Raw genomic sequence first — 57,671 nt, 5'->3', positions numbered from 1 at the left:
CTGAGGGTTTCTCCGCCAGAACGGCGGTCACTGTGGCACTGCTGTCAGACATCGTCACTTCAAGTATCCCACTCGCATCACAAAATTCGGAGCTGCTATAAGCACGGCTTTGGATTGAGGCGCGCCATGAGAGGGAGTAGACGCTCTACCCCAATGGGAGTAGAGTGTCTACATCCACGGATGAAAGTACGTCAAGCCGGAGGAGAGTGAGTCATGAAGTGGTTCCGGAGCTTCGGTTTTCAGCGGCGCAAGCGCGAATTGCAGGAAGAGATCGATGCACACCTGCAGATGGCGATTGCAGATCGAGTGGCGCGAGGCGAGACACCGGAGACGGCGCGGCAAGCGGCTGCGCGGGAGTTTGGAAATGTTCCTCTCGTACAAGATGTGACGCGTCAGATGTGGGGCCGGGGCTGGCTTGAACAACTGGGCCGGGATGTCCGTTATGCCTTGCGACAACTGCGCAAGAGCCCCGGCTTTACGATCACCGCCACGACGATGCTGGCCGTAGCTATTTGCGCCAACAGCACGATATTCAGTTGGATCGACGGCACCATGTTGCGTCCGATTCCTGGCGCGCGGGAAACGGGCGATCTTGTTAGCCTGCAGCGGGGGGAACGAAATTTCTCGCCGACTCCGCCCTTCTCGTATCTCGACTATCGCGATCTGCGCGAGCAAAACCGCACCTTGACCGGAATACTTGCATATCATAACGATTGGATCGCGCTGACTGGCGGTGCGCAGCCGGAGCGTGTCTATATTGCAAATGTGTCGGCGAACTATTTCGATGTGCTCGGCATCAAGCCAGTGCTGGGGCGCTTCTTTCTGCCGGAAGAGGAGTCAAGTGCAGTTCCCAACGTGGTCCTGGGCTACTCGCTCTGGAAGACGCGTTATGCCAAAGACCCGGCAATTGTTGGCAAGTCGATCGAGGTCGCCCGGCATCCTGTGACGGTGATTGGTGTGGCGCCGGAAGGGTTTGTCGGAGCAGCGCCCGGACTGCGTGACGATCTGTGGGTAACCCTCGATCCCCTCGGGACGGATGTGGGGCGGATGACCCATCGCGACTCGGACTGGCTCATCGTAATAGGAAGATTGCGGCCCGGCGTGAGCCGTGGCCAGGCAGCCCAGGATCTCGATACTGTGATGCACCATCTTGTGGTGGCGTATCCGGACCAGCATCTGGGCGATAACCGGATCACGCTCGATCCCATGTGGCGTTCGCCATTCGGCGCCAATGGATACATGGCGGCGACGCTGCCGATTTTGTTGGCCTTCGCCGGTTTGGTGCTGCTGCTGACCAGCGCGAATGTGGCGACGCTCACGCTGGTCCGGTTTGTATCCCGGCGGCGTGAGCTTGCGATCCGGCAGTCACTCGGGGCGAATCGTATTCAACTGGTGCGGCAGATGATGCTCGAGGGCGCTTTGCTTTCCATCGTCGCAGGAGCCATAGCTCTTATGTTGACGTCGTGGACGTCGAAGACATTCGCATGGTTCTTTCCGGCGAACTCGATTCCCCTGATACTCAACGGGAGCATGGATCACAAGGTGGTGATCGGGATTGCGGTATCCAGCCTGTTGGCCGGCATGCTCTGCGGCGCGCTCCCCGCCTGGCGCTCGTCTCATGCGCCGACCATTGAGGTACTGAAGGCAGAGTCTGCAAGTGTCTCCGGCGGCTCACGCAACAGGAAATTGCTCAGCGGGTTGGTGGTGGCGCAAATCGCGCTTGCCCTTCCTCTGCTGATCTGCTCCGGGCTATTCCTGCGAACGCTGCGGAATCTCGCCGCAGCGAACCCCGGCTTTGAGCAGGACCACGTTCTGACTGCGTCCGTGGGGCTGAATATTGCCGGCTACAGCAACGATGAGGCACAGTTGATCCGCCGCAAGATACTTGATCGCGTGTCGGTACTGCCCGGCGTGGAGGTTGCATCTCTTACCGACTGGATTCCGATGACCCTGATCCAAAAGAGGAACGATGCGTATCCGGAAGGGTATGTGCCCCATCCCCATGAATCTTTGCTGGTGCAGAATGCCGAGGTGGGCCCGCGGTATTTCGAATCTCTTCATATACCCATTCTGGAAGGACGCGAGTTTACATGGGATGACGATGCAAAGGCCCCGCAGGTAATCATCCTGGATCAGACCGCGGCAAGGCGCTACTGGCCAGGACAGGATCCGCTGGGAAAGAGACTCAGCATGTGGGGCAGGCTTTTCACGGTCGTCGGAGTTGCGAGGAATTCAACCCACACGTTCGTGAACGAGTCGCCGGAGCCTATGGTTTATATGAGCTTTTTCCAGCGCCCGGGGTTCGAGACAATGGTGCAAGTGAAAAGCGAGGGGAATCCGGTCGACTTGGAGCCGGCGGTGGAGCAGGCCATTCATGGGGTCGATTCGCGGCTGCCGGTTTTCGACGTGCGTCCCATGCGAGAGAGTACCCAGATGGCGAGCAGTTTCGCGGTCATACAGAGCACCCTGGCGGGAATGTTCGCGCTGATCGGGTTGGTTCTTGCGGTAACCGGGATCTACGGAGTCGTGGCCTATCGAACCCAATTGCGGACCCACGAGATCGGAATACGGATGGCTCTAGGTGCTTCCCGTGTGGACGTGCTGAGACTCGTGCTGGTGCAGGGATTGTGGCTCGCAGGCACTGGAGTGGTGCTGGGACTGGCGTTTGCGTTGGGACTGACACGTGTTATCGCCCGGCTCTTATACGGAATCGGCGCCAACGATCCGGTCACCGTCGTTTCCGTCGTCATGCTCCTGGGAACAATGTCTTTGGTAGCATGCTACCTTCCCGCACACCGAGCGGTGCGCCGGAACCCCGTGACCGCAATTCGCGAATTGTAAGCTGCAGTTCAGATTCGACGCGAATTGCGTGAATTAATCTGGCTCTCTACTTCTAGCGCCGTTACTTCGCGAGCCCGTGAGGGTCGAAGCTGGCAATACCGGCCGAACAGATGTGATCTGGACCAACCCCGGCGCCGAGCTGACGCGGGACCTTTGTCAGGAGGCACACTTGGTTCCTCACATCGACAGGTCTACTCTATCCGACCGCCCAGGAGGCAAGCTCTTCAAGAGTAGCCGTAGCGCTCGACGTTGCTCCCCTCGCAAATGGAGGGCCTAGTGCGACCGCTCGAGAGCTCCCTTCAAACCAGGCGATGAATGAGGAGTACTCGGCTCCGGGCAGCCTCTGTTGATTGATCCAGTTATAGTACGCTCCCATGTCCGCATCGACTAACGATCCCACCAGATCTGGTTCCGAATGGCCATCGATATTAGCCAGTAATTCGTTCATTGGGCGCTGCCGTTGTCGTGGTCCGAATCGTACAAGCAGTGTCAGCGGCTGAGCACGGCGTAGTGCCTCACGCGCAGTCCACTGTACAAACGTCGTACTGAAGACCTGCGTGCCGGAGCCTTCCGTAAGCAGCTTCAGCTGAAAGCGATTCAGCACCAGATCTTTCTGACTGTCGAATCCGATGTCGGCTGGCTGCAGAGCCGCCAGGATTGTCCGCAATTCCTCAGGTCCCATTCCTGGACGCTTGATCTCCGCCTGCATCTTATTGAGCAGCGCAATGCGTTTTGGCTCCAATGCCTGATAAGACACGTGCGTCAGCATTGGAGCATGCTCGACAGCTTGTCCTCCTTCCACATACCAATGCGCATATGGAACCGGATGAGCCTGAGCACGTGCGGCAACCCCCTTCATGAGTTGCTGTATGCCGTTTTCAGGCTTGATGTGGCTGAAGAATGTTCCGTGTTCACGTAGATCGCGAAACAACTGACCATCGTAGGCATCCAGTCCTTGTCCGATGATCGCTATACCAAGCCTTGAAATCACCGGCTGATCGGGGGCTACCGCCGCTTGTAACCGATTACCATATTCTTTCGCCGCTTGACGGAATGCATCCAGCTGATGCGTCGACCACAGATGGGCAGAAAGCTGCTCAACAAATTGAGCTGGCTGATCCAGCCAATCGAAGTGTTCCAGCTTTATTGAGAGCGACAGATCCCGAAACGATCCAAACCACTCCTGCATCTGCGCCGGTGTAAGCGATCCAAGCATCGCCATCTCTTTGCTGATCCGCTGGCGCTCCACGGGAAACTTATAGTCAAGTTCAATAACCTCAGAAAGCAGATTGGGAAGGAAACTCAGCGGCAACTGTTGCAATGTCCTCAGGTTATTCACTGCAAGCTTTCGTGCCTCTGGTGGATAGGCCCTGAACTGTTCGGGTTTGAGATCGCGAGGAAGCATCGTGTTAGAACAGTTCTTGAATTGGCCGCCCCTGCGCGATCGATGCCTGGAATCCCATCATCGATCCAAGCGTTGGCACCAGATCCGTCGATTGAACCGGATGATCGTAGATCATGCCTTCGCGGACCCCTGCCCCCAATGCCATCATCCACGTAGTTCGCGACGATGGATCGCCGGTGCGGTGGTGTTGAAAGCCATTTCCACCCGCCTCCTCATCGGAGTCTCGTCCAAAGTCGGGAAGAATCACCATCGTGGTGTTGCCCGCATATTCAGGATTGTTTTGTACAATCCTCCACAATTCAGCGCAGAGCCGATCCGTCCGTCGAACACTTTCCACATAAAGCGAATACGCACCTGTGTGTGCGACATCAATGTCGTGCATCGTAACCCAGATTAGGCTGGGCGCCTGCTGTTGCATCAGCTGTTGCACAACATAGACTGAAAGCTCGTCGGGGCTCGATAAAGTCTTCGCATGGGATCTGAAGTCGCCGACCGACAGCTTCAATATGGTCTCCATCTGCTGGAACTCAAATTCACTTCCTCCGAGTTGTGGCGCAAATAGTGGAGTCTCATAGTTGTCTCGCAGCAGATGTTCATAGTCGATTGTTCCTCCTGACATTGCTGCTAACAGCAGATGTTTTGGGAGGATCACCTGTGCGCCCCAGCCAGGTCCATATCGCCGGGACTCGCTTTCACCAATACGGCTAAACCCATTGCTGGGTGCAACGACCCATGCATCCTTAGGCGGACGCTTGAGATCTTTTCGAAAATACTCAAAAACTGTTGGATGCTCTGGAGGCACGGACGAGAAGTTATTCAACGTCTCATAGACACCTGTAGCAAGGCTTGCGGTCGCAACGTAGTGCCCAAGAATTCCGCGGTTCACCACCTGGGTAAAGAAACTGGCTTGGGGAATCAGTTCCTTAAGAAGATGAGGAATGTTCTCCTGCCCCGCAGGCGCAAACGTCTCCTGATCGCGGGCTCCACCGCCAAAGGTGACTACGATCACCTTTCTCGTCCTCGCGGATCCTGCATAGAGAAATGGACTTGCCCCACCAAGAACCATACCCGCAGCAGAGCGAAGGAAGTCACGACGGCTGCAACTGAGACCGTACGTCGCCTGACGCAGACAACTCGAGGATGCGTCGCCAATGGATGGTTCTTTCACGATCATCCCTTACTACTCCGCAGAAGCGGTCGTCGAGTACGCCACTGCATTCCTTATGCATGCGAGCCGGATGCGTCCGCCATTTCCGGTAGACGCCGGCCCGTGTACGGTCCTCTGTTCGATATGAATATAGTCCAGCCGAATAAAAATACGCATCAGGCAGGTTAGCAGTCAACGCCAGTTCGCTCCATATTTCATGACAGAACTTCGCATCGTCACGAAACCCGTAATCTAGACTGCATCCTGACTCTCAAGCGGCTAGTGAAGGCACCGTAATCTACACGGTGCCTTCATCAGCTTAGTAGTAGAGCTTCAAAGCAAACTGGATCTGCCTCGGATCAAATGGAGCATCGCGTGTTGATCCGATCTCTCCAAATGTAGAGCTCAGGAAGTTGCCCGAGTTTCCAATTGCAACGACGCCGTTGCCTCCAAAGTTCGGGGAATTGAAGTTCGGATGGTTGAGGATATTGAAGAACTCTGCCCGGAACTGAAGTGAAATCGCCTCATGGATCGGGAAGTTCTTGAAGGCGGAGAAATCGAACCGATGGAAACCGGGTCCATGCGTGCTCGTTGAGCCTGGACCGCCGAGTATAAGGTTACTGTTAGCCGGGAGGGCAACGCACCCTTTAGGGCTATCTATAACCGGATTGATAGACATCGAACCATCAGGATTTTTTACCTGGTTCAATATACAAGGCTGATTGAATGCCGCTGGATTGCCGAACCAGTTGAGGGCTCCGCTCGAATCCCTGTGCAGTCCGAGCTTCTGATCCTGACCAGCAACCTGCAGCACTCTGCAGCTTGTGCCGGAGGTTGTCGCAGACGGGCAGGTCAACGTGATAGGTTGTCCTCCTTGAAGGGTAGCTATGCCGTTGACTGCCCAACCGCCAAGAACCGCGTTTGTCACCTTACCAGAGTTGGCAAGGAACATTTTGTTCTTACCAAACGGCAACTCATAGCTGCCGCTCAGGTGGACTACATGCCGTATATCAAATGCTGCCTGGCCCCAATCGAAGTGCGGTCCGAACCCTGGAACCCAGGGAGCACGGTATCCGCTCACACTGCCACCATTCAATAGATCGCCCGCATCAGAGAGAGTCTTCGCAAAGGTATATGTGACCAAGAAGCCCACTCCCTGTGCAGATTGCCGCTCTAACTTGGTCTGCAAACCGTTATAAACACTCCGGCCGATCGTACGCTGATAACTCCCTCCCTCGGCAAAGTCCGGGAATGGTCGATAGTTCGCTGTACTTGTACCTGAGGGCAGAGTTGCACCAATAATCTGCGAGACCCTGTTGTTGCCAATGCCGGCCTGCAGTGAGCTTCCATCGGTAAGGACATAAGCAGCCTGTGCCGAGATGTTATGTGTAATGGCGTATTGAAGGGTGAGATTTGCGCTGAGCGTACGAGGCGTCTTGTAGTTGAATTGTAATCCCTGCAGGCCCAATCCCTTTCCATTCACCGCCAGAGGAGTGAACTGGGCACAGGTGAGACCCGATTCGATCGTCGCGCTTCCCCCAGGACCGGCGGTCGCACATGTGCCGTATGGGTTCGATCCAGTATTAAATGGCGCTGAATCCGTTGTGCCAGTGAACGTAAAGCTATAGATGAAGGGGTAATTCAATCCAATGTTAGGACCATAGCCTTGATTCTCAAAAGAATTGAAGAACAAGCCCGCCCCACCACGAACTACAAACTTCGGCGATACCTGATAGGCGAATCCAAACCGTGGAGCAATGTTGCTCTTCTGAGTCTGTAATAGGCCTTTCCCGTATTTGTCCGTCATTTGAAGCGCAATGCCGTCTTTCTGAAGCAGGGCCTGGAAAGTTGTCGAGAGAGCGCGGTTGGCCTTTCCGCTAGCCGGTATCAGGAATGTCGGAGCGTTATACGGCGGCCCATTCTGAATGAAGTTCGCTTGAGCACCGTTCGCCTCCGAGATGGGGCTGAAATAATCCCAGCGCAGGCCAAGATTCAACGTCAATTGAGAATTGACCTTCCAGTCATCCTGAAAGTAGACCGCAAGATAATGCCTGACGTCGTAGGTCTTGCTGATATTGGTTGCTAGAACCTGATTCGCACCACCAACATAACTAATACCATTTGGAACAGTGGTTGCGATCGGGGTCAGCAACATCTGCGCACGGCCGGTTTGATCTCCCGCCTGTCCTGGAACACCCGCAAAATTCCCATTGAAATCAAATTCGCCACGCGGAAATGGAGGTTGCAAGGTATTGAAGTGAATCTTCTGGAACTCAATGCCTGCTTTAAAGCTATGCGCCCCATGAATCTTCGTGAAATCATCCGTCAACTGAAGCGTCTGGCTGATCTCATCCGACGGCAGATAGTTGTTGCTGCCCAGATTCTGTAAACCGCTGACCACAATCTGGGGCAAACCGCCGTTCAGGGCCACTTGGGGAATTCCTTGAAATCCGTATTGCGCTGGGATTCCCATGTTATTTCCCTGTGGACCAAAACGCGTCGTATGCAAGTGGTTGAAACCGACTCGGCCTACATTGACGGTGCTTGAAGAAAACACATGAGTCCAGGCCGCAACGGACTGATTGGATTTTGCATTCTGAAGGCCCTGCGCGAAGCTTCCGCCGTCAGCAATACCGCCGAAGATTGCAGGGAGAAACTGCGGGTCATCCAAGTAGCTAAAGCGCACGAACATCTGGTTCTTGTCGCTCATTGCGTAGTCACCGCGCACGTCGAAGGCATTGCTGTGCTCATACAGCTTGGGGCTTGTTGTGAAATTCGTAGTAAACGAGCTGGTCGTCGGCGCGGGGTACAGCTGCAGAAGTTTTACCGCATTGGAATCAATACGATTCGCGGGCAAGTGATTCAGGTTGCAGCCGCTAACCGTAAAATTCGTTGTTCCTGGTCCGCACGTACCGAATGGATCGCGTGCAAAGCCAGTCTGTGTAGCCCTGATACCGGACACTGGGTCCACGGCCCCCGCAGTGACCGCTCGCGTCGTCGCTGGATCGAGAACCGTTCCGAAAGGAATAGATCGACCAAGCGCATCTTTACGGGGTGTGCCGTTTTGACCGGTAATGAGATCGGAAAGATCTGTGAAATTGCTGTTACGCTCAGTTAATGTTGGAACTGTACCTGGCAACACCGTGCCTTGGACGCGACGGAATCCCTGATAATCGCCGAAATAGAAGAGCTTGTTTTTGATTACAGGACCGCCGATGGAAGCCCCAAACTGGTTCCAGCGCAGCTTTCCCTTCGTGACACGGTTGTAATTCTCAAACCAGTCAGCTGCATCCAGCTTGTCGTTGCGAAAGAACTCCCAAACTGCGCCATGGATGCCGTTGGTTCCGGATTTGATCGTGGCATTCAGCACTGCTCCTGCGGAGCGCCCCTGTTCAGCGCTGAACTGAGCTGTCTGAACCTTGAACTCCTGGATCGCGTCCAGCGGGGGAAGAATGACGAAATTCGTGCCGTTCAGAAAATCAACCGCATTTGAGTTGTTATCGATGCCATCGAGCAGGTAGTTGTTCTGCGCCGGGCGCAAGCCGTTTGCAGAAAACGCACCCGATGCCGCATTGCCGCGCGTATCAGCCTGCGGCGTGTTAACTCCGGCGGATAGCTGAGCCAGGAACGTGAAATTGCGCCCATTCAATGGCAGATTGTTCAGTGTCGCGCTATTAATAACCTGACCGACCGATGCCTCCGTCGTCTGTAGCTGTGGTGGAATTCCAGTGACGGTGACAGTTTCTGTGGCAGAGCCGAGTTGCAGCTGAATGTTAACCTGCAGGCGCTCTTGCACATTCACCTGCAGATTTTCCTGTGTTGTTGACGAAAACCCTTGTGATGAGGCCGTAATGGAATAGTGGCCAATCCTGACTGGTGAAAAAGTGTACTGCCCACTGGTGCTCGCTACAGTTTCCAGAGTTAAGCCAATATCTGTATTCCGAAGGGTAACGTGCGCATTAGGGATAACAGCGCCGGATGGGTCCGAGACAATGCCGGTGATCGAACCTTGGTCCACTTGCGCGGCTGCGCCTCGGCTCAGAAATACCAGGAAGCACACACACGCAAAGACGCTTAGCCTGAAAAGACTTATACGTGCAAACAAACTTATCTTAGCGTTCATCCCATAACCTCCGAAAATGATTGTTGCCACTGACCCGAAGTTCTCTAAGCACCATGTATGAGCCATAGCCGCCGAAGGACATATCGATCATCACATTGCCGGTAAAGCCAACCGTGGTGGGATGGGATCCCTTGCCATCCTCCGCCAAGGACCGAAGACAGGACTGCAAGACAGGATTGCGAGACTCAAACGGCTGGTACCGAATCGGGTGCTAGTCGTCGTGACAGTCACGTCGGATACGACAACAACGGATGCATCCTGCAGCGCTCTTTCGGTACCACCGGCTAATTCGTTGGGTGTTCGCAGCGAATTGGCCGGACAACAATACAACGTCCGGATTCCGGAAGGCCAGAACTTTCTCATTCAGTTCCTCTTAAATGGCCTTCAAATCCAGACAGTCGTGCATCAGACACAATCTGATCGCCCAATCCGTCGTGCCTTGAACGATCAAAAGGTCTGTCTTGACTACGGGAGAATGAATAGATTCCTGGCGCATCGCCGCCAACTACGATACGGCTAAGAACACCTGATCACCGAAGCCTTTGTCAGGCTGTGATAATCACGCTTTTGAATCGCACTGGGGACAAAAATGGGCACAATCCACCGAAAAGAGGCGAATTTCGTCATCCGACGAAAGGCACTAAATTGTGGAGGAATTTATGGCTCCGCAGGTAGGACTCGAACCTACAACCCTTCGGTTAACAGCCGAATGCTCTGCCATTGAGCTACTGCGGAGTATCGGCGCGACCCTGTTGTTTCCAACCGGTCAAGCGCCTTAGTAAGAATACGAAAATTGCTGTGGATTGGCAACTCTAGAGCATTTCCCTGTTGGTGGGTATTCCGGAAGTAACGTGCAGGGGCGTTTTCATTGCGGAAAACGCCCATAGATGAGGAAGCCCTACTCTACATCTGCAGGGAAATGCTCCAACGGAATCAACTAGTACATCAGCACCGCGACCCGGTATGTCGTAAAACCGCCGGCGCCATGGACGGAACATGCTCCTACCTCAGCGCTGTTGTATCTGCGCTGCCGCAGGCGAGCCTTAAGTTGTTCCGGTACGGCGCTCAGGTCCGTGGCGGTCCAGCGCATCACAAACAGTGGACGGCTTCCCTGCACAACGCCGGAGTCGACCGCACAGTTCGCCCGGGCCGCAGCACTCGCTGCGGCATTCAGACGCAGCGCCCGCAGACTTTCGATGACAGCGTTTTCCTGCTGCGAGAGCGAGAGCGTGGGGACATCGCGGCTGAAGTCTTCTACTGCATAAAGCGCATTGCCCCGCGGCATGACAGCAATGGCTACAGAGGTGACTCTCGGATCCAGAATGTTTTCCCGGTGATGGGGCGAATGCATCCAGCCATCGTGGATCATCACGGCCGTGGAAGCCATGGCCACATTCTCCGCGACGACAGAGACATGTGCCCCAGCTGAAGCGACGCGTTCCGTGAGGTCCGCCTCTCCCTGGAACTGATGACTGATGGCTCCTGCCCGAACCATTTGCTCCGCATGATAGCGAGCCGCAACATAGAGCTGGCGATCCCAGCGCAGTTGCGGCAGACCTGCTTGTGCTCTTTCAGAATTCAGAGCCTGAAAAAGATATCGCTCCGCAAGAGAACTCTGAGCTTGCAGGTGAGAAGCAAAGAGAGTCAAAACCACAAACGCCAGTAAAAAACGAAACCGCATAGCTACCGAGTTCAACCCTGAAGGAACCGAAAAGTAGCTATGCGGCCGTGCTGCAGAAACGCTCTAATTGAGGACGTTCTGTTCAATGGGTGCTTCCACCGGCGGTAAGGCGCTGCGGTATCTCGCAAGCAAACCGAAGAGTGCGGTGGCGCCCATATAGCGCGGGAAGTAGAGCTTTGGCTTATCGAGTACACGGAACAACCACCCCAGGAAAAGGTGATCCGCCCACTCTGGAATATGAACCTGGTCTCCACTCAGAAAGGCGATCGCGGCGCCGATGCAGTGGATACCCGGCACGTAGCTAAGACGATGGCGCAGATAGTGGCCGAGCCGCTCCTGATTGCCGCCGCCGATCGTTACCACAATGTGTGCTGGACGCAATTCTTCCAGACGCTCCAGCAGTTCCCTGTCATCGATCACAGGGCCGTACATCGGAGCGTTGTAAACATACTCGTCCGGCACTTCAATGCCTTCGCTGCGCAGCCAGTTCCGGTTCATGTTCGCGCTCTTGTTGCCGGCCATAATCCAGAAGGTCTGGCCGGGCTGGCGGACCTCAGGCTGGCGCAACAATAGACGCAGATACTTCAGGCCGGAAACCCGGCGCAGGTTATCGCGCTCAAGCATATTCCAGACCAGAACCATAAAGGCGCTGTCTGTAATCACGAGATCGGCCGCCAGCAGGGCGTCACGATATGCAGTATGTGTGCCGATGTCTTTCAGGGCTGGTGCAGCAGGGACGACCAATAATCCACCATTCAGCATCCGCTGAACGGCCTCTTCTGCAGTTCCAGTGAAAAAAGGCACACCAAGGATAGTCTTCGTCATCGAATCGTTATGATCTCTCACGCGGTTCTCGACCAAAGCAAATTTTTGGTTTCGTTTTTCTTACGGACCGGTCCTCGCCGGATGAACCGGTCTTTGCCGGATGAGGTTGTCTAGTTCATTGTAACTCGAATTGGGACCCGACCGTTCTTTATCCGACACAAGATACTTGTCGGCAGGTAACCCTAAATCGATTACCATCTATCACATGCGGTCACCCTTGGGCATGGCGTGCGCCATTTTATTAACCATCTTTATACTGACCGGGGTCTTTGCACCGCTTCTTGCTCCTTACGATCCGCTACAACTCAACCTGGATGACAGACTGCAAGCACCGGCAATACACCACTGGTTTGGGACAGATGAACTAGGGCGCGACATTTTGTCTCGTTGTATTTTTGGTGCAAGAATCTCGCTATCGGTTGCCATGAGCGTTGTAATTCTTTCGCTATTTTTGGGGCTGCTGATCGGTTCTCTTGCCGGTTTTTATGGGGGATGGCTTGATACGGTTTTGAACGTCTACCTGATCAATGCCTTCATGGCCATTCCTGGAATCCTGTTGGCAATCGCCTTCGTCGCCTTCTCAGGCCCCGGGTTTCGCAACCTTGTGGCCGCACTCTCGTTGACCATGTGGACCGGATTTGCCCGCCTGGTGCGGGCTCAGGTCGCTGCCGCCGCGCAGATGGAATATGTCGAAGCAGCGCGTGCTCTTGGGGCAAGCGATCTCCGCATCATTGTGAGGCACATCCTGCCCAACGTATTGCAGCCGGTGCTGGTTCAGGCGGCCCTCGCCCTGGCAACTGCGGTGCTCGCGGAAGCGACATTGAGCTTTCTTGGTCTGGGAACGCCTCCGCCCGCACCAAGCTGGGGCAATATGCTCAATGATGCACGTTCACACCTCTTCGACTCACCACACATGGTCATCTTCCCTGCTCTTTCGGTAATGATCTGCGTGGTCGCCTTCAATTTCCTTGGCGATATCCTGCGGGATACCGCAGACCCGCGGCGCAAAGTCCGTCGTTCTCTCCCAGTCGAGGCCTGATATGCCCTTTCTCGTCGGCGTCCTCTCCGACACCCACGGGCTTCTGCGTCCGGAGGTTCTGCCCGCGCTGTCAGGCGTGGACCATATTCTGCACGCAGGCGATATCGGCTCCCAGCAGATTCTGGATGATCTGCGCTCCATCGCTCCTGTCACCGCGATTCGCGGTAACACCGACACTCACGGCCCATGCGCACTGTTACCGGCTACAGAAATGGTTGAGCTGGCCGAACATTTCTTCTATCTGGTGCATGACATCGCTCAGCTTGACATCAACCCTTCCGCCGCGGGCGTGGACTGTATCATTTTCGGGCACTCCCATAAGCCGTCCTTTGAAGAACGGCAAGGTGTTTTTTACCTCAATCCTGGCTCCTGCGGACCACGCCGTTTCAGCCTTCCGATCACACTCGCACTGCTGGAGATCGATGGGGAGCGGATCATGCACCGGCTCATACACCTCATCTAAGCGGAGCGCATGCGTGGATTCACCAGGCGATAGGTGAGGTCGGTAAGGAGATTGACCGCGACATACGTCACTCCAATCGCAAGAATGCAGCCCTGCACTAACGGATAATCTCGATTGGAGATCGCCGAGATCGTCAACCTTCCCAGCCCCGGCCAGCTGAAGATCGTTTCCGTAACGATGGCCCCGGCGAGCAGCGAACCGAACTGCAAGCCGACCACTGTCAGCACAGGCACCAGAGCATTGCGAAAGGCATGCCAGACCACCGTACGCTCAGGAAGACCTTTCGCTCGATCCGTACGCAGATAGTCTTTACCAAGCTCTTCGAGTACTGACGTACGGACCATTCGCGTCAACGTCGCTGCCAAACCACTTCCCAACGTGATCGCAGGCAACACCAGGTGCGTTATCAACTGCCAACCGGTCCCCGCGCCTGAGACAGGAAGCCATCCAAGCCAGATGGCGAAGACAAGGATCAGGACCGGCCCCAAAGCAAAATTCGGAAGAGAAAGCCCGAACAGACTGGCAACTCCGATTGTCCGGTCCACTCTTGTCCCATTGCGATACGCCGACCAGATGCCCGCGGGCACGGAAAACAGAATGCCGAGGAACATCGCAGCAGCAGTGAGCTCCAGGGTGTAAGGATAGCGTTGGCCAATCAGCGCCATCACCCCCTCGCGCAGGCGTACGCTGCGTCCGAGATCGCCATGCAGCACACCCTTCAGAAACTGCCAGTACTGCGTCTGCAGAGGAAGGTCGAAGCCGTATGCATGCCGCAATGTCGAGATGTCGGCGGCCGTTGCCCCCTCACCGAGCATCTGCACAATCGGATCGCCAGGCACCAGACGAATCAGCAGAAATACCGCTGTCACAATCAACCAGAGCACCGGCAGCGTGATCAGCAGCCGCTTGACGATATTGCCGGCCTTCACGATGCCTTCGCCTCAGCTGTATCGCGCTGTGAGACCTGTTCTACCCCGACGCGATTGATCTTCTGCCGCGTCATCTCGAGAATCGTAAATCGTCTGCCGTCAAACTCAACCGACTCTCCGACGTGCGGAATGTGGCCAAGTTGCGTCAGCAGGAAGCCGGCAACTGTCTGCTCTCCTTCTTCGCGGGGCAGACTCCACCGCATCTGGGTCTCAAGGTCGCGCAGGTTCACACTGCCATCGAGAATCCACCCGGCCCCGCTCTCAAGCACGGCCCGATTGGCGACATCGAACTCATCGTCCAGCTCTCCTACAAGCTGCTCGAGCGCATCTTCTACGGTCACCAGGCCCACGGTCGTGCCAAACTCATCGACCACAATGGCGATCTGCCGCTTACGCTGCTGCATCTCTTCGATTAGATCCGCTACCGGCTTTGTCTCCGGCACGACCAGTACGTCTTTCATGATCTGACCGAGCTTCAACTGAATCTCTCCGCCGGCGTCGTACGGCCGCATGCGGCTGCGGAAGTGCATCAGGCGCGATACATCCTTGGAATACACCACGCCGATAATGTGCTCTTTCCCGGCTTTCGGATCGAAGATCGGAATCCTCGAGTGCTGCTCTTCGATAATGCGGGCGCTCGCCGCCTCAAGCGGCATATCCGCAGGAAGAGCGAAGATCTTACCGCGGGGTGTCATGATGTCGCGCACCAGCACATGATTTAGCTCGATCGCGCGATGGATGACCTGCTCCTGCATCGCCGGCAATAAGCCCATGCGCCGTGCGCCGGTAGCAATCATCTTCAACTCCTCAGGAGAATGAACAGCGCCCTCACCGCTCAATGGCGCCCTGAAAAGAGTCAGGACCAGTCGTGCCGAGGTGTTCATTACATTCACCGCGGGACGGGTAATGCGCATGAAGACATCCATCGGGCCGGCCACTGCGAGCGCAATGCGTTCGGCCCGCTGCAGCGCCAGGGCCTTTGGTACAAGCTCACCAAGCAGGACCTCAAAATAGGTGATCAAAGCGAAGGCGATCACAATCGCTCCGCCATGGGCGTAGATCAGGACATGCGTCTCGAAGCCTGGAATGCGGTTCAGCCATGTTGCTTTTCCAAGCAGCATCAACAGGAACTCGGCGACGACCGGCTCTCCGAGCCAACCTAGCGCCAACGATGCAAGCGTCACACCGAGTTGTACGGCCGGCAGAAATTCATCGATGGAGCGCTTCAATGCAAGTGCCGTCTCAGCACCCGGCCGGGCAAGCGCAATCAATTGCCGAAGTCGCGTCTCTCGCACACTCACCAGCGCGAACTCGGCGGCCACAAAGAAACTGTTCGCCAGAATCAACACGGCTACGGTGAAACCGCGAAAGAGTATCCACTCGAGCATTCAGCCTGAGGATAGAGCATTTTCCCTGTCGCTGGGTATCCCGGAAGAGGAGTGTAGCGGCGTTTTCATTGCGGAAAACGCCCCTAGACGCGGAAGCCCTACTCTACACCTACAGGAAAGATGCCCTAGCACCGGGCACCATGCATCAGCAGCGCCTTCATGACACGGAAGACTCCCCTGCTTTTGCCGGCTTTTTTCTTCTCAATGAAGAAGCAGCGAAAGAACTTTAGTTCCTTCTGGTTAGCGTGCCTTCGCAAATCTTCCGCGGATGCTATACTGACTTTCGGATTGACCGTCACCCTTAGAAGTGCCCAAGCGGAGGTGGCGAAATTGGCAGACGCACAAGCTTGAGGTGCTTGCGCCGCAAGGCATAGGGGTTCAAATCCCCTCCTCCGCACCAATCCAACACATCTCGGCGTTCGGTTTTGCGAAACCACAAAATACGCCGTTCTGAGGTTCCCAGCAGCAATGATTTACCTGCTTGTTGTTCTTCACATCATCGTGTGCTTTTTCCTGATCGGCGTGGTCCTGCTGCAGCAGGGCAAGAGCGCCGACCTCGCCGGTGCGTTTGGCGGACAGGGTTCACAGACAGCCTTCGGTCCGCGCGGCGCAGCTAACCTGCTTACCCGTCTCACGACATGGTCAGCCATCCTGTTCATGCTGACCTCGATCGGCCTCACGGTACTGATGGCTCGTTCGAGCTCCAGCTCGGTCTTCTCCGGTGAGAAAGCTCCGATTTCGGCTCCAGCCAAGAAGTAGCTTCGCTCTCTCTTGTCAACGGCGCAGACCTAAGGTCTGCGCCGTTTGCTTTGGATGAGACAATCAGCGCATGGCGTTCGTTCGACTAGCGCATTTTTTCTGTAGATGTAGAGTAGGGCTTCCGTATTTATGGGCATTTTCCGCAATGAAAACGCCGCTGCACTCCTCTTCCGGGATACCTAACAACAGGAAAAATGCTCTAGCTGCTGCCCTGCTTCTGCTTGCAACTTCCTGCCTGGCTCAATCCTCCGAAGGTCCATGGCTCTTCGCCGGTTTCAAGAACAACGGCCAGAACGGTGTCTACTTCGCTGTCAGCGAAGATGGCTGGCACTGGAAGCTGATCAATGACGGCAGGCCTGTGATTGCACCGGCGCAGTCAGGTGAACTGATGCGCGATCCTTTCCTGCAACGCGCTCCGAACGGCGGCTTCCGCATGATGTGGACGTGGGGCTGGCGGCAACCGGCCGTAGCCGGGTACTCCGAATCCAAGGATCTGCTGCACTGGACTCCTCATCGCCAGCTTGAAGTCATGGCCAACGAGCCAACCGCACTCAATGTCTGGGCTCCAGCGCTTTATTGGGATGAAGCAAAGCGCCACTGGCTGATCTTCTGGTCCAGCACCGTTCCCGGCCGCTTTCCGCAATCGCACTACGACAAGAACGGCCTGAACCACCGTATCTATGCCACCACGACCCGCGACTTCCGTACATTCACCCCGGCGAAGCTTTTCTTCGATCCTGGCTACAACGTGATTGATGCTACGTTACTTCCTTCCGATGGAAGCAAAGCGAACGGTAGTTACCGCCTCGTCTTCAAGGACGAACGGAAGGAGCCGGACGGAAAACACATCCGCATGGCCAGCGGAGCCTCCATGGAAGGTCCCTGGAGCGACGTGACGGAAGCTTTTACAGAACCCGGGTCAGAAGGACCTGCGGGCTTTGCGATCGACCACGGATGGGTTGTCTACTACGACCATTACCAGTCGCCGGGCCAGCACTATGGCTCGACCTTCTCGCGCGACCTGGAGCACTGGCGTGATGGGAAAGACATGATGGAGTTTCCAGCAGGTTTGCGCCACGGCTCGTTTCTGAAGATCACGCGCAAGGAACTGGCACGGCTTCAGGGATACCACGACGGAGGTGTGCAATGATTCGCGAGACCTTCCCAGTGGGCCTTCTCGGCTGCAATTGCACAGTTCTGGGCGACAACGGCGAAGGGATTGTGATCGACCCCGGTGATGACATTCCCAGGATCACCGCCACCCTCGCCCGCCATGGCCTGACCTGCAAGCAGATCATCATCACCCACGCCCACATCGATCACATCGCCGCCGCGCAGACGCTGAAGCGCTTGACCGGAGCTCCGGTCTATTACAACCAGCTCGATCTTCCCCTGGTCAAGATCATGGATATTCAAGCCGGATGGCTCGGCATACCCACGCCGGAGGTAGCTCCTCCGGACGCCGATGCCGGTAACGGAATGAAGGTGCGCTTCGGAGCTACCGAGGGCACCATCCTCCATACTCCCGGTCACACCGAAGGAAGCCTGGTTCTCCATATCCCTGGCGAGAAGCTTCTTCTTGCCGGAGACACACTTTTTGCCGGCTCCATTGGACGCACAGATCTCCCCGGCGGCGACTATCCGACGATCCTCCGCTCGATCAAAGACGTTCTCCTGCCGCTTCCAGACGAGACGCTCGTCATTCCTGGCCATGGAAAGAACACAACCGTCGGCGCTGAACGGGAAGATAACCATTTCCTCAAATAACAAAGAATCAGGTAGATACAAAAACAACTGAATGTATCACTCGATGGGGCTCGACCTTACTGTTAACCAAAAAGGTTCTCCAGTAACCCTCCGATCCCCTGCTCGAAGACTGGCGCGGCAGGCAGCAAACTCACGACGAGCCAACCCTTCGCCGGCAGTCCATAAAAACTTCCGGGATGAGTCAGCACTCCTGCTTGCTGCAACAGACGTATCGCGAAAGCCGTATCGTCTTCCACGGCGGGAATACGCAATACCACCACCCATCCAGCCTCCACTGGCAGGCGTGACACCTCGGGCGTAGTCTCGAGCAAATGATCGAGCTGGTTGAGGTTCCTCCGAACCCGCTGCCGAATCTGCGCCTGGATCATTTTTGCGCTTTTCAGCCAAACAGGCAGAGCCAGTTGCGTGGGCGTTCCGAGCGACAGGAAGGTATCGGCTACTACCTCCAGGCGCGCGATGGCTTCGCGTTGAAGCTCGACCGGACCTTGTACTGCCAGCCAGGCGGCCTTCATTTGCGGAAGTCCGGCAATCTTACTCATGCCGCTCAAGACAAAGGTGAGGGCCGGATGTTCTCCTGCAGTGAAACTGGCGCTTGAACCTTCGATGGTGTAGTCGAGAAAGACCTCATCCACGATCAACGCCAGGCCATGGCGGGCACAAAGCTGCTGCAAGGCTGCTCGCTCCGCATCACGGGCAAAGTGCCCTGTCGGATTGTTCGGATGCACGAGCATTACCGCCTTCGTCCGCACACCGATATGCGCCTCAAGCGATGCCAGGTCGATATGCCAGCCGTGATCGTAAAAAAGGGGATAAGGCGCCAGGTGCACGTCGTCTAAACCCGCCAGGAAATCAAAGAGCGGATAACTCGGCCGCGGTACCATGACTTCGTCCCCCGGGTCGCACAACAGGCGAAACAGATAGCTGTAGGCTTCGCTGGTGCTGGTCGTGAGAATCAGGTTGTCAGCACTCACGGCTGCATCGTGCGCGGCATAATAGCCGGAGACGGCGGCACGAGCGGAAAGAATGCCGCGCGGATCCGGATCATAGCCCATCGCTTCGGCATGAACGAGCGCATTCAGGATCGAGGAGGCATCATAGTCGAAGCCGCACTCCGTTGGGTTCGAAAGCGTAAGGTCCGCTGCGATGCGCCCGCTACTTCGCGCCTGTCGTACCGCAGTGGCATAGGGTGATTCAGAGATGTCCCAGGCAGTCCTTCGCGAAAACATGCCATTCATCCTACCGCCGATAAGAGCTTGATACTCTGAAACAGATGGCTTCCAATCACCTTTGCGCGGTTCTTTTTGATTTTGGACAGGTCCTTTCGCTTACTCCCGACCTTGAACAGTGGGAACGCATGAAGCGGGTTCTCGGACTCGAGGAGATCGACTTCCAGGAAAGTTATTGGCAGTACCGCCACGCCTATGACCGTGGAGATTTGAACGCCGTCTCGTACTGGCATCGGATCGCCGAAGACTACAAGATCACCCTTAGCGACGCAGCGCTACAGGATCTGATCGATGCCGATGTCCGCATGTGGTCTCGGCTGAACCAGCCAATGGTGCAATGGCTGCAGCATCTTCAGCAGGCTGGGGTGAAGACCGGTTTATTGTCGAACATCGGCGATGCCATGACTCATGGGCTACGCGCAAAGTTCGCCTGGATGGGCGCGTTCGCACATGCCATCTACTCCTACGAACACAACCTGGCCAAGCCGGAGCATGCTATCTATCGCAAAGCAGCCGAAGGTCTTGGATGTTCCCCGGATGGGATTCTCTTTATCGATGACAAGGCGGAGAACATTCAGGCAGCACGTGCAGTGGGCATGAAAGCCATTCAATATGATCTGAACAACCACACCGCATTTGAGGGTCAGATGGAAGCCGAAGGACTTGGGGATCTGCTTCGAAGATAGGCGAGATCTGACGGACGCCCGGTTAATTCAGCGCTGCGCGACAGAAGGCCGCAGCGGTATCTGCTCCACGATCTCTACGCCGAAACCCTGCAGCGCCGGCGCGTGGGTCGGCCGATTCGTCAGCAGTCGAATCTTGTGAATTCCCAGATCGGAGAGGATCTGTCCGCCCAAACCTGTCTGACGCAGCGTGCGCTGATGACGCTCAGCGTACGGATCTCCACCGGGCATGGCATTCGGTTCCCGTTGGGTGACGATCCGAGCGGGAGAGACGGTGCTGTCGATGCCAAAACCGCGCGATCCATTGTGCAGATAGACCAACGCGCCTGCTCCCGCCTCGGAAATACGTTGCAGCGCATATTCCACAGAATGGGAACAGTCTGGGATCATCGCACCGAAGACATCTTCCACCAGGTTGTGTGAATGCACGCGCACGAGTACCGGTTTATCCGGGCTGGCTACGTCTCCGAGCACCAGGGCGACGTGCGACTCCGTAGGGTCCGTCTCGCTCTCGTAGGCGATCATCTGAAACTCGCCGTGCTTCGTCGAAAGCACCGTCTCGGCAACTCGACGTACCGAGCGCTCATGCCGCAGACGATAACGGATCAGCTCTGCGACGGTCACCATCTTCAGGTTGTGCAGCTTGCAGAACTCGACCAGGTCTGGAACCCGGGCCATAGTGCCGTCGTCGTTCATGATCTCGCAGATCACGCCGGCGGGAATGAGACCGGCCATGCGCGCGAGGTCCACTGACGCCTCAGTCTGCCCTGCACGGACCAGAACTCCGCCTTTCCGGGCGCGCAGCGGAAAGACATGACCGGGACGTGCAAGGTCCTGCGCTGTCGAAGCCGGATCGATCGCAACTTTGATGGTGTGCGCACGATCGTGCGCCGAAATCCCCGTCGTGACCCCTTCACGGGCCTCGATACTCTCTGTGAATGCCGTACCGAACCGCGAAGTATTTTGCCGTGTCATCGGCAACAGACGCAGGTAGTCCGCACGCTCCTCGGTCAACGTGAGACAGATGAGACCACGGCCATACATCGCCATGAAGTTGATTGCCTCTGGTGTTACATATTCTGCCGCCAGAGTCAGATCGCCTTCGTTCTCTCGGTCCTCATCATCGACGACCACGACCATGCGGCCGGCTTTGATCTCGTCGATGGCGGTGGCAACGTCTGTGAATGGGCTTTCGGTCATAACTTACAGATTCAGCATAGCCGAGGAGGTCGCAAACTGAAGCAGAGCCGTGGCATAAATGACAAACAAAAGACGCCGCGCATGGGCGGCGTCTTTTGGGACCTTCAAACTGAGTCGTTACAGTGTTGACTCGATTTCAAATCCCCACGCTTCCAACAGAGCCTCAGGGATGTATTTCGAATTCTTGTTACGGCGAGCCCACTCACGCAGGCGCGTCGAACGGACATACTGGTCCGGGGTCAGCTTGAACTCTTTCACCACTTGCTCGAACGATGTCACCGTAGGTACGACCGGCCCGATGGGCTCCGGCTTACCCCAGTTAGGATTGCCACGACGCTTTGCCATGCAGTTTTTCGTGTCCTTGTTAAATTGTTTCGTACTTGCTGGTGCTCTTTGCGGACTCACGCCCTGTGAGTTCCAGCAACAACTGGACTGTGTCCGCAAAGTATTAGATTACCCTGATTTGCGCCCGGATTCAAGTTTGCAGAGGTACTCAATCGCCCCCGGAAAGAAGCTGCAATTCTTCCGTAAATTACTCATTTATAAGGCGTACACACACCAGCGCGGGGATTTACCCCCAAATCTTCCACTGCCTGATTTATGCGAAGATGAGTGTTCGCTCTATGGCTCAAAGCTCCTCCAGAGACCTCCGTTCCCTTCTACGGCAGACCTTCGGTTTCGATGACTTCCGGGAAGGCCAGGAAGAGGTCTGCCGGGCCGCCGTCGAGGGTCGCGATCTGTTGCTGGTAATGCCGACCGGCTCCGGAAAGTCGCTGTGCTATCAGCTTCCCGCTCTCGCGCTGGAGGGAACGGCTCTGGTTATCAGTCCCCTGATCGCCCTGATGGACGATCAGTCTTCAAAACTGGAGGCCGCGGGGGTGGCAGTAGCGCGCATTCACTCCGGTCTGCCGCGCGAAGCTCAACGGCAAGCCTGCCGACACTATCTCGACGGAGAGCTGAAGTTTTTGTTCGTCGCTCCCGAGCGGCTGAGAGTACCCGGTTTCATGGAGATGCTGGCAAAGCGGCCTCCATGCCTTGTCGCTATCGATGAGGCCCACTGCATCTCCCAGTGGGGACATGACTTCCGCCCCGACTACAGGCTTCTCGGGCAGTACGTGCAGGCACTGCGGCCCGCGGTGGTCGTCGCATTGACCGCGACGGCGACGCTGCAGGTGCAGGAAGATATCATCGCTCAGTTGAGCCTTCAGCGGCCCGCACGCTTCATCCACGGCTTCCGCAGGGATAACCTCGCCATCGAGGTGGTGGAAACTCCAAAGAACGAGCGATTCGCCACAACCAGGCGACTTCTCGCTGATACAGCACGCCGCCCGGCTGTCGTCTATGCCTCCTCCAGAAGAGATGCTGAATCGCTTGCACAGGAGCTTGCCGCCGACTTCCCTGCGGCCCCTTACCACGCCGGCCTTCCTCCTGAAGTTCGCGAACAGACACAGCGGAAGTTTCTGGCCGGTGAGTTGGAGATCGTCGTAGCCACCGTCGCCTTCGGCATGGGGGTCGACAAAGCCAATGTGCGCACCGTTATCCACGTCGCCCTTCCCGGTTCCGTAGAAGCGTACTACCAGGAGATCGGGCGCGCAGGCCGCGATTGGAAGCCCAGCCGGTGCATCCTGTTGCACAGCTATGCCGACAAGCGCACGCAGGACTTTCTCCTGGAGAAGTCGTACCCGGCGACGACCGAGTTGGATCGGATCTTCCGCAAGTTGAACGATCAGCCGCTACCGCTCGATCTGTTACGCGAAGAGCTGCGCATGGACGCCGAAGTCTTCTCCTCCGCTGTAGAAAAGCTGGTCGCTCATGGCGCCTGTCTGGTGGATTTTGAGGGCTTTGCCGTTCGCGGACGCATCGAAGGCTGGCGCCGACTCTACGAGCAGCAGCTGGCGCAGCGGAAGGCGCAGATCGATCGGATGATCGGTTATGCAGACTCTCACCAGTGCCGTATGTCGGCTCTGATTGCTCACTTCGGCGACACGGTAGATGCCCGCCGGATGTGCGGCAAATGCGACTTTTGCTCTCCGGAGAGCGCGATCGCTGTCCGTTATCGGAATGCAACCATCGGCGAAGAAGAGGCCATGTGGACGATTCTTCGAGCACTGAAGCGTTCAGGAGGCAAATCCACGGGCAAGCTTCACAGTGAGGTGTTTCCGGGTGGGTCTCCTTCTCGCAATGAGATGGAGGATCTTCTGGGAGGCCTCGCGCGCTCCGGATGGGTGACGCTTGAAAGTGCAACCTTCGAAAACTCCGAGGGACGCACCATTCCCTATAAACGGGTCTCGATCACTCGCGATGCGGAACTGCTGCCGGACGGAGAGCCTCTCGGAGTGCTGATGACTGGCGAAGAGGCTCAGGCCTCTCCTCGAACTGTCACCCGCAAACGTAAATCCGCGGACGCCGAGGAGATGGTGGCGTTCAGCCCGGCACAGCTCGCACTTGAGCAGCAGATTCGCAGTTGGAGAACCGAAGAAGCTCGCCGGCTGAAACAGCCGCCATTCATGATCCTCGCCGATCGCACACTGCGCGCGATCGTATTGAACCGCCCGCGTACGATCGAAGATCTGCTGCAGGTAGACGGCATTGGCCCGAGCAAAGCGCAGCGTTTCGGCGAACAAATCTGCGCGCTTTGCGCCGGTTGAAACGTGCAGGCAATCGCGCTGCAGGCAAGTCAGATTCGCCGCGTCTTAGCACATAAAACCTGCTAAAATATGAATTTCCCGGGCAACCATGACATGCATGTCCCGCTGCGGGCAATCCTGGGAGTGTCTCTCTCGATCGCAGCAGTCGTCACCGGACCAACGACAAGGAGCTCTATACGATGTCACACCTGAATGGCAGCACTAGCGGCAACCCAAGTGGCACGGGCTTGCGCCTGAAGACCGGCCTGGCCGAAATGCTGAAAGGTGGCGTCATTATGGACGTCATGAACGTGGAGCAGGCGCGCATCGCCGAAGAAGCCGGCGCCGTCTCCGTCATGGCTCTGGAGCGCGTGCCGGCGATGATTCGCGCCGAAGGCGGCGTTGCTCGTATGGCAAACCCGAAGCTGATCAAAGAGATCATGCAGGCGGTATCCATTCCCGTCATGGCAAAGGCTCGTATCGGACACTTTGTCGAGGCTCAGGTCCTGGAGCAGCTCGGCGTCGATTTCATTGACGAGTCCGAAGTGCTGACGCCCGCCGATGAGACCTACCACATCGATAAGCACGCCTTCAAAACACCGTTTGTCTGCGGGGCACGCAACCTGGGTGAAGCATTGCGCCGCATCGCTGAGGGCGCCGCAATGATCCGTACCAAAGGCGAGCCTGGCACCGGTGATGTAGTTCACGCGGTACAGCATATGCGCACCATGAACCGCGAGATTCGCATCCTGACCGCCCTGCGTGAAGAGGAGCTGTACAACGAAGCCAAGCTGCACGGCGCTCCCTACGAGCTGGTGCGTATGGTGGCGCAGGAAGGCAAGCTGCCGGTTCCCAACTTCTCGGCAGGCGGTATCGCTACGCCGGCAGACGCTGCCCTGATGATGCAGCTCGGTGCGGAGACCGTCTTTGTCGGCTCTGGCATCTTCATGAAGGAGCGTGCGACTCCGCTGGATATTGAGAACGATCCGAAGGAGCGTGCGGAAGCTGTCTCCCGCGCCAAGGCGATTGTGATCGCGGCGACACACTTCAACGAGCCGAAGATTGTAGCCGAAGCCAGCGAACTGGTCACCGGTACGATGAAGGGACTCGCCGCCGCAGCGATCGAAGAAGCACAGCTCATGCAGACGCGCGGCTGGTAAACAAACGAAATAACCGTTCTAAACCGGACAGCGAAGTGGACATCTCCGCTTCGCTGTTTTTTCATAGGGACTCGAGCAATTCTCCTAAAGGTCTGGGGCGAGTGTTGGCTATTTGCGCCGTTTTCCTTCGAAGAAAACGGCATTCGAAGATTTATCCAGAGCTACAGTATTAGGAGAATTGCTCTAATGACCTCTGAACATCTGACTATCGGTGTGCTCGCCGTGCAGGGTGCGTTTGAAGCACACGCCCAGGTACTTCGTTCTCTTGGTGTAAATGCTCCGCTTGTCCGTCTGCCGGAAGATCTGGCTTCCCTGGACGGCCTGATCCTGCCTGGCGGTGAGTCCACGACGTTTCTGAAACATCTGGAGCGGAACAACTTCTTCGCGGCCCTGGACACTTTCGTCCGGCAAAAGCCTTCGTTCGGCACATGTGCCGGAACCATCCTGCTTGCCAAGGATGTACGCAACCCGGTGCAGAAGTCGTTGGCTGTGCTGGATGCCACGGTAGAGCGCAACGCCTACGGCCGGCAGATAGACTCCACGATCCAGGAGACCGAGACAACCCTGCCAGGCGGCCCGATGGAGATGGTTTACATCCGTGCCCCTCGTATCGCCGCCGTCGGTAATGACGTCGAAGTGCTGGCCCGGAGGAACGGCGATCCGGTCCTGGTACGTGAAGGCCGTATCCTGGCGGCCACTTTCCATCCGGAGCTCTCCACGGATCGCCGTGTGCATGAATTTTTCGTCGAGATGGTACGCCGGGAGAAGCTGGCCCATTCTGCAACGGAAGCCCATGCCGGCTAAGAAACACCTGCGCTAAAAATCCGAAACGGGAGTACTCTTGATGTTAACGAAGGGGCTCCCTGTGGCGGCGATCCTTACACCGAACGAAACCGAACGCAAACGTCGTCCTGACGACGGCGACAGCGGTTCAGGACGTCGGCCCCCTGTTGACCGTAAGCCGACTGGCGGCGGTGGTGACGGCGATAACTGGGACAACCGGCCGGCCGGTAGCCGCGGTCCCCGGGAGACACTCACCCGGTATCGCATGGGTATCTTCTTTGCCCTGGCCGGCGACCTGATGTTCTTCGCCGTCATCGTCTGCGCCTTCTTCGTCCGGCAGACCAGTGGGCACTTCGATGCACATAACGACTACATCGTGGACTGGGTCCCGATCGCGATTCCCCACATCCTCTGGTACAACACTGCCGCTCTCTTGATGAGTTCCATCACCATGGAAATCGCCCGCCGGCACATGTTCCGCGAGATCGATGTCATGGAGGAGTGGCTGGGCCTGGGCAAGCCAAGCTCCACACGGGCAATGCCCTGGTTGATCGCCACCCTGGTCTTTGGCCTGACATTCGTGAGCGGGCAATTAGTAGCGTGGAAGCAGTTGAGCCTGGCGCACCACAGTTTCAGCTCAAACCCTTCCAGCAAGTTCTTCTACTTGATTACCGGCATCCACGGCGCTCACCTGGTGTTCGGTATTTTTGCACTGGCAGCCGCCGTGATTGGGCTCTACGCCATCAAGAAAATCCAGGCTCGGCAGATCGTGGTGGATTGCACGGCGTGGTACTGGCACTCGATGGGAGTCTTCTGGGCCTTCCTCTTCGGCCTGTTGGTCTTTGCTCAGTAAACTTGCCCGAAAGCTACTAGAGCCTTCTCCCTGTTGCTGGGTATCTCGGAAGAGGAGTCCAGCGGCGTTTTCATTACGTAAAACGCCCATAGATGCGGAATCCCTACGCTACACCTACATGGAAAATGCTCTATTCTTTTCCGCGCTTCTTCAACTCAATGTTCAGGCGTTTGATCTTCTGATTCAGCGTGCTTAGCGGAATCTTGAAGAAGGCTGCAGCCTCGGTCTGATTCCAATTGCAACGCTCCAGCCGGTCGCCAATGATACGGCGCTCGATCTCTTCCATAATCTCGGCGAGGCTAGCAGAGGAAGCGTGCTCCATCAATGCTGCCGAGTAGGTGTTTCCAGTCAGTTGAGGCGGAAGCTGATCCGGCGTAATCTGCGGTCCGGTTGAGAGAACTACACCGCGCTCCATCGCATTTTCCAGCTCGCGGATATTTCCCGGCCAGCTGTGGTCCATGACCAGCCGCATTGCGTCTGGGGAGAGCGTGCGCTCCGGCAGGCCATTCTCCTCTGAGAAACGCTTGAGGAAGTGTTGTGCCAGCAATGGGATATCTTCACGGCGGTTGCGCAACGGCGGAAGCTCCACGGAGATGACGTTCAAGCGGTAGAAGAGATCTTCGCGGAAGCGGCCCTCCTTCACCGCCTGCTGCAGATCAACGTTCGTTGCCGCCAGAATACGAACGTCGACGGAGATCTCCTGTGTTCCACCGAGTTGCATGAACTTGCGCTCCTGCAGTGCGCGGAGCACCTTGGCCTGGGTTTCAAGAGGCATGGTGCCAATCTCATCCAGGAAGAGCGTGCCCTCGTTGGCAGCCTCAAAGAGTCCCTTCTTTGTAGCGACTGCCGAGGTAAAGGCTCCCTTCAAGTGGCCGAAGAGCGTTGATTCCAGCAGGTCTGCGGGGACAGCACCCACGTTCACAGGGACGAAGGGCTTATCTTTCCGCGGCGAATTTGCATGGATTGCTTTAGCAATCAATTCCTTGCCCGTGCCGCTCTCTCCATGGATCAGGACAGTAGAACGCGAAGCGGCTACTTGCGCCACCAGATCGAGCAGCTTGAGCATCACGTCGCTCTTGCCCACAATATTCGTGAACTGATAACGCTGCTTGAGAGTCCGACGGAGTTGCAGCACTTCCTGCTCGGCGCGGCGCTTGCCGATTGCGGAGCGAATGTCAGCCAGCAGCTTTTCGTTGTCCCAGGGCTTCTGAACAAAGTTCTCCGCACCCAGGCGAATCGCTTCAACGACGTTCGCTACCGCACCGTACGCGGTGATCATGATGACCGGAAGTTGAGGATGGGACGCCTTGATTCTGGGCAGCAGGTCCATGCCGCTTTCGCCCGGCAGAGACAGATCGAGAAGCAGAAGATCGAACTCCTCGCGTGCCAACAGGTCCAGGCCGGAGTTTCCCTCCTCGGCCATGGTGACCGTGAACCCTTCTAACGTCAGAAGAGTCTCCAGCGAGTCGCGGATGGCAGCTTCGTCGTCAATGATCAGAATACGTCCGCTGCCGGCAGGCAGCATAAAGCCCGCGTCCGGCGGGTTTATCGTTAATGCTTCAGGCATGAATCGTTCGTCCGCTGGCCTCGTTGCCTAGCCGTGTCACATCAGCCAAGGCAGGAAATTCTAGGATGAAAACGGTACCGACGCCAGGCTCACTCTCAACGTCGATCTTGCCATTGTGCTCCTGCATGATGCCGTAAGTGACGGAGAGGCCGAGGCCGGTTCCCTTCCGCTGGCCGACAGCAGGCTGGAGCTTGGTGGTAAAGAATGGGTCGTAAATCTTGTGCAGGTGTGACGGTTCAATTCCGCTGCCATTATCTCCGATACGAACCACAACATTGTTCCCAACAGCCTCGGTCTGCACGTGCAGGCAGCCTTCGGCGCGATTGAACATTGCGTCCTTGGCGTTCATCAGCAGATTTAGCGCCACCTGTTGAAGTTTGCCTTGATTCCCGCGGATAAGAGGAAGATTTGGAGCCAGGTCAATCTCCAATTTGATCCGCGAGGTTTTCATCTGGTGCTCCAGCAGAGCCAGCGTGTCCCGTATTACGACATTGATGTCCAGATGCGTGAACTCCGTCGTGCTGGTGCGCGAGAAGTTGAGAAGGCCATTCGCGATCTCTGAGGCACGGAAGGTCTGCTGCGTGATCTTCTCCAGGATGGAGGACAGACGAGGATCGGCGCCGGCATGTTTCGTCAGCATCTGCGCATACGAGGAGATCACAGCCAACGGCGTGTTAACCTCGTGGGCAATGCCGGCCGCCAGTAGGCCAATGGAAGACAGCTTTTCGGCCTGGGCAAGCTGACCTTCCATGTTGACGCGGTCGGTAATGTCATCCACCAGCACAATACGGCCGACAGGGACAAAATCACGTGTCAGCAGGGGTGCAATCGCGATATTGGCGGTACGAACTTCACCAGCCGGCGTCGGCAGGCGGAACTTGTACAAGGTATGCGTTGTGGCTTCAGTCTTGAGCCGCTCGAATTCACCGAGGAACTCCGGAGGAAAGACCTCACTCAGATGGCGGCGGAGCGCAGAGACACGTGGTGTCGCGTACATGACCTCCATCTCGGCGTTCCAGCTTTCAATACGATCTTCCAGATCGACCGCAAAGATACCGATATGGATGGACTCAACGATGTTCTCGTTGAACTCCTTCAGCCGTTCAAACTCAGTAACCTGACGCTGCAGGCGTGTATAGAGCTGAGCATTCTGAATCGCAATGCCGATATACCCTGCCAGCGATTCAAGTACCTCGATATCTTCCGACGAAAGAAAGTCGCCGCGTGACGTACGCCCAAGCCCAATCACAGCAATGGTGCGCTGTGCCCCCGTTCCCGGCTCACCAACCGTACAGGCAAGGTAGTAGTTCAGGTCGAGCGCGGCGGCAGTGGCCTGCTGCGTCTCTGTAAGGTGCATTGCATGCTGCGGTGTTTCCAGAAAGAGATGCCGCGCCTGCCCGTAAAAGTGCAGGAAGCTAAGGTCGTTCACCGGGACATCATTCAGGCCATGCGATGCCGCAAGATGCAGCGGGGCTCCAGGCTCGCTTGATGTAAACAGCGCCACGCGCGTAACCAGCAGCGTCTGCTGCAGACGCTCGACAATCGAACGCGTCAGCAGGTTGATATCGGTCTGGGAAGACAGGCTGCGGCCGAAATCGACCAGCGTGCTGCGATAGTCGAAGCGGCGGCGGTCAAAGAGTTTGTCAACGCGGGCCTGAATGATGTTCTTCAATGGATCGAAGATCAGCGACGTAACAACGATTGCCGCCACCAGACCCCAGGCACGCAGGCCGGGAAGCCGCGCATGCACCAGTTCTGCTGAGACAGCGATCACCGCAAAGTACAGACCGACCAGGCCGGCGGTAGCGAGCGTATAGGTGACGCCACGCTTGAAGATAAGATCTACGTCCATCAGGCGATAACGGACAATCGCCCATGCGAACGTCAGCGGCAGAAATACCAAAGACAAGCCGGAAAGCTTCGCAACGATCGGCCAGATATCCCAATCTGCCATGTAAGGAATGGTGTAAAGCAGCGTGAACGGAATAACAGCAATCAATGCTCCACGCGAGAGCCACTTGAGTTGTTGCCGCTCCAAGCCGGACCGTGCCCGGCGATAGCGAGTGTAGAAAACAATCGCCGCCGTAACGTAAAACGCTGACAGGTAGCCAATGGCGATCTGATCCAGCCGATGATGAAGCTGTTCCGTCGCGGACCATGTGGTGAAGGCAATAATCTGCAGCGCCGCAACCACAAAACCTGGAATATAAAGCGCGGCAGAGAGGATGCGCCGCGGCAGGCTGTTGGAGCTTCGGCCGAAGCTTACGGCAAAGTGCAGGAAAAGTGCGGGCTGGAGTGCCTGCGCCAGCAGATTCGCGTAAAAGACCGTCCAGTCCAGAGTGTTTAGCTCGCCCGTGTACTTGAAGTCGTACAAGACAAAACTGGCCAGACAGAAGAGATAAAAGTGCATCGACCCCGGCGCGGTCCAGCGCCGGAAAAGCACATAAAGTCCGATGCCGAGATACACCAGGCCAATCAACCGCATACCCTGGTTGATCGAACGATCAGTAGGCTCAAAGATAACCTGAACGTCGAAACGAGCCTTTGCGTTCCGTACGATCGAATAGGTTCCCCGCGACCAGACACCATGACGCCAAATTTGGCGATTGAGGGTTGCCACCCGGGGAGTGGGATGCTCATCGACGGCGATCAGCACATCTCCCGGACGAATACCTGCTCGTTGCGCGGGAGAGTTAGCGGGAACCCGCTCTGCCTTCAGTCCACCCTGAATCTCCGTCCAGGACACGCCGTCTGTCGGCAGATCAAAATGGATCTCCCGCAGGAAATTTACGACGCCAAGCGCACAGGCGGCAGCCGTCAACAGGGCAAGCGCAATCGCCGTGATGCGGACTTGAAAGGCCTTTGGCATCAAAGTTCCATTGAAACTATCAACATCATTCTTGCACGTTAAAGACCAAATTTTTACCCCGGCTAATAAGGCCAAGTCCTTGAAAAAGATACAGCTATTCTTCCAAATATCATAACGAGCTACAGAAATACGGAAGATCGGGCCTTACTGGGTTTTTTACAACCCAATTTGTTGGTTGTAAATGGGCATCCACTCGGAATCTAGTACGCATCTGAGTCATGGGATTGGGGGCGAATGAACCTTCTGGAGTGGATGACATCTGCCTTACCTGAGCCGGCTGCCCAACCGGCTCAAACGGAGGTGTCGCCCGGTTGCACCATGCGATATCTGGAGGCGGGTGCCGGCTATCCGGTAGTTCTGCTGCATGGGCTTCTGGGAGCTGCCGATATCTGGCGCCGGAATCTGCCCACTCTGGCCAGGGAATATCGCGTCATCGCCGTCGACCAGCTTACCTGCGAACGCCATGGCTGGGTCAATGAGCAGGATGCCGATATTGCGACCTCTGCGGAGAGATTGCTGCAGCTCTTCAACCGTATTGGAATCGAGCGCTGCCATCTCATCGGGCACTCTTATGGGGGCTCGGTGGCCGTCGTCTTTGCCGCAAAGTATCCGGAAAGGGTAGCTTCCCTGGTTTTGCTGGCTCCCCCGACCGCGGCCGCAACCAGTCTTCTTCCTCTCATTCGGTTCTGGAACAGTCCACTTGGCCGCTGGTTCGGGCATCGCGTCACCGAGCTTCCACGCCGCCTGCAGGAATTGGCGCTCCTCCGAATGTATGGCGAGCGGGGCCACGCTGACGAAAGGACCCTCGACCTGTACCTCCGCGCCTTGCGACGTCCGGGGGCGGTGATGCATATCCTTTCGATCATTCAGCTGTGGCACCACAACATGAACGCCGTTGATGAGGCGCTGGCCGCCTTGCCGGAACAGCGGGTGCTGCTGCTCTGGGGTGATAGAGACCGTACAGCTCCGGTACATCTTTCGGAAAGACTGCGGCAGCGCCTTCCCCAGGCGGAACTGCAAGTGATCACCGGAGCCGGCCACCTGATCTTTGAGGAAGCGCCGCATGAAGCCAATCTGCTGTTTGCTGACTGGTTGCGTCGCAACACCATGACTCATCGTGTAACCGCCCACAAATCTGAGGTCGCTTAGAGTCTGCTGGTGTGGTCTCTCGAAGTTCTTGTCACAAATTTAGTCATCCTGAACATTCGGGGTCTCCAGCGAACTTGTTCGCTGGGGTGATTCGTGAAGGACCCGCTTTTCAACGCTTCGGATGGCAAAATCGCATGATTCATATCATGAACTTCAGATCAGGACGCTAGACGGTCAGCCCCGGAACTGTCTCCGCCAGCCATGAGATCACGGTTTCGCGCATCTGATCGAGCTTCGATCCCGGAGAACCGGCAGTACCCGCGAAAAAATGATCCCCACCGGCAATCCACGCCAGTCGTTTCGGTTCAGGGAGCTGCGCTACGACCTGCTCGACCTCGGCAACCGGGCCATATTGGTCATGATCCCCCGAGAGAAACAGACGCGGCTTCGAACATGCGGAAAGAAAGTCATAGTGGTAGAGGCGGCCCTCGGCTTCGATGGGAAGTCCGAGAGCGACCATCGCCGGAACGCGCGGATCGGTACAACAGACCCGCATCCCTACATTCGAACCGAAGGAAAATCCGGCAAAGAGAATCGGCTTACCGAAACGTGTATCCAGCCACTGCAGTGCGCGACGGACATCGTCCTGCTCCCCGATTCCCTGATCGTGACTACCTTCGCTCAGGCCAGTACCGCGAAAGTTGAATCGCAATACCGGAAGGCCGAAGTGACTGAACGCCTTCATCGCGTGATAGACAACCTTGTTGTGCATGGTGCCGCCACCCAAAGGGTGAGGGTGCGTAACCAGTGCGGCATAGGGAGCGTCCTCTCTCCCGGTGTTCAGAATCGCTTCCAGGCGTCCCGCAGGACCACTGAGATCATCCACTGCTTCAATCTTCGAGGCAAAGCTCACAGACCCATCATAAAGGTCTGTCTCTGCGCTTCAGTTATCCTTGAAAAGCATGGCGATCGATCCCATTCAACTGACACGACAACTCGTCGATATCGAATCGACTACCTATTTTGAAGGCCCTGCGGGACACTTCCTGGCAGATTATCTTGGCAAACTGGGCTACGAGATTGAAACCACCCGGGTGGAGCAGACAGAGCTCGCAGGAACGCCCGCCGGTGAGTCCGAGCGATTCAATGTCTATGCCTGCGCTGCCGGCGTGACACCTGAGATCGTCTTTTCCACCCACATTGACACCGTGCCACCGTTCTTCCCTTCCTCTGAAGACGAAGAAAACGTCTATGGCCGTGGCGCCTGCGACGCGAAAGGCATCATCGCCTGCCAGATCGCGGCTGCCGAGATTCTGCGCTCTGAAGGAGTTAAGGTCGGCTTGCTGTTCGTCGTCGGAGAAGAGCGGGACTCTGCCGGCGCCAAAGCCGCGAATAAGAACCCCAAAGGATCGCGCTTCCTCATCAACGGCGAACCGACCGATAACTACCTCGCCACTGCCACCAAAGGCGCTCTGCGAATCGAGCTCCGCGCCAAAGGAAAGATGGCGCACTCTGCTTATCCCGAGTTGGGCGACTCGGCAATCGAAAAGCTGCTGGATGTACTCGACGATATCCGTGCGCTCGAACTGCCAGTCGAGCCCGAGATCGGCCCGGCTACACTGAACATCGGTCTTATCTCCGGCGGACGTGCTCCGAATGTCATTCCCGATGCCGCGGAGGCGCATATCCTTGTCCGCCTCGTCGGGCCGGCAGAAGAGGTGGAGGAACTGGTCCGCAAGACTGTGAATGATCGCTGCGACGTGAAGTTCACGCTGCATCTCCCCTTCGTGAAGATGCGGAAACTGCAAACGGATCTACCAACCAAAGTGGTCAAATACGCCACAGACATTCCGCAGCTCACGGAGTGGGGAGAGCCTTTCCTGCTCGGTCCCGGATCAATTCACGTTGCGCATACGCCCAATGAAAAGATCTCCAAGAAAGAGCTGCTGGAGTGCGTGCAGCTCTACGTGAAGTTGACGCGTCAGTTGCTGGCCTGATCAAGATTCATCGACTCCTCTCGAAGCCGGCCGCAAGCCGGCTTCATTCTCTTTTAACCGGCATCCATGACGCTACGCTGTATGCGAGTACGTCTAAGCTTTCTTCTGTTGATCGCGACACTGCCGGTGTCATCAGAGACCATCCTCGTCCACGCTCACCGTGGCGGCCGGGCGGCCCGTCCTGAAAACACATTACCCGCGTTTCAGTACGCAATCGATACAGGCGCCGATGCGCTCGAGCTCGACCTGGCAGTCACGAAAGATAACGTCCTGGTCGTCTCGCACTCTCCCTACCTGGTGCAACCCGAAGGGACAGATGCCTTTATGAAGGCAGTCCTCGCCAACGAGCGCGTCTGCAGCGGTCCTCCACTTCCTCCGGGCACGCTGATCCACTCACTCACCTTGGCTGAGATCAGGCAGTACGACTGTGGCGCAAAGAGACTGGCAGCTTTTCCCCAGCAAAAAGCCGTGCCCAACACGCATATTCCGACCTTCGATGAGGTTCTGGACCTCGCGCCAAAGGGGACCTTCGATTTCAATATCGAGACCAAGATCTCTCCGGCTCACCCGGAGATCACACCCTCACCTGAGGTCTTTGTGAAGATGATCGATGACGCTGTGCGCAAGCACCATCTGCAATCGCGTGTCATCCTGCAGAGCTTCGACTTTCGTACGCTGCGGGCGATGAAAGAGATCGATCCGCAGATTCGCCTCTCCGCTCTCTTCGGTCAGGCAAAGTACGACGGCTTCATGGGGATTACCGACAAGGACAAGAGCTTCGCTCACATCGCTGCCGTCTCTGGCGCGAATATTCTAAGCCCGGACGAAAGTCTCGCCACTGCAGACGAGGTCGCCGTGGCTCACAAGGCAGGCTTGCAGGTAATTCCTTACACATCAAACACCGTGGAACGCTGGGAGAAGCTGAGCGAGGCGCACGTAGACGGAATCATCACAGATGATCCAGCAGGCCTGCTGCAGTGGCTTCGTTCGCGAAAGCCGGCATTACATCCGTAATCCACTTTGTCCCTCATTCCGTAGGCTTGACCTCGATTTGTGTAAAGGAGGTGGATTGTGACCGATTGGGTATATGCGATCCAGTCGCCGACCGGCGTAGTTCAAACCACGGTGGTTGCCAGATTTCGAGAGATAGTTAGCTTGCGTATTCTCTCTAGCGAGCTAGTCTTCAATCCATCCTTACAGCCAGGCACGATCCAGGCCGCAATCAAAGTTAATGATCCCGAACGATTTCTAAGCCAACCGTGGCCGCCGCTGGATATTAGTACAGAACAGGGAATACGGATCGCGACGTTGCTCAAAATGAAAGCGATAGTCGCGGTTAGAACAGGCCTGTCTCAAGCAACGGCAGCCGTTATCCAAGCTAAAGTGGCCCATGATTTTCCCGCTATGGATCCTGCTCTTCAGGATGATACGCACAGACGCGTAGTCTCAACAGTTTCGATGCTCGAGACGGGAACGATTCTGTACGGCTTCACATATCCTCAAAGCGGGTCTTTACCCCTAGACGGGAACTCCGTCGAAGATACGATTTCCTACGTCAAATTGATGACGATCTTAGGCCTGGAACAAGCTTTGGAGGCCCCAAGCGGTGCCGAGGCTCCTCGCTTGTGCATTTAGGCGAGGAGATGTAGGCTCGGTCTGCGGAGTCGCGTTACGCCCTTGAGGACACGGAGATAACGTGTTTTGAGTGGCCCTGCCAGGCGACATCTGAGGAAATAACAGGACGGCTTGCTGGTTTCACCGGTATGAGACGAACGAGTTTTGCTGTCATTCAGCCGCTCCATAGAATCCCCGAGGGATTGCGATGGCATGCGGTTGTCGCCTTCTTTTCGGCGATATATCTTTATCTAAACCTATTCTCTTCCCCCAGCTTCCCGTTTCTGCTTGGCGGTGATCAGGTCTACTTCTGGATGGGAGCGCAGCGTCTCTTAAACGGACAAACAATTTATAGGGACTTTTTTCAATTCACTCCTCCCGGTACTGACTTAGTCTATGCCGCGAGTTTCCGCCTCCTTGGGGAGACGATCTGGGCAACCAATGCGGTTGCTCTGTTTTTTGGAGTTCTCTCGGCTTGCCTCTGCTATTCACTCTCGCGACAGATCATGAGGGTCGCATCTGCTCTGACCGCGACAGGCTTGTTCCTGGTCTTGATTTACGGGAAATTCCTGAACCCCACACATCATTGGTTCGCGGTATTTTTTATCCTTCTTGCAGTCCGTATCGAGATGAAGTCCCTGACGATCAGAAACAATGTGATATCAGGCGTACTTCTTGGGATCTCCAGCTTCTTCAACCAAGCGCACGCCGCGGCAGCTCTCGTAGGTTTTGTTGTCTTCTTAGTTCTCAGCGCCATCCGGAGACGTGAGGCACGCGCGCACACAGCAAGACTTATTGCCGCTCTGGTAATCGCATTCGCGCTGGTGAGTCTCTCCCTTTACGCTTACTATCTCCGTGCTGTGGGGCACGAACGGCTGTGGTTCTGTTTGGTGGAATCCGTCTCTCGGTATGTCGCGGAGTCTCCGAGATCGCTCGGACTTTCCGGTCAGTTGGGATTGTCTAATGTTCCCCGGATGCTGCCCTACCTGCTGGTCTACGCACTCACACCACTGGTCTACGGCTTCGCTCTCTGGAAGTGCTCACGGTCGCACAATGACGCGCTGTTCCCCTGGAACTCCATTACGTTGCTGAGCCTGTGTGGACTCTCGCTGCTCCTTGAGATCACCGCGAGTATCAACGTGCTAAGGCTCTTCGCAATCGCAATGCCTGCGGTCATTTTGTTTATCTGGATCTTAGGAGAATTTTCGTTTCCGGAGCGAACACTTTTGGCCAGCGCTCTCGGCGTCATCGTTATCCTGGGTGGCCACCAGGGCGTCGCCAAGCATATCGTGTGTCGCGCTAAAGGCCAGCTGCCTGGAGGGAAAATTGCCACGACGCCAGAAGAATTCGATGAACTGCGCGTATTGGCTCAACAGACACGGCCGGGAGAATACCTCCTCGAAGCAGGATGGCCCGGCGTGTATCTCCCGTTGAAGCTACACAATCCACTGTACCTGCCAACTTTGTCGCGGTGGGACTCCACGCGGCCAGAAGATATTGAACCTGCCCTTCAGCAGATGGATACGAAACATGTGAATTCTGTTCTCTGGAATCAACACCTCGATGAACGATGCTCGTTCTCCAGTTGTAAGGATTACCTCTCACCGTTTCGAAACTACCTGACGCGCTCTTTTCTGCCAATACATACCTTCCCGAACGGTGATGTTTTGTGGCAAAGGCGCGGCAATAACTAACCCAAAGCTTTACGGCTGAATCACAATCTTCATTGAATCCGGCTGCGGATTCGATGCCAGGTGAATTCCCTGCACCGCCTCCTCGAGCGTAAAGCGATGTGAGATCAACTGAGTGAGATCGAAGCCGTCCTTGTAGCCGTCCAGCACAAGCTGCGCGCCTTCGTCCTGAATCGCAACAGAAGCGGAATAGGAGCCCATCAGCGTCTTTTCGTCCATGCAGACTGCCGCTGGGTCGAAGATTGCCTCGCCATGCTGTGTCGATGCAAAGAGCATTACACGACCGCCCGGCCGCGTCGCTTCCATCGCCAGAGGAATCAGCTTATCGCTGCCAACCGCCACAAGCGTGACGTCGGCTCCTCGCCCTTCAGTCGCATTCCGCGCAGCAGTCACCACGTCCCCTCTTGCATCGATCGGATGCTTCAAACCAAACTTTGCTGCGACAGCGTGACGTTCCGGAAACATATCACTCGTCAGTATGGTAGCGCCGGTGCGCGCAGCCAACGCGGCAAGCAACACACCGATCGATCCCTGGCCGATCACGAGTACGGTCTCATCAGGCTTAAGCTCCAGAAGCTTAATCGCTTTGAAGCAGGTGTTCACCGGTTCAATGAAGGCTGCCTGTTCAAACGGCACATTGTCCGGAATCTTCACCAGACCGCGTTTCACGATCCAGTCCATAACACGGATATATTCTGCAAACCCTCCGCCTGAGGGCGCAAAGCCGGCGGTGGTTCCCACCTTCTTGTAGGTCTCACACTGTGCAAAGGTTTGCTTGCGGCAGTAGTAACACTCGCCGCACGGAATATGGTGGAAGGCCATCACGCGATCTCCGACCGCGAAGCCTTCTACTCCCTCACCGACCTTGACGACAGTACCGCTCATCTCATGCCCGAAGACACGCGGCGCCGAGTGCGATCCGGTATGGATCTTCTTCAGATCCGTGCCACAGATGCCACAGGTATGAATCTTAACGAGAACTTCTCCAGGACCGATCTCCGGCACGGGTACGGTTTCAATGCGCACATCATCGATGCCGCGATAAACGGCTGCCCGCATGGTTGCGGGGAGCTCCAGCAAACTCATAGATTCAGATCCTTCTTCACAGCAACCGCCAGATTCTCAGCAGCCATCTTTGCATTCTTTCCAAAACGCGTAAGAGCTGCCCAGTACCAGGGACGCACCATCACACTGGCAACGAAAGGTGCCGTAGCGAATTTACCATCCTTGGTGATGTAGGGGTTCATATCCGGCAGCTCTTCATTCGCTCCGTCTGAAACCGCCTTGATGCAACGGAACTTGCACCCTCTAGCGAAGGCGAGGTTGGCAATGGTCGCAGCCTCCATATCCACCAGGGCTGCGTTGGAATAAGCCAGAGCCAGTCGATACTTCTCTCCACGGTCGGCGACTTTGTCGGCCGAGATCAGCAACATCGTGCCGTCAAGATGAAGCGGATAGTGCTCCTCAGCTTCACTATCGACGATCTGCGAAGGATAGTGCACTGACCCTACAGGCAGACGCGGATCGATGGAGCCTGCCCAACCGATCGACAAGACCGTCGTTGGATTACAGATGGTTGTCAGATGGTCAAATGCGCGCCGGGCGGCCTCCGATCCCATTCCAGCACACACGGCATAAATGCTGCGAGATGGATGCTTCCACGCATTCACGCCGTTGGTCGCTTCCATCTGCTGCCAGCCGGCAACCAGGGGCTTGAGTTCTCCAGGTAACGCCGCAACGATACCGAAGCATTCTTCCATCAGGCCCGCTTCCCTTCATATGCGGGAGCATATCCATGCTCCACAAACCAGTCGATAGCAGAACGTAGCGCCTTGTACACCGGAAGGACCTTGAATCCCAGCTCTCGCTCTGCCTTGGCCGAGGATGCGAACATCTTCTTCTTGCCCATACGCACAGCCTCCAAAGTAGCGCGCGGCTCTTTCCCCCGCAGTTTGCCGGTAAACGTTTCGTCGAAGAAGGCGAAGATCATGGCGACCGTATGGGGTACCCGCATTGTGGGGGAGGGTAACCCGGTGATCGCCGACATGCGGTCGAGAATCTGTTTCAGCGTTAGATTCTCTCCTCCGAGAATATACCGTTCTCCCGCCCGGCCGGTATCCAGTGCCGCAAGATGCATTCGGGCCACCTCTGAAACATCCACCAGGTTCAGGCCGGTATCGACATATGCCGGAAATTTGCGGTTGAGAAAGTCCACAATAATACGGCCGGTTGGAGTCGGCTTAACATCACGAGCGCCGATCGGCGTCGTCGGATTCAGGATCATCACACGCTGGCCCATCCCGGCCGCGGCGATTGCCTCCTGCTCCGCAAGGAACTTCGACCTCTTGTAATGGCCCACCATGTCGGCCAGGGAGACAGGCGTGCTCTCATCGACGATTGTGCCATCCGTCTTAAACCCCATGGTGGCAACACTCGATGTATAGATAAAGTTCGGCACAGCCTCTTCACGGGCAATGCGCAACAATTCTCGCGTTCCGGTGACATTGGCCCGGTACATATCATCCGGATCGCGGACCCATAAACGATAGTCCGCCGCCACATGAACAACGACATCACACCCGTTGATTGCGGCCCGGAGCTCTTCGGGCCGCCGCAGATCACCGGCGATCACATCCGCCGGGATACCTTCGAGCTGTGTATTGTTTGTGCCGCGCGTCAGAAGACGCAGCTGTGCACCCTGGTCGGCATACAGGCGCGCGACATGGTTACCGACGAACCCCGTCGCTCCGGTGAGAAAGACTTTCATGACCTCACACAAAGACAATGCGGGTAAATGTAGCCCGCATCCGGTAGGAAGTTAGAGCATTTTCCCTGTTGCCAGGTCTCCCGGAAGAGGAGTGCAGCGGCGTTTTCATTGCGGAAAACGCTCACAGATGCGGAAGCCCTACTCTACACCTACAGGGAAATGCTCTAGTCCAGCTTCTCCGCTTCGATTCCAATATTCGTTTCCCCCGCAGCCTTCTTTTCCCAGTATTTCTTGACCCAGGCTTCAAAGGACTTGCCGGCGGCGGCATCGCGGCCGGTAAATGCAAGGGCGGCGATATCGCTGTAGGCGACGTTGACCTTCGCGCGATCCCCCTTTGCCGGAATGATGCGAATGAAAGAGTCATGCAACGATGTGCCCGAACGGCGGTCGAAGATATATCCCTCGATAAGCGTGCCGTCCTTCTTGGTAATCGTCACATCGCCGCGATAATCGAAAGCCTTTTCCAACGCTTCCCGCACTTCATCATCGGAAGCGAGAGCCGGAATCCAGCCCTCAAGATTCTCCCGCTCACGACCGGCGACAACCTCGAGCTCATCAGCCGAATGCTCTTTCAATTGCTCGATCTTTCCCGCTTCCTGCTGCACTGTCGACATAGGCTTAGTCTCCTGAGACCAGTTCGCCGGTTTGCGCGGCGGGTGTCGTGGCGATCTGAACCAGTGGTCCGCGGTGTTCCGGCTGCCACTCATCCAGCAGTTTCTGTGCTCCTGCATCGGAGTACAGAGCGTTCATATAGGCCTTGGCCGTACGGATGAAACCACGTAGCGATCCGAAGCCATAGTTCACCGCCGAAGCCTCATGCCCCGAATGCACCATGCAGTTCGCACAACGCGGATTGCCGCTCTTTGCGCCGTAGTTGGCCCACTCGGTGGCTTCCATCAGTTCCTTGAAGGAATCGGCGTAACCATCCTGCAGCAGGTAGCAGGGCTTCTGCCAACCGAAGATGTTATAGGTCGGCATTCCCCAGGGCGTGCATTCAAAGTTAATCTTCCCCATCAGGAACTCGAGGAAGAGCGGGTGCGAGTTGAACTGCCATTCTTTCTTGCGGTTCGACAGGATAGCGCGGAACATGCGGCGCGACTTCGCCTTACCCAGGAAATGGCTCTGATCCGGCGCCTTGTCGTAGGTATAACCCGGCGAGACCATCATGCTTTCAACGCCTGCGCGCGTGAGCTCATCAAAGTGAGCCCGCACCGAGTTCGGATCGGCGCCATCGAAGAGAGTCGTGTTCGTCGTCACGCGGAAGCCGCGCTTCACCGCTTCACGAACGCCTTCCATCGCCTGGTCGTGACCGCCTTCGCGGCATACAGCGAAATCGTGGTGCTCCTTCTGCCCGTCGACGTGCACCGAGAATGAGAGATACTTGCTCGGCGTGAAGAGATGGAGCTTCTCCTTCAGCAGCAGTGCGTTGGTGCACATGTAGACGTACTTTTTGCGCGCCACCAGACCGGCAACAATCTCTGGCATCTGCGGATGCAGTAACGGCTCACCGCCCGGGATAGAGACCATGGGCACGCCGCACTCTTCCACGGCAGCAAAGCATTGCTCCGGGGTGAGATCCGTCTTGAGGATGTGGGCGGGATATTGAATCTTTCCGCAACCGGCACAGGCAAGGTTGCAGCGAAACAACGGCTCCAGCATCAGCACCAGCGGATACCGCTTGTTGCCTTTGATCTTCTGCTTCAGGACATAACTTGCAACCGTCAGCATCTGTGAGATTGGCACTGCCATCGGCTCGCACTCCTTGGGTAGAACTTTGGTTATTCCAGCGCGCCAGAGACTTCCGTCTCGCGCGCCTTGATATAAGTCGTCAATGCCAGCAGTGGGAAGTACTGCTTGTACAGGTGATATCCCAGGTAAAAGACGCGCGGGAAGCCCGTGCCGGTGTAATAACTTTCGCCGTTGCGGCCTGGCACCAGCTCATCCCAGCTTCCGTCTTCGTGCTGGTGGTCGATCAGCCAACGCACACCCTTGGCAACAGAATCCGAACGGACGTCCCCGCCGGCAAGCAGCGCCAGTAGAGCCCATGCCGTCTGTGATGGTGTACTTGGACCGATGCCACGCTGCAATGGATCGTCATACGTTCCGCAGCTCTCGCCCCAGCCGCCATCGGGATTCTGCACCATGCGCACCCATTCGGTTGCCTGCAGAATGCAGGGCTCGTGGCTCCACATTCCCATCGCCTGCAGTCCCCGCAGAACCAGGAATGTGCCGTAGAGATAGTTCACACCCCAACGGCCAAACCAGCTACCGTCACTCTCCTGCTCTGAGAGGATGAACTGCACTGCCTTTTCGACGCGCTTGTCAGAACGGTTGTAGCCATACAGCGACAGCATCTCCAGCATGCGGCCGGTAATGTCCACCGTCGGCGGATCGAGCATGGCATTATGGTCTGCAAACGGGATCTGCTCGAAGATAGTCTTCGTATTGTCCTTATCGAAGGCAGCCCATCCACCGTTCTTGCACTGCATCGCCCAAATCCAGTTAAGCGCGCGTTCGCACACTTCGTCCTGGTAGCGCTCGCGCGGGTTATCCACACTCTTCAGAGCGAGCAGCACCTGGCCGGTATCGTCCACATCCGGATAGAACTCGTTATTGAACTCGAAGTACCATCCGCCCGGTTCTACGTTGCGCACCTTCTCAGCCCAGTCACCTTTGTGACGGACTTCCTTGCTCAGGATCCAGTCCGCAGCTTTGATCATGCGGGGATCATCCTTCGCCACACCGGCTTCGCCCAACGCATAGATCGCTTGCGCTGTATCCCACACCGGCGGGAAACACGGTTGCATGCGGAATGTCGGCGTGGGATAGTCCTCGGTTCCTTCCGGACAGTCAATGCCGAGCTTCTCAAACTCGTCCACCGCGCGGATCAGGACAGGATCATCCATTGAATAACCAAGGCAGCGCAACGCCACAATGGCGTTCAACATTGCGGGGTAGATCGCGCCAAGTCCGTCAGACTTCTCGAAGCGCTCCAGCATCCACTTCTCAGCCTTCTTGATCGCCATGCTGCGAAGCGGACGAATATGAACACGCTCTGCCCAGTGTGCGACACGATCGCATAGAAGGAAGAAATTACGCCAGCTTACCGGCCGCTTCTTGTCCCAGCGCAGATGAAGATTGGCTTTGTCGCGGCCGCCGAGGAATAACTCATTGATCTCTTGCTCGGGTGCAAGCTTCTTGAACGGCTTCTTCGCATAGATGATCGACAGCGGCACCAGAATGCCGCGTGACCAGGAAGAAATCTCGTAGATGTTGAAGTAAAACCAGTTGGGAAAGAGGATGATCTCCGGCGGAATCGCCGGCACTGCATCGTATTCGTACGCTCCCAGAGCGCAGAGATAGAGTTTGGTGAAGGTATTGCACTCCACCACACCGCCAAGCGAAAGCACATTCTCACGTGCCTTCACCATCAACGGGTGGTCGGCTCTCCAGCCCATCAGTTTCAATGCCAGATAGGCCTTTACGCCGTAGTTCACATTCGATGGTCCGCCAGGATAGAGACTCCATCCACCATCGGCGTTCTGATGACGCAGAATCTCATTGACGGCGCGCTCCATCTTCGCCCGGTCACCCGTACCAAGCAGGGTATGCACGAAGATGTAATCCGCTTCGAGCATGACGTCAGCTTCCAGCTCACCGCACCAGTAACCATCCTGGTGCTGCTGAGCGAAGAGCCAATCGACTGCTCGTTTAATGCCAGAGGAAACTTTGTCCAGTTCGAGGTCCATTCGCCCGAAGCGAGGCTGTGTGCCTGCTTGAGACGATGCCGTCGATTTACTAGCGTCAATTGCCATGCGTTCGGAAACCTCAGTTCTTAGACGCACCCTGCTTAGGCGCCTACGGTCACTGCGCCCGGAGCTGGCTTGATAGCCTGCACGATCTCCGGAGGGAGACCGAAACGCACATTCTCCGGCATGACTTCCACTTCATCTACCGAACCAAATCCCTTAGTCTGGAGGTATTCAATTACCTCCTGCACCAGTACTTCAGGAGCCGAAGCACCTGCGGTCACTGCTACATTGTCAACGCCATTCAACCACTGCGGCTGAATATCCTCAGCCTTATCGATCAGGTAGCTGTTCGTACCCAGATTCTGAGAGACCTCCACCAGGCGGTTTGAGTTCGAGCTGTTCTTCGAACCCACTACCAGCACCAGATCCGCACCGTGCGCCACGTTCTTGACAGCAGTCTGGCGGTTTTCTGTGGCATAGCAAATGTCCTGGGCATGCGGCCCGACGATATTCGGGAATTTCTTCTTCAGCGCCTCGATCATGTCCCGCGCCTCATCCAGTGAGAGCGTGGTCTGGGTCAAATAGGCAACCTTGTCAGGATCGGGAACAACGAGGTTATTCACCTCTTCCACTGTAGAAACAACCTGCGTGACCTCAGGCGCTTCGCCCTGTGTGCCTTCAACCTCTTCGTGCTCACGGTGCCCCACCAGCACCAGCGAGTACCCCTGCTTGGCGAACTTGATCGCCTCTACGTGAACCTTGGTGACCAACGGACAGGTCGCGTCAATCACTTTCAAGCCACGTTCCTTGGCAACCGCGCGCACTGCGGGCGATACGCCATGCGCCGAGAAGATGACACGCGCACCGGAGGGAACCTCATCAAGCTCGTTGACGAAGATCGCACCCTTCTTCGCCAGGTCGCTCACAACATAGCGGTTGTGAACGATCTCCTTACGGACATAAATCGGCGCACCAAAGGTATCCAGCGCGATCTTCACAATATCGACGGCTCGCACAACGCCGGCGCAAAAGCCACGCGGCTTAAGTAACAGAACGCGCTTTGCGGCCTCGGCCTGGTTGGAGAGGTTGTTGACTCGAGGTTCAGATGCAGTGGTGGTCACATTAGTAAGTATACCGTTAACACCCCTCCCGTCGTGCAGAAATGAACCTCAAACGGTGCATTTCAAGGCACATCGACAGTACACCCTTGCTGCCTGATTAGAGTGCCTTACCTCATCACCGCGCTCAGGAAAACCTCGACCAACGGCAATGCTGAAAGCTCCGGTCCAGCAGGCACAAGCGCTGAGATCACAGCGACCGAATCCGCACCCGCATCCAGCACCTCCAGTGCTCTCTCAGACGTGATACCCCCAATCGCGACGATCGGCTTTTGAGTCAGTTTGCGGACCTGCCGCAGAAGCGCTAACCCGGTCACCGGGTCCGGATTCTGCTTTGTCGCCGTGGCATAAATCGGCCCAATCGCCAGATAGTCCGCTTCAGTCGACACTGCCGCCTCGAACTGATCAAACGTATGCGTCGACACACCGATAAGCTTCCCGGCGCCGACGATCCGGCGGGCATCATCTGGATGAAGGTCGGTCTGTCCGACATGAACACCATCACATCGTCCAATCCGAGCCAGATCAGGGCGATCGTTCAGCAACAGCGTTACTCCTGGAGTAGACGATCGGATTCGCTGTAGATTCGCAAGAGTAGCCTGCGGCGAGGCGGCCTTGTCACGATACTGCAGCAGCGAGACCCCAGCCGATGCCAGTTCCCCTGCAAACTGTTCGATCGAGATCTGCCGTGCGGCCAATACACCGGCGTCGAGGATGGGATAAAGCCGAGGAATCTGCATGATGGTTACCGCGCCGACGCCAGGATGCGACGTGCATCGTCCAAACCGGCCCGGCCTCCGGTCAATCCGATCTGCCAGTCTGTTCCCGGAACTACGCACATATACAACGCCCAGGGCTGTGCGGAATTTTCATGGACACAAAGAAAGCTCAGCCCGTGCGCTCGAATTGTCTCTGGAGAAAAACGTCCTTCCTCCACGCCTCGGCCATAGGTTGCAAGGATCTGTCTCTGGAATGCCTCGGCCTGTTGCTCATTACGTATCCCGCCGACGGCATGATCGAGATTCAACTGCACGGTATGCGAAAGGCGGAAGATCTCTCCACGATCGGGGCTGGTACTGCGCCATAGCAACGGCAGACGAAAACTATGACCATTGAAGTTAGCGTAGTTGCCGTGGCGCACATGCCACCAGAGAGCCATGATCGGGTCTCCCACAGTGCCCCAGCTCAAAACACCGAAGTACAACAGAGGGAAAGGAATGACCCATATCGGGATAGAACGAAACAGGCCGCGCAGAGTCCATCGACGATGGTCTGACGGCCTGAGAGCGTCCTCCATGATCCCTATTCGGCCTTCGCCTTCTCCCGTTCGAAGAAGCGTTCCATGAACTTAGTATCGAAGTTCCCAGCGCGGAACTCTTCATCCTCGAAGATCTTTTTATGCAGCGGAATCGTCGTATGAATGCCTTGCACGATGAACTGGTCGAGAGCCCTCTGCATCTTATTCATCGCTTCTTCGCGGTCTTTCCCGTGCACAATCAGCTTGCCGATTAGTGAGTCGTAGTACGGCGGCACAACTCCTTCTGCATACTGTGCAGTGTCAACGCGGACGCCATTGCCGCCTGGCAGATTGAAGGCTGTAATCTTGCCGGCCGAAGGAGTGAATTTCTCCGGATGTTCCGCATTGATACGGCACTCGATCGCGTGCCCGTTGATCACGATGGGCTGCGGAATAATCTCCGTCAACTTCTCTCCGCCAGCAACGCGCAGCTGCGCCTTCACCAGGTCAATACCGGTGATCATCTCCGTCACAGGATGCTCCACCTGGATACGGGTATTCATCTCAATGAAGTAGATCTTCCCGTCCTCATCCATCAGGAACTCGATCGTACCCGCATTCCAATAGCCGATATCCTTGAGCGACTTGCGGATTACCTTACCCATCTCTTCACGCTGTTGCTGTGTGACCTTGAGTGAAGGGGCTTCTTCGATCAGCTTCTGATGACGCCTCTGGATGGAGCACTCGCGCTCATTGAGAGAAAGAACATTACCATGTTCATCGGCCAGCACCTGGAACTCAATGTGACGAGGCCGTTCGATGAACTTTTCCATATACAGGTCACCATTTCCAAAGGCATTCAGCGCCTCGGTCGATGCCTGGTTATAGAGGTCTGGAAGCTCCTGCGGAGAACGGCAGATACGCATTCCACGTCCGCCGCCGCCGGCTACAGCCTTCAAAATGACGGGATAGCCAACGGACTTGGCCCACTCCAGAGCTTCATCTACGCTGCCGATCACGCCATCTGATCCAGGAAGAATCGGCACCTTCGCCTTCTTCATCGTCTGGCGCGCGGTAGACTTCTCGCCCATCATGCGTGTTACTTCAGGCGGCGGCCCGATGAACTTGATATTCGATGCGCGGCATACCTCGGCAAAATTAGCATTCTCCGAAAGCAGACCATAGCCAGGATGAATGGCATCCACATCCGCAATCTCTGCAGCAGAGATCACCGCCGGCACATTCAGGTAACTCTCGGCCGAGCGAGGCGGTCCGATGCAGATAGCTTCATCGGCAAAACGGACGTGCAGTGAATTGCGGTCCGCCGTCGAATAGACCGCGACGGTACGAATGCCCATTTCCTTACAGGCATTGATCACTCGAAGCGCGATTTCACCGCGATTGGCGATAAGGACTTTGCGAAACATCTTCTTCCAGTCTTGTTACCGGGGATAGGTCGAACAGCGTCTCAACGTGGCTTGACGGCAAAGAGCGGCTGGCCATATTCCACCGGCTGGCCGTTGTTAGCGATGCGACGTACGATCTCTCCCGCGACATCAGATTCAATCTCGTTCATCAGCTTCATGGCTTCCACGATGCACAGCACCTGGCCGACCTCAACCTGATCGCCAACTTTGACAAACGGAGCCGCCCCCGGCGCCGAAGATTCATAGAAGGTGCCGACGATCGGAGATTTCACCTCATGAACAGCTTCCGCCGGCGCTTGTACCTCGGCCGCGGGCGCAGAGACCGGCGCGGCTGCTGCCACCAAGGGCGCCGGTGCAATCGTCTGCTGCGGAATCAACGTGGCGAGTTGTGTGTAGTCAATAGCCGCCGGAGCGGGCGGGCCAGTGAATTTAATACGGACTTTGAGGTCGCCACGTTCAAGATCGAATTCGGCAATCTTGTTGTCTTTCAGAAACTCTACGAGTTCGCGAAGGTCCTTCAGTTCATTTGCTTCCATGCTTTATCTCTTCTTCCGGATTCGCTGGCTGCGGAACCGACCGCAGGCCCAGTCCTTGTTATAACTCGATCCAGGCTTTCGGCGACGGCGTTATGATCTCGCAACCGTTGCGGTTAATGACGACGGTATCTTCGATGCGGATTCCGAAACGGCCAGGAAGGTAAACACCGGGTTCAATCGTAACGACCATGCCCTCGGCGAGCGGCTGCTTCTGGTTGGCGGCAATCCTTGGTCCCTCATGAATCTCCAGGCCAACACCGTGACCTGTGGAATGCGTAAAATATCGTGCCAGCCCCGCACGCTTCAGAACACTACGGGCTGCTTCATCCACATCGCCGCAAGTGACTCCATGCTTTGCGGCTGCCACTGCCGATTCCTGTGCTTCCAGGACCGCGGCATAGGCTCTTTCCTCATCAGCGGTTGCACGGCCTATATGCACCGTGCGTGTCATGTCCGAACAATACCCGTTGAGAATAACACCGAAGTCCAGTGTGATGAACCCTTTGCGGGGAATGCGGGAGGAGCTTGCGCGTCCATGCGGAAGCGCAGATCGAGATCCAGAGGCGACAATCGTCTCAAACGACATAGCCTCTGCCCCCAACAGGCGCGCCTGATGTTCCAACTCCGCCGCTACAGCTATTTCCGTAATTCCCGGTTCCAGGAAGCCGAGAATATGGTCAAACAGCCTCGCACCCAGTGCGGCAGCCTGCCGCATACGGCGGATCTCAGCTGCATCCTTGATCTCCCGCTGGACTGCAACCAGAGGAGACTCCAGCGGCTGAAAGAAACTGCGGCGCAATCGTCCACTCACTGCCTTACGAAGATGTTCCAGCAGCGCGATTGTCGTATGCGTCCCGTCGATACCGCACCGGGATAGCTGTTGCTGCTCCAGCCATTCAGCAGCCATCGTCTGCGCAGACTTCTTCTTCGCAATGACGACGCGAGCGCCTTCAACCTCTTCCCTTGCCTGAACGGTATAGCGGCCATCCGTGAACAGCACAGCTTGGCGTGACGTGATCGCCAGAGCGGCGTTGGATCCCGTGAAACCAGTCAGATAACGGACATCAGGCAGATGAGTCAGCAACAATGCCTGCACGTTTTGTTCGGCCATGGCTTTTCGGGTGGTACGGATTCTTGCCTGCATCCGTTCTATTTTATGTTCCGATTCCCCTTCGGGCCAACGAGGACGATATCATCAGACTATGCCTGATGCCTCGTGGATGACACGACGTAAGGTTCTTCAACTGGGAATAGCGGGCGTAGCCGGGATGGCCTTGTATTCCGGCGAGGTTGCACGGCACGAGCTGGAAGTCGTCCAGCTCACCATCAGACTGGCAAATCTGCCTGACGCCTTTCACGGCTTCCGCATCGCACAGATCAGCGATCTTCATTTTCACGAATACACGGAAACATTCTTCCTACAATCCGTGTTGCGCCGTGTTAATGCGCTTCGGCCTGATGCAGTCTTATTGACTGGGGACTTCATCAGTACGAACGCACGCGATCGCTCCTATCCGATCGAACAGTCCTACGTCTGCGGCAAGATCTTGAAGATGCTGGAGTGCCCCATTCGATACGGGGTGCTTGGCAATCACGACGCGGCCATGGGAGAAACAGAGATTCACAATGCTCTCGTCTCCAATGGAACGCCGATTCTATTGAATGAGAACGTCCCCATTGAGCGAGGGAGCAGCCGCATCTGGCTCGGAGGATTGCGCGATACGCTTGCCTCTTATCCGGAACCGGAACGGGCGATCCCGTCTAAAATCCGTGATCCTAAGGAACCAATCCTGCTGATGATTCACGAGCCGGATTACATCGACGAGTTGATGAAGTCTCCGTCGGGTCAATCGGTCGCCCTGGTGCTCTCAGGCCACTCCCATGGAGGTCAGGTACGGCTGCCGTTCCTTCCTCCGCTCAAAGCGATCCTGCCGCCGGCCGGGAGAAAGTATGTTGAGGGGCTCTTTCGCGTAGGTGATACGCAACTCTACGTTAATCGCGGTATCGGCACCACAGAGGTTCCCTTCCGGCTCAACTGCCCGCCGGAGATCACAATCCTGACACTGGAGCAAGGTTAACGTGCGCGACGAACAGGCTTCTTTTGCGTCGGTTTTGCTTTCACCGGGGCAGATGGTTTACGCACACCTGACTGCTCATCCATCCAGGCATCGAGTAGTGAGCGTTTGAACCGCCACCGGTTCCCCAATTTGAAAGCAGGAACAAACCCCTCAGAGGCATAGCGGTAGAGCGTATCGCCACTGATGCCGAGATAGTCGGCAGCCTGGCGAATATCCATCACCTCTCGAAGCGCGATCTGGGCAGCGGATGGCATTGATCACATCTGCGGGCAGACTTCCCCGGCTCTCTGTTTTTACCCCGTTTTTTTCCGAAGTACAAGTAATTTCTGAGGTTTACAGAGGGGTTAACAACCGTTTCGTCAACCTTTCGCTGTTGCCAGGGACGGAACTGGCGCCTGTGCTCGGTTCGCAAACTGCCGCCACCACAGATTCTGCACGGGTTCGCCTTGAAATGCCGTTGGTACACCGGGCGCCGGTATCCACAGATCCACGCCGTTCTCCGGAGCGATGCTCAGCAACCGCTCGATCGGTTGACGCCACTCATGTAAGGCGAGGTCGAAAAGTCCCCAGTGGATCGGAAAGAGCACGCGTCCTCGCAATGCTATATGGGCTTCCACGGCACGGTCTGGGCCGAGATGGATCGACTCCCATAGTGGGTTCGAGGCTCCGATTTCGAGCATTGTCAGATCGAATGGACCGTATGTCTCACCAATCTCTGCAAATCCCGGCCAATGTCCTGAATCTGCTCCGTAATAGAGGTTGTGACGCTCGTTCCGTAGCACAAACGAAGCCCATAGCGTTTCGAAGCGGTTGAACAGGCTGCGGCCCGAGAAGTGGCGCGAGGGCAAAGAGAGAATTTCCAGCATTGCTCCATTTCGCCCGCTGGTCAGCGAAAGGCGGTCACACCAGTTCATCTCGTGAATGCGTTCTGCCGGAACGCCGAACCGGCGAAGGTACTTCCCTACGCCAAGCGACGTCACCCAACGGACGTTGCGCTCGGCAAGACCTCGGACAGCGGTCTCATCCAGATGATCGTAGTGATCGTGTGAGATCAAAACCGCATCCAGCGGTGGCAGGTCATGTAATGCCATCGTAGGCGGAAAGAAACGCTGTGGACCGGCGAACTGCACTGGAGAAGCACGCAGTGACCATACCGGATCGACCAGCAGACGAAATCCATCTACCTCCAGCAGCAACGACGAATGTCCAAACCAGGTAATTCTCATAGGAGAGGCGCCAGACGGTTCAAACCAGCGAACATCGGTGCGAAAGTGCGGCAATTGCGGAGCCGGTTCACGTTTCCGCCGTCCGAACAGGAACTCCGGGAGCATGCGGGACATTTCGCGCGCACTGGTAAAGTGGGTCGGGACGGGGTTAAGAAATTTGCCGTTTTGGCGCTGGGCCGGTTTCAGGTAACTCACACAAAATTTGATGCCCTGCAACGGTCCCCGGCGCAGGAAAAAAGGAGACGAAGGTAATGAAAAAGGCTTACTGGGTGGTTTCTTACCAGGCCATTCACGATCCGGCGGCACTTGCCGCCTATGCACCTCTCGCAGTAGCAGCCATCGCGGCAGGCGGCGGAACCGCCCTGGTACGCGGTCTTCCGCATGAAGTTGACGGCCGAGGGATCAAGGAACGGACGGTAGTCGTGGAGTTTCCCAGTCTGCAGGCTGCGGTCGACACCCATCACGGCGACGCATACAAGCAGGCTCTGGCGGCTCTGGGCAACGGCGTCGATCGCGACTTTCGTATCGTTGAAGGCGTCTAGCCAGGCGCTTCATGCAATTCGGGCATCACCACCGAACAAAACACCTTAGTCCCATCCCCCCTCCAACAGGTCGGTGACGTGGGCAACAGCTTTCGTGAGTTTGGCCTGGCGAGGCTGCCGGGCCTTCTCCGGATGATCTTCCGTCGCAAAGATGTATTCGATGCGCTCTACACGGTAAGGTCCTGCCCCGGCTTCAAGTCCATCGCCGGGTAAAAGAACGATGTCCCCGGGTTTCGGCACCGTGTGGAGTTGGTCCAGCGGAACCAGATTCACGAAGTCACCGGTATCACGTACGAACTCGAGGCAGTCCTGACTGAAGATGAGCTCCCGTCGCGTCGCCTCGGCGATTCTGCGGGCCTTTACAGCCTGCAGATAGGTGGCAACCATAGTGGGAAGACCAAGGACAAAACCAACGATACACAGCCAATCGGAAAAAGTACTGAGTGACATGGAAAACAACGCCGCTGCTCCTGTGAAGCTGGCGGAAGACTCGCCTTTCTCATAGCTTACTGCGATATCATCGCGTCTAACTATGCCCTCGCCGGAGACAACGCGCCCTGTAGAACACACCCACGAATTCGAGGGTGACTACCGGCCGTCAAACGCGGCGTCTCCGACGACGCCGCGGGTGCATATCGAGCCGATGCAGATCGACTTCCTCACGCAACTGGCCGATGCGCTGAACAATACCCTCGACTTGCAGACCACCATGCAGCGGGTGGCGGACCTGGTGCGCGCCGTCATCGATTACAAGATCTTTGCCATTCTGCTCATCAACGACCGCACTCAGGACTTCTGGATGCGTTTCCAGATCGGCCACTCCCCGGAGTCGGAACGGATGCGCGTCAAGATCGGTAAAGGTGTTATCGGCAGAGCCGCAGAGCTGCGCCGCGCCGTCCTGGTGGAAGACGTCTCCAAGAAGGACTACTACATCCCGGCAAACCCGGACGTAAAGTCAGAGCTGGCGATTCCGCTCATCAGCAAAAACAAGGTAATTGGCGTACTCGACATCGAATCGACGCAGATCGGGTACTTTACGCAAGAACACCAGCGGCTACTCGAACTCGTCGCCTCCCGCATCGCCATCGCCATCGAAAATGCCAGACTATACACGCGAGTCGCCCGCCAGGCGCAGACGCTCACCGTTCTTGGCGAGATTTCCCGCGAATTGACCAGCATCCTGGACCTTGATGACTTGCTGGAACGGATTGGGCAACTGATGAAGCGGGTGGTTGACTTCCAGATGTTCAGTATTCTGCTCTGGAACTCCCGCTCGAAGCACTTTGAGCATCGCTTCTCAACCCGTTTTGGGGAGCGAGTCCAGCGCCAGCACATCGTTGAGCCCGGCCAGGGCATCATCGGTACCGCCGCCAAGGAACGTGTGCCCATCCTGGTTCCAGATGTGCGTAAGGATTCGCGTTACATCAACTACCACCCCGAGACCCGCTCTGAGCTTGCTGTACCGCTGGTCTATAAAGAGCAAGTCATCGGCGTGATCGATGTCGAACATACGCGCGCAAATTACTACAACGAAGAGCATCAGCGAACGCTCACCACGCTGGCCGGGCAGGTCGCCATCGCTATCGAAAATGCGCGTCTTTATGAGCGCATTCTCGAAGAAGAACAGCGCATGGAGCGCGACCTAGCCATGGCTCGCCAGGTGCAGCTCCGTCTGTTGCCGGGTGCGCCGCCGTCACATCCACACGCAGACTTCTTTGCAAAGTTCCTGCCGGCGCGCTCTATCGGCGGCGACATGTACGATTTTCTGGACTATGGCCCCGGACGGACTTTGATCGTTATGGGAGATGTCTCCGGAAAAGCCGCGCCAGCGGCTCTTTACGCCGCACTGGTCTCAGGAATTCTTCGCTCTCTCGGAGCGCAGCAGCTCTCGCCCGGCCACCTTCTATCGTCCCTCAACGACCAATTACAGGAACGCAAGCTGGATGCGCAGTATGTCACCATGCTGATCGGTCTGTGGGACGATAACGAACAAACGTTGAGCATCGCGAACGCAGGCTCCGTCCAGCCTCTCTTCGTCACCGGTGGAGAGGTTCGCACCATCCAGGCGGAAGGTTTTCCCCTGGGCCTCTTCCCCCATGCGGTGTACGAAGAAGTAACGCTTTCCACCCAGCCCGGCGACCAGATCGTGTTCTTCTCCGACGGTATTACGGATGCCGAGAACTCGTCACACGAGATGTTCGGTAACGAACGTCTCGTCGAGGTGCTGCGAAAGCTGAAGAACCCAACAGCCCAGATCACCGGCGAAGCCATCCTGAAGGGTGTCGGACATTTCCAATCCCAGACCGAGCACTTCGACGACGAAACGGTCGTTGTGCTTCACGTCCGTTGAACTTTCCACGCCTTCCCTCACGGTACAATCAAAGGCAAACGTTCAACGGAAGTGGAAGCTCAGAACCGGGTGCAAGTTTGTCCGCACGTTAGCCGTAAGAGTCTCCGCAAGGTTTCCCTCTGCGGCACAATGATGGCCGCTCATGGCTACCCGGAAGAAATTCAAGATGCAGACGATTAGTACGACTCAGACGATCCGTCCCGCGAAGAACCTGCACGGTTCTTTCCGGGTTCCAGGCGACAAGTCCATCTCTCACCGCTATGCCATGCTGGCTGGACTGGCCAAAGGCACCTCGCGGTTATACAACTTCTCTACCGGCGCCGATCCTCACTCCACACTCGGCTGCATGGCCACGCTGGGCGCGAAGGTCAAGACGCTGAGTGACGGCTCCATCGAAGTGACTGGTGTCGGTGGCGCCTTTGAACGCCCCACAGGTCAGCTCGATTGCGGTAACTCCGGTTCGACCATGCGCATGCTCTCCGGGCTTATCGCCTCGCACCCGCATGTCTTTACCCTCATTGGCGACGAGTCTCTGACCCGCCGCCCAATGGAGCGCATTCGCAAGCCGCTTTCACAGATGGGCGCCCGTATCGATCTCACCGAAGGCCATGCTCCGGTTACGATCTTCGGCACGCCGCTCAAGGCCATCGATTTTGCAACGCCGATTCCGAGCGCACAGGTAAAGACTGCGATTCTCTTTGCCGGCTTGCAGGCCGAAGGTGTGACTTCAATCTCTGAATCTGTCAGGACCCGCGATCACTCCGAACATGCGCTTCGAGCCTTTGGAGCCGAGCTCAACCGCACCGCGGACAAGATCACCATCGCCGGCGGACAGACGTTGACGGGAATCGACGTGGCTGTGCCGGGAGATATCTCGTCGGCAGCCTTCTTCCTGTGTGCCGCTCTGCTCTTCCCCGGATCTAACCTGGTCTTCGACGGACTGGGCATGAATCCCACCCGCGCGGCTCTGCTCGACGTTCTTACCGGCATCGGCTTGAAGGTCAAAGTCCTGAACCTGGAGGAGAAACATGGCGAGATGGTAGGCACCATCCAGGTAAACCGCGCTCCGGGCGGCCTGAAGGGCGCTGACATCAGCGGTGCTCTTACAGCCCAGTTAATTGACGAGCTTCCGGTGATTGCCGCCATCGCTCCTTACACCCAGGAAGGCATTCGCATCCGGGATGCCCAGGAGCTTCGCGTCAAAGAGAGCGACCGCATCGCTCTGGTAGCGAAGAACCTCAAGGCGATGGGAGCTGAGTTCGAAGAGTTCGAAGATGGGCTTCATATCCCTGGTAATCAAAAACTCCACGGAGCTCGCATCGAGACCGGACACGATCACCGCATCGCAATGGCCTTCTCTGTCGCTGCCCTTCGTGCCGAAGGCGAGACCATCATTCAGAACGCAGAGGTCGCCAGCGTTAGCTTTCCTGAGTTCTACACGCTTCTGGATAACCTGGCTGAGCGCTAAAGAAAAAGGACGCCGAACGAACCCATGCGAGTCATTCAGACTGTCTTCGGCGTCTTTCACCATTTCGATCTTGCAACCGAACTCCAGAAACGAGGCCATCTGGAGAAGGTCTACTCCACCTGGCCCTGGGCCCGGCTGAAACGCGAGGGGCTGCCCAGGGAGCGCGTTGAAAGCTTTCCCTGGATCCACACGCCGGCCTACTTCTACGGCCGGTCCAAGCTCCACCGGGTGCCGGTGGCGCAGCAACTTCAGCTTCTAAATACAGCGCTCTTCGACCGCTGGACCATGCGCCGTCTGCGCGCGCTCCAGCGCCATGACACAAGGGTAGACGCCCTCATCGCCATCTCTGGCTCCGGAACCAGGACCGGGCGCCTGCTACAGCAGACCGGCGGGGTCTTCATCTGTGACCGTGGATCATCGCACCACCGCTATCAGCGCAATATCGTTGCCGAAGAAGATCGTATTTGGGGCGTCGAACGGGAATCAACGTCGGACCTTCGTGTCACAGCCATTGAAGAAGAGCAGTACGAGCTCGCAGACGCGATCAGCGTACCTTCCAGTTTTGCCGTACGTTCATTTGTTGAGATGGGAGTTCCCCGGGAAAAACTCAGGCTCATTCCGTACGGAGTCCGGTTGGAACGATTTCGCCCTGTAGCCGACCCTCCCACTGACTCCTTCGACGTTCTCTTCGCCGGCTCCGTCAGCCTCCGCAAGGGAGTTCCCTACCTCCTGCAGGCGTTCGCGCAACTCAAGCATCCCAAGAAACGCCTTCGTATCGCCGGAGCCATTGACCCCGCGGTCAAGCCGGTTTTCGATCGGCTCCCGAACGCCTCTGTGGAGTGGCTGGGGGCTATTCCCCAGAGCGATCTCATCACTCTGATGTCGGAGAGTCACGTGCTCGTCCTTCCCAGCATTGAAGAAGGTCTGGCCCTGGTGCAGGCACAGGCAATGGCATGCGGATGCCCGGTGATCGCCTCACACAATACGGGGAGTGAAGATCTCTATACCGACGGTGTCGAAGGTTTTATCGTTCCGGTACGCGATGCAGCATCTCTTGCCGACCGTATGCAGCGGATCGCCGACGATCCCGGCATGCATCAGCGCATGCGCGAGGCCTCCCTCAACCGCGTACGGCATCTGGGCGGCTGGTCAGAGTATGGGGAGAAATGGGAAAAGACCCTGCAGGAACTGCTCGCAGTAAAACGCTAGAGCATTTTCCTGGAGGTGTATCCAGAGCATCCGCATCTAAGGGCGTTTTCCGCAATGAAAACACCGCCGTACTCCCGTTCCGGGATACCCAGCAACGGGGAAAATGCTCTAGTGTCCTGAGTCATTAATTCGTTGGCAATATTTTGCGAGGGAGTTGAGTATGTCGTCCGCGGTTTTAGTCCAGACGAAGGGTTTTGGGTGTTGGTTGTGGTGCTGGAGGTAGTGTCGAATAGCG

Annotated in this window: 50 protein-coding genes, 2 tRNA genes and 1 pseudogene (1 of these 53 running past the window's edge); 22 read left to right on the top strand and 31 right to left on the bottom strand. The window is 56.5% G+C overall.

Annotation, left to right across the window (positions count from 1 at the left end):
- On the bottom strand, positions 1 to 52 hold the 5' end (the start) of the coding sequence (locus OHL21_RS12420; RefSeq protein ID WP_263417593.1) for a DNA topoisomerase 3. It extends 2,552 nt beyond the left edge of the window; the window shows 52 of its 2,604 coding nt (coding positions 1-52); the start codon lies at positions 50 to 52; its stop codon lies beyond the left edge, outside the window.
- A 161-nt stretch (positions 53 to 213) separates the two neighbouring features.
- Here OHL21_RS12420 and OHL21_RS12415 point away from each other — a divergent pair, with 161 nt between their 5' ends.
- On the top strand, positions 214 to 2,841 hold the full coding sequence (locus tag OHL21_RS12415) for an ABC transporter permease (protein ID WP_263417592.1): 2,628 nt from the start codon (positions 214 to 216) through the stop codon (positions 2,839 to 2,841).
- A gap of 196 nt (positions 2,842 to 3,037) precedes the next feature.
- On the opposite strand, the gene OHL21_RS12410 is transcribed toward OHL21_RS12415, so the two are convergent.
- From OHL21_RS12410 to OHL21_RS12385, 6 genes are all read right to left on the bottom strand, one after another.
- Positions 3,038 to 4,246, bottom strand: a complete 1,209-nt coding sequence (locus OHL21_RS12410; RefSeq protein WP_263417591.1) for a hypothetical protein — start codon at positions 4,244 to 4,246, stop codon at positions 3,038 to 3,040.
- A gap of 4 nt (positions 4,247 to 4,250) precedes the next feature.
- Positions 4,251 to 5,420: an alkaline phosphatase family protein gene (locus OHL21_RS12405; protein WP_263417590.1), complete on the bottom strand. Its 1,170-nt coding sequence runs from the start codon at positions 5,418 to 5,420 to the stop codon at positions 4,251 to 4,253.
- A 292-nt stretch (positions 5,421 to 5,712) separates the two neighbouring features.
- Positions 5,713 to 9,516 carry a TonB-dependent receptor gene (locus tag OHL21_RS12400; protein WP_263417589.1) on the bottom strand — a complete coding sequence of 1,268 codons (3,804 nt, stop codon included), beginning with the start codon at positions 9,514 to 9,516 and terminating at the stop codon, positions 5,713 to 5,715.
- A gap of 660 nt (positions 9,517 to 10,176) precedes the next feature.
- Positions 10,177 to 10,251: transfer RNA gene (locus OHL21_RS12395), tRNA-Asn, on the bottom strand.
- A gap of 202 nt (positions 10,252 to 10,453) precedes the next feature.
- On the bottom strand, positions 10,454 to 11,197 hold the full coding sequence (locus tag OHL21_RS12390; RefSeq protein WP_263417588.1) for a CAP domain-containing protein: 744 nt from the start codon (positions 11,195 to 11,197) through the stop codon (positions 10,454 to 10,456).
- Positions 11,198 to 11,260: 63 nt separating this feature from the next.
- The gene (locus tag OHL21_RS12385) at positions 11,261 to 12,022 is read right to left on the bottom strand and encodes a WecB/TagA/CpsF family glycosyltransferase (protein ID WP_263417587.1); all 762 of its coding nucleotides are present in this window, start codon (positions 12,020 to 12,022) and stop codon (positions 11,261 to 11,263) included.
- A gap of 205 nt (positions 12,023 to 12,227) precedes the next feature.
- Here OHL21_RS12385 and OHL21_RS12380 point away from each other — a divergent pair, with 205 nt between their 5' ends.
- Positions 12,228 to 13,061, top strand: coding sequence for an ABC transporter permease (locus OHL21_RS12380; protein WP_263417701.1), 834 nt, complete (start codon positions 12,228 to 12,230; stop codon positions 13,059 to 13,061).
- Position 13,062: 1 nt separating this feature from the next.
- Complete coding sequence (locus OHL21_RS12375; RefSeq protein ID WP_263417586.1) at positions 13,063 to 13,524, top strand: metallophosphoesterase family protein; 462 nt, start codon at positions 13,063 to 13,065, stop codon at positions 13,522 to 13,524.
- Here the strand turns inward: OHL21_RS12375 and OHL21_RS12370 are convergent.
- A complete protein-coding gene (locus OHL21_RS12370) occupies positions 13,521 to 14,456 on the bottom strand; it encodes an ABC transporter permease (RefSeq protein WP_399258330.1) in 936 nt (311 codons plus the stop codon). The genes OHL21_RS12375 and OHL21_RS12370 overlap by 4 nt on opposite strands.
- Positions 14,450 to 15,841: a hemolysin family protein gene (locus tag OHL21_RS12365; protein ID WP_263417584.1), complete on the bottom strand. Its 1,392-nt coding sequence runs from the start codon at positions 15,839 to 15,841 to the stop codon at positions 14,450 to 14,452. The genes OHL21_RS12370 and OHL21_RS12365 overlap by 7 nt, the downstream gene beginning before the upstream one ends.
- A gap of 315 nt (positions 15,842 to 16,156) precedes the next feature.
- Between OHL21_RS12365 and OHL21_RS12360 the strand changes: the two genes are divergently transcribed.
- The 4 genes from OHL21_RS12360 (at position 16,157) to OHL21_RS12345 (ending at position 18,367) form a co-directional block, all read left to right on the top strand.
- Positions 16,157 to 16,241 (top strand) — tRNA-Leu (locus OHL21_RS12360).
- Between the two features lie 68 nt (positions 16,242 to 16,309).
- Positions 16,310 to 16,600 carry a preprotein translocase subunit SecG gene (gene secG, locus OHL21_RS12355; RefSeq protein WP_263417583.1) on the top strand — a complete coding sequence of 97 codons (291 nt, stop codon included), beginning with the start codon at positions 16,310 to 16,312 and terminating at the stop codon, positions 16,598 to 16,600.
- A 145-nt stretch (positions 16,601 to 16,745) separates the two neighbouring features.
- Positions 16,746 to 17,750: a glycoside hydrolase family 43 protein gene (locus OHL21_RS12350; RefSeq protein WP_263417582.1), complete on the top strand. Its 1,005-nt coding sequence runs from the start codon at positions 16,746 to 16,748 to the stop codon at positions 17,748 to 17,750.
- Positions 17,747 to 18,367: an MBL fold metallo-hydrolase gene (locus tag OHL21_RS12345; protein ID WP_263417581.1), complete on the top strand. Its 621-nt coding sequence runs from the start codon at positions 17,747 to 17,749 to the stop codon at positions 18,365 to 18,367. Before OHL21_RS12350 ends, OHL21_RS12345 begins: the two co-directional genes overlap by 4 nt.
- Positions 18,368 to 18,429: 62 nt before the next feature.
- On the opposite strand, the gene OHL21_RS12340 is transcribed toward OHL21_RS12345, so the two are convergent.
- On the bottom strand, positions 18,430 to 19,593 hold the full coding sequence (locus tag OHL21_RS12340; RefSeq protein WP_263417580.1) for a pyridoxal phosphate-dependent aminotransferase: 1,164 nt from the start codon (positions 19,591 to 19,593) through the stop codon (positions 18,430 to 18,432).
- Positions 19,594 to 19,637: 44 nt separating this feature from the next.
- On the opposite strand from OHL21_RS12340, the gene OHL21_RS12335 reads away from it, so the two are divergent.
- Positions 19,638 to 20,279, top strand: coding sequence for an HAD family hydrolase (locus tag OHL21_RS12335; RefSeq protein WP_263417579.1), 642 nt, complete (start codon positions 19,638 to 19,640; stop codon positions 20,277 to 20,279).
- A gap of 27 nt (positions 20,280 to 20,306) precedes the next feature.
- Here the strand turns inward: OHL21_RS12335 and ribB are convergent, their stop codons facing one another.
- Positions 20,307 to 21,476, bottom strand: coding sequence for a 3,4-dihydroxy-2-butanone-4-phosphate synthase (gene ribB, locus OHL21_RS12330; RefSeq protein WP_263417578.1), 1,170 nt, complete (start codon positions 21,474 to 21,476; stop codon positions 20,307 to 20,309).
- A 117-nt stretch (positions 21,477 to 21,593) separates the two neighbouring features.
- Positions 21,594 to 21,821: a hypothetical protein gene (locus OHL21_RS12325; RefSeq protein WP_020710367.1), complete on the bottom strand. Its 228-nt coding sequence runs from the start codon at positions 21,819 to 21,821 to the stop codon at positions 21,594 to 21,596.
- A gap of 278 nt (positions 21,822 to 22,099) precedes the next feature.
- On the opposite strand from OHL21_RS12325, the gene OHL21_RS12320 reads away from it, so the two are divergent.
- The 4 genes from OHL21_RS12320 to OHL21_RS12305 all read left to right on the top strand — a co-directional run bounded on the left by OHL21_RS12320 (position 22,100) and on the right by OHL21_RS12305 (position 26,899).
- Complete coding sequence (locus OHL21_RS12320) at positions 22,100 to 24,124, top strand: RecQ family ATP-dependent DNA helicase (protein WP_263417577.1); 2,025 nt, start codon at positions 22,100 to 22,102, stop codon at positions 24,122 to 24,124.
- 179 nt (positions 24,125 to 24,303) lie between these two features.
- The gene (gene pdxS, locus OHL21_RS12315; protein WP_263417576.1) at positions 24,304 to 25,263 is read left to right on the top strand and encodes a pyridoxal 5'-phosphate synthase lyase subunit PdxS; all 960 of its coding nucleotides are present in this window, start codon (positions 24,304 to 24,306) and stop codon (positions 25,261 to 25,263) included.
- A 186-nt stretch (positions 25,264 to 25,449) separates the two neighbouring features.
- Positions 25,450 to 26,067: a pyridoxal 5'-phosphate synthase glutaminase subunit PdxT gene (pdxT, locus tag OHL21_RS12310; protein ID WP_263417575.1), complete on the top strand. Its 618-nt coding sequence runs from the start codon at positions 25,450 to 25,452 to the stop codon at positions 26,065 to 26,067.
- Between the two features lie 40 nt (positions 26,068 to 26,107).
- Positions 26,108 to 26,899 carry a cytochrome c oxidase subunit 3 gene (locus OHL21_RS12305; protein ID WP_263417574.1) on the top strand — a complete coding sequence of 264 codons (792 nt, stop codon included), beginning with the start codon at positions 26,108 to 26,110 and terminating at the stop codon, positions 26,897 to 26,899.
- A 130-nt stretch (positions 26,900 to 27,029) separates the two neighbouring features.
- Here the strand turns inward: OHL21_RS12305 and OHL21_RS12300 are convergent, their stop codons facing one another.
- Positions 27,030 to 28,466, bottom strand: a complete 1,437-nt coding sequence (locus OHL21_RS12300) for a sigma-54-dependent transcriptional regulator (RefSeq protein ID WP_263417573.1) — start codon at positions 28,464 to 28,466, stop codon at positions 27,030 to 27,032.
- Positions 28,459 to 31,335 (bottom strand): ATP-binding protein, encoded by a 2,877-nt coding sequence (locus OHL21_RS12295; protein WP_263417572.1) that lies wholly within the window; start codon positions 31,333 to 31,335, stop codon positions 28,459 to 28,461. Before OHL21_RS12295 ends, OHL21_RS12300 begins: the two co-directional genes overlap by 8 nt.
- 234 nt (positions 31,336 to 31,569) lie before the next feature.
- Between OHL21_RS12295 and OHL21_RS12290 the strand changes: the two genes are divergently transcribed.
- Positions 31,570 to 32,484, top strand: a complete 915-nt coding sequence (locus OHL21_RS12290) for an alpha/beta fold hydrolase (RefSeq protein WP_263417571.1) — start codon at positions 31,570 to 31,572, stop codon at positions 32,482 to 32,484.
- Between the two features lie 166 nt (positions 32,485 to 32,650).
- Here OHL21_RS12290 and OHL21_RS12285 read toward each other — a convergent pair whose 3' ends face one another.
- Positions 32,651 to 33,337, bottom strand: a complete 687-nt coding sequence (locus OHL21_RS12285) for an alpha/beta hydrolase (protein WP_263417570.1) — start codon at positions 33,335 to 33,337, stop codon at positions 32,651 to 32,653.
- A 49-nt stretch (positions 33,338 to 33,386) separates the two neighbouring features.
- On the opposite strand from OHL21_RS12285, the gene OHL21_RS12280 reads away from it, so the two are divergent.
- From OHL21_RS12280 to OHL21_RS12265, 4 genes are all read left to right on the top strand, one after another.
- The gene (locus tag OHL21_RS12280) at positions 33,387 to 34,421 is read left to right on the top strand and encodes a M20/M25/M40 family metallo-hydrolase (protein WP_263417569.1); all 1,035 of its coding nucleotides are present in this window, start codon (positions 33,387 to 33,389) and stop codon (positions 34,419 to 34,421) included.
- 81 nt (positions 34,422 to 34,502) lie between these two features.
- Positions 34,503 to 35,435 (top strand): glycerophosphodiester phosphodiesterase family protein, encoded by a 933-nt coding sequence (locus OHL21_RS12275; RefSeq protein WP_263417568.1) that lies wholly within the window; start codon positions 34,503 to 34,505, stop codon positions 35,433 to 35,435.
- 57 nt (positions 35,436 to 35,492) lie between these two features.
- Positions 35,493 to 36,056, top strand: coding sequence for a hypothetical protein (locus OHL21_RS12270; protein ID WP_263417567.1), 564 nt, complete (start codon positions 35,493 to 35,495; stop codon positions 36,054 to 36,056).
- A gap of 182 nt (positions 36,057 to 36,238) precedes the next feature.
- Positions 36,239 to 37,729, top strand: coding sequence for an ArnT family glycosyltransferase (locus tag OHL21_RS12265; RefSeq protein WP_263417566.1), 1,491 nt, complete (start codon positions 36,239 to 36,241; stop codon positions 37,727 to 37,729).
- A gap of 9 nt (positions 37,730 to 37,738) precedes the next feature.
- On the opposite strand, the gene OHL21_RS12260 is transcribed toward OHL21_RS12265, so the two are convergent.
- The 12 genes from OHL21_RS12260 to OHL21_RS12205 all read right to left on the bottom strand — a co-directional run bounded on the left by OHL21_RS12260 (position 37,739) and on the right by OHL21_RS12205 (position 49,707).
- Positions 37,739 to 38,812 (bottom strand): zinc-dependent dehydrogenase, encoded by a 1,074-nt coding sequence (locus tag OHL21_RS12260; protein ID WP_263417565.1) that lies wholly within the window; start codon positions 38,810 to 38,812, stop codon positions 37,739 to 37,741.
- Complete coding sequence (locus OHL21_RS12255; protein ID WP_263417564.1) at positions 38,809 to 39,486, bottom strand: 5'-methylthioadenosine/S-adenosylhomocysteine nucleosidase family protein; 678 nt, start codon at positions 39,484 to 39,486, stop codon at positions 38,809 to 38,811. Before OHL21_RS12255 ends, OHL21_RS12260 begins: the two co-directional genes overlap by 4 nt.
- Complete coding sequence (hpnA, locus tag OHL21_RS12250; protein WP_263417563.1) at positions 39,486 to 40,493, bottom strand: hopanoid-associated sugar epimerase; 1,008 nt, start codon at positions 40,491 to 40,493, stop codon at positions 39,486 to 39,488. Before hpnA ends, OHL21_RS12255 begins: the two co-directional genes overlap by 1 nt.
- Before the next feature lie 164 nt (positions 40,494 to 40,657).
- Complete coding sequence (locus OHL21_RS12245) at positions 40,658 to 41,107, bottom strand: hypothetical protein (protein WP_263417562.1); 450 nt, start codon at positions 41,105 to 41,107, stop codon at positions 40,658 to 40,660.
- A gap of 4 nt (positions 41,108 to 41,111) precedes the next feature.
- The gene (gene hpnH, locus OHL21_RS12240; protein WP_263417561.1) at positions 41,112 to 42,242 is read right to left on the bottom strand and encodes an adenosyl-hopene transferase HpnH; all 1,131 of its coding nucleotides are present in this window, start codon (positions 42,240 to 42,242) and stop codon (positions 41,112 to 41,114) included.
- A 29-nt stretch (positions 42,243 to 42,271) separates the two neighbouring features.
- A complete protein-coding gene (shc, locus tag OHL21_RS12235; protein ID WP_263417560.1) occupies positions 42,272 to 44,308 on the bottom strand; it encodes a squalene--hopene cyclase in 2,037 nt (678 codons plus the stop codon).
- Positions 44,309 to 44,343: 35 nt separating this feature from the next.
- Positions 44,344 to 45,366: a 4-hydroxy-3-methylbut-2-enyl diphosphate reductase gene (locus OHL21_RS12230; protein ID WP_263417559.1), complete on the bottom strand. Its 1,023-nt coding sequence runs from the start codon at positions 45,364 to 45,366 to the stop codon at positions 44,344 to 44,346.
- Between the two features lie 107 nt (positions 45,367 to 45,473).
- Positions 45,474 to 46,103 carry a thiamine phosphate synthase gene (gene thiE / locus OHL21_RS12225; RefSeq protein WP_263417558.1) on the bottom strand — a complete coding sequence of 210 codons (630 nt, stop codon included), beginning with the start codon at positions 46,101 to 46,103 and terminating at the stop codon, positions 45,474 to 45,476.
- 5 nt (positions 46,104 to 46,108) lie between these two features.
- Positions 46,109 to 46,660, bottom strand: coding sequence for a hypothetical protein (locus tag OHL21_RS12220; RefSeq protein ID WP_263417557.1), 552 nt, complete (start codon positions 46,658 to 46,660; stop codon positions 46,109 to 46,111).
- Between the two features lie 5 nt (positions 46,661 to 46,665).
- Positions 46,666 to 48,027, bottom strand: coding sequence for an acetyl-CoA carboxylase biotin carboxylase subunit (gene accC / locus OHL21_RS12215; RefSeq protein ID WP_263417556.1), 1,362 nt, complete (start codon positions 48,025 to 48,027; stop codon positions 46,666 to 46,668).
- A 41-nt stretch (positions 48,028 to 48,068) separates the two neighbouring features.
- Complete coding sequence (accB, locus tag OHL21_RS12210; RefSeq protein WP_263417555.1) at positions 48,069 to 48,563, bottom strand: acetyl-CoA carboxylase biotin carboxyl carrier protein; 495 nt, start codon at positions 48,561 to 48,563, stop codon at positions 48,069 to 48,071.
- Between the two features lie 58 nt (positions 48,564 to 48,621).
- Positions 48,622 to 49,707, bottom strand: a complete 1,086-nt coding sequence (locus tag OHL21_RS12205; protein WP_263417554.1) for a M24 family metallopeptidase — start codon at positions 49,705 to 49,707, stop codon at positions 48,622 to 48,624.
- A 58-nt stretch (positions 49,708 to 49,765) separates the two neighbouring features.
- On the opposite strand from OHL21_RS12205, the gene OHL21_RS12200 reads away from it, so the two are divergent.
- Positions 49,766 to 50,641: a metallophosphoesterase gene (locus tag OHL21_RS12200; RefSeq protein WP_263417553.1), complete on the top strand. Its 876-nt coding sequence runs from the start codon at positions 49,766 to 49,768 to the stop codon at positions 50,639 to 50,641.
- Here OHL21_RS12200 and OHL21_RS12195 read toward each other — a convergent pair.
- Together OHL21_RS12195 and OHL21_RS12190 are read right to left on the bottom strand one after the other, a co-directional pair.
- Complete coding sequence (locus tag OHL21_RS12195; RefSeq protein WP_263417552.1) at positions 50,638 to 50,895, bottom strand: helix-turn-helix domain-containing protein; 258 nt, start codon at positions 50,893 to 50,895, stop codon at positions 50,638 to 50,640. The genes OHL21_RS12200 and OHL21_RS12195 overlap by 4 nt on opposite strands.
- A 105-nt stretch (positions 50,896 to 51,000) precedes the next feature.
- Positions 51,001 to 51,981: an MBL fold metallo-hydrolase gene (locus OHL21_RS12190; protein ID WP_263417551.1), complete on the bottom strand. Its 981-nt coding sequence runs from the start codon at positions 51,979 to 51,981 to the stop codon at positions 51,001 to 51,003.
- Between the two features lie 137 nt (positions 51,982 to 52,118).
- Between OHL21_RS12190 and OHL21_RS12185 the strand changes: the two genes are divergently transcribed.
- Positions 52,119 to 52,409: a DUF1330 domain-containing protein gene (locus OHL21_RS12185; RefSeq protein ID WP_263417550.1), complete on the top strand. Its 291-nt coding sequence runs from the start codon at positions 52,119 to 52,121 to the stop codon at positions 52,407 to 52,409.
- Positions 52,410 to 52,454: 45 nt separating this feature from the next.
- On the opposite strand, the gene OHL21_RS12180 is transcribed toward OHL21_RS12185, so the two are convergent.
- On the bottom strand, positions 52,455 to 52,859 hold the full coding sequence (locus OHL21_RS12180; protein ID WP_263417549.1) for a hypothetical protein: 405 nt from the start codon (positions 52,857 to 52,859) through the stop codon (positions 52,455 to 52,457).
- 82 nt (positions 52,860 to 52,941) lie between these two features.
- Between OHL21_RS12180 and OHL21_RS12175 the strand changes: the two genes are divergently transcribed.
- The 3 genes from OHL21_RS12175 (at position 52,942) to OHL21_RS12165 (ending at position 57,436) form a co-directional block, all read left to right on the top strand.
- Positions 52,942 to 54,759: a GAF domain-containing protein gene (locus OHL21_RS12175; protein WP_263417548.1), complete on the top strand. Its 1,818-nt coding sequence runs from the start codon at positions 52,942 to 52,944 to the stop codon at positions 54,757 to 54,759.
- Positions 54,760 to 54,925: 166 nt separating this feature from the next.
- A complete protein-coding gene (aroA, locus tag OHL21_RS12170) occupies positions 54,926 to 56,227 on the top strand; it encodes a 3-phosphoshikimate 1-carboxyvinyltransferase (protein WP_263417547.1) in 1,302 nt (433 codons plus the stop codon).
- 24 nt (positions 56,228 to 56,251) lie between these two features.
- Entirely contained in the window at positions 56,252 to 57,436 is a 1,185-nt protein-coding gene (locus OHL21_RS12165; protein WP_263417546.1) for a glycosyltransferase family 4 protein, read from the top strand.
- Between the two features lie 108 nt (positions 57,437 to 57,544).
- Here the strand turns inward: OHL21_RS12165 and OHL21_RS12160 are convergent.
- Positions 57,545 to 57,671: pseudogene (locus tag OHL21_RS12160) on the bottom strand (IS630 family transposase); the annotation flags it as partial.

Source organism: Terriglobus albidus (assembly GCF_025685425.1).
Taxonomy (GTDB): domain Bacteria; phylum Acidobacteriota; class Terriglobia; order Terriglobales; family Acidobacteriaceae; genus Terriglobus; species Terriglobus albidus.
This window is presented reverse-complemented; position numbering and strand designations above follow the sequence as displayed.

Bases quoted from the DNA above. Each gene is read 5' to 3' on its own strand.
- OHL21_RS12365 (WP_263417584.1), bottom strand. From the start codon at position 15,841: ATGCTCGAGTGGATACTCTTTCGCGGTTTCACCGTAGCCGTGTTGATT.
- OHL21_RS12390 (WP_263417588.1), bottom strand. From the start codon at position 11,197: ATGCGGTTTCGTTTTTTACTGGCGTTTGTGGTTTTGACTCTCTTTGCT.
- OHL21_RS12245 (WP_263417562.1), bottom strand. From the start codon at position 41,107: ATGTCGACAGTGCAGCAGGAAGCGGGAAAGATCGAGCAATTGAAAGAG.
- OHL21_RS12260 (WP_263417565.1), bottom strand. From the start codon at position 38,812: ATGAGTTTGCTGGAGCTCCCCGCAACCATGCGGGCAGCCGTTTATCGC.
- OHL21_RS12375 (WP_263417586.1), top strand. From the start codon at position 13,063: ATGCCCTTTCTCGTCGGCGTCCTCTCCGACACCCACGGGCTTCTGCGT.
- hpnH (WP_263417561.1), bottom strand. From the start codon at position 42,242: ATGGCAGTGCCAATCTCACAGATGCTGACGGTTGCAAGTTATGTCCTG.
- OHL21_RS12300 (WP_263417573.1), bottom strand. From the start codon at position 28,466: ATGCCTGAAGCATTAACGATAAACCCGCCGGACGCGGGCTTTATGCTG.
- OHL21_RS12400 (WP_263417589.1), bottom strand. From the start codon at position 9,516: ATGAACGCTAAGATAAGTTTGTTTGCACGTATAAGTCTTTTCAGGCTA.
- accB (WP_263417555.1), bottom strand. From the start codon at position 48,563: ATGGAAGCAAATGAACTGAAGGACCTTCGCGAACTCGTAGAGTTTCTG.
- OHL21_RS12335 (WP_263417579.1), top strand. From the start codon at position 19,638: ATGGCTTCCAATCACCTTTGCGCGGTTCTTTTTGATTTTGGACAGGTC.
- OHL21_RS12220 (WP_263417557.1), bottom strand. From the start codon at position 46,660: ATGGAGGACGCTCTCAGGCCGTCAGACCATCGTCGATGGACTCTGCGC.
- OHL21_RS12385 (WP_263417587.1), bottom strand. From the start codon at position 12,022: ATGACGAAGACTATCCTTGGTGTGCCTTTTTTCACTGGAACTGCAGAA.
- secG (WP_263417583.1), top strand. From the start codon at position 16,310: ATGATTTACCTGCTTGTTGTTCTTCACATCATCGTGTGCTTTTTCCTG.
- OHL21_RS12320 (WP_263417577.1), top strand. From the start codon at position 22,100: ATGGCTCAAAGCTCCTCCAGAGACCTCCGTTCCCTTCTACGGCAGACC.
- OHL21_RS12415 (WP_263417592.1), top strand. From the start codon at position 214: ATGAAGTGGTTCCGGAGCTTCGGTTTTCAGCGGCGCAAGCGCGAATTG.
- hpnA (WP_263417563.1), bottom strand. From the start codon at position 40,493: ATGAAAGTCTTTCTCACCGGAGCGACGGGGTTCGTCGGTAACCATGTC.
- shc (WP_263417560.1), bottom strand. From the start codon at position 44,308: ATGGCAATTGACGCTAGTAAATCGACGGCATCGTCTCAAGCAGGCACA.
- OHL21_RS12190 (WP_263417551.1), bottom strand. From the start codon at position 51,981: ATGTCCCGCATGCTCCCGGAGTTCCTGTTCGGACGGCGGAAACGTGAA.
- OHL21_RS12350 (WP_263417582.1), top strand. From the start codon at position 16,746: ATGAAAACGCCGCTGCACTCCTCTTCCGGGATACCTAACAACAGGAAA.
- aroA (WP_263417547.1), top strand. From the start codon at position 54,926: ATGCAGACGATTAGTACGACTCAGACGATCCGTCCCGCGAAGAACCTG.
- OHL21_RS12380 (WP_263417701.1), top strand. From the start codon at position 12,228: ATGCGGTCACCCTTGGGCATGGCGTGCGCCATTTTATTAACCATCTTT.
- OHL21_RS12200 (WP_263417553.1), top strand. From the start codon at position 49,766: ATGCCTGATGCCTCGTGGATGACACGACGTAAGGTTCTTCAACTGGGA.
- OHL21_RS12345 (WP_263417581.1), top strand. From the start codon at position 17,747: ATGATTCGCGAGACCTTCCCAGTGGGCCTTCTCGGCTGCAATTGCACA.
- accC (WP_263417556.1), bottom strand. From the start codon at position 48,027: ATGTTTCGCAAAGTCCTTATCGCCAATCGCGGTGAAATCGCGCTTCGA.
- OHL21_RS12175 (WP_263417548.1), top strand. From the start codon at position 52,942: ATGCCCTCGCCGGAGACAACGCGCCCTGTAGAACACACCCACGAATTC.
- OHL21_RS12290 (WP_263417571.1), top strand. From the start codon at position 31,570: ATGAACCTTCTGGAGTGGATGACATCTGCCTTACCTGAGCCGGCTGCC.
- OHL21_RS12205 (WP_263417554.1), bottom strand. From the start codon at position 49,707: ATGCAGGCAAGAATCCGTACCACCCGAAAAGCCATGGCCGAACAAAAC.
- OHL21_RS12180 (WP_263417549.1), bottom strand. From the start codon at position 52,859: ATGTCACTCAGTACTTTTTCCGATTGGCTGTGTATCGTTGGTTTTGTC.
- OHL21_RS12325 (WP_020710367.1), bottom strand. From the start codon at position 21,821: ATGGCAAAGCGTCGTGGCAATCCTAACTGGGGTAAGCCGGAGCCCATC.
- OHL21_RS12195 (WP_263417552.1), bottom strand. From the start codon at position 50,895: ATGCCATCCGCTGCCCAGATCGCGCTTCGAGAGGTGATGGATATTCGC.
- pdxS (WP_263417576.1), top strand. From the start codon at position 24,304: ATGTCACACCTGAATGGCAGCACTAGCGGCAACCCAAGTGGCACGGGC.
- pdxT (WP_263417575.1), top strand. From the start codon at position 25,450: ATGACCTCTGAACATCTGACTATCGGTGTGCTCGCCGTGCAGGGTGCG.
- OHL21_RS12185 (WP_263417550.1), top strand. From the start codon at position 52,119: ATGAAAAAGGCTTACTGGGTGGTTTCTTACCAGGCCATTCACGATCCG.
- OHL21_RS12255 (WP_263417564.1), bottom strand. From the start codon at position 39,486: ATGGAAGAATGCTTCGGTATCGTTGCGGCGTTACCTGGAGAACTCAAG.
- thiE (WP_263417558.1), bottom strand. From the start codon at position 46,103: ATGCAGATTCCTCGGCTTTATCCCATCCTCGACGCCGGTGTATTGGCC.
- OHL21_RS12280 (WP_263417569.1), top strand. From the start codon at position 33,387: ATGGCGATCGATCCCATTCAACTGACACGACAACTCGTCGATATCGAA.
- OHL21_RS12410 (WP_263417591.1), bottom strand. From the start codon at position 4,246: ATGCTTCCTCGCGATCTCAAACCCGAACAGTTCAGGGCCTATCCACCA.
- OHL21_RS12305 (WP_263417574.1), top strand. From the start codon at position 26,108: ATGTTAACGAAGGGGCTCCCTGTGGCGGCGATCCTTACACCGAACGAA.
- OHL21_RS12295 (WP_263417572.1), bottom strand. From the start codon at position 31,335: ATGCCAAAGGCCTTTCAAGTCCGCATCACGGCGATTGCGCTTGCCCTG.
- OHL21_RS12165 (WP_263417546.1), top strand. From the start codon at position 56,252: ATGCGAGTCATTCAGACTGTCTTCGGCGTCTTTCACCATTTCGATCTT.
- ribB (WP_263417578.1), bottom strand. From the start codon at position 21,476: ATGACCGAAAGCCCATTCACAGACGTTGCCACCGCCATCGACGAGATC.
- OHL21_RS12275 (WP_263417568.1), top strand. From the start codon at position 34,503: ATGCGAGTACGTCTAAGCTTTCTTCTGTTGATCGCGACACTGCCGGTG.
- OHL21_RS12340 (WP_263417580.1), bottom strand. From the start codon at position 19,593: ATGTTTTCGCGAAGGACTGCCTGGGACATCTCTGAATCACCCTATGCC.
- OHL21_RS12405 (WP_263417590.1), bottom strand. From the start codon at position 5,420: ATGATCGTGAAAGAACCATCCATTGGCGACGCATCCTCGAGTTGTCTG.